This is a genomic window from Sphingobium sp. SA916 (assembly GCF_002894065.1).
GTDB classification, from domain to species: Bacteria; Pseudomonadota; Alphaproteobacteria; order Sphingomonadales; family Sphingomonadaceae; genus Sphingobium; species Sphingobium fuliginis.
The window spans coordinates 1-55,129 of record NZ_LXYF01000029.1 but is presented as its reverse complement, the minus strand read 5'-3'; the positions used below and the strand labels follow the sequence as shown (position 1 = coordinate 55,129).

Annotated in this window: 58 protein-coding genes, 1 other RNA gene and 1 pseudogene (1 of these 60 cut by a window edge); 27 read left to right on the top strand and 33 right to left on the bottom strand. The window is 65.6% G+C overall.

What is annotated here, in order from left to right:
* Nucleotides 1-1,488, bottom strand: partial view of a phosphoenolpyruvate carboxykinase gene (locus A8G00_RS07620; RefSeq protein WP_061938393.1) — the 5' portion only. The gene continues 108 nt to the left of window position 1, outside the view; only the first 1,488 of its 1,596 coding nucleotides appear in the window; it begins with the start codon at nt 1,486-1,488; the stop codon falls past the left edge of the window.
* Nucleotides 1,489-1,777: 289 nt separating this feature from the next.
* Here A8G00_RS07620 and A8G00_RS07615 point away from each other — a divergent pair, with 289 nt between their 5' ends.
* From A8G00_RS07615 to A8G00_RS07575, 9 genes are all read left to right on the top strand, one after another.
* Nucleotides 1,778-2,485 carry a response regulator transcription factor gene (locus tag A8G00_RS07615; RefSeq protein ID WP_044662702.1) on the top strand — a complete coding sequence of 236 codons (708 nt, stop codon included), beginning with the start codon at nt 1,778-1,780 and terminating at the stop codon, nt 2,483-2,485.
* A complete protein-coding gene (locus A8G00_RS07610) occupies nt 2,451-4,046 on the top strand; it encodes a stimulus-sensing domain-containing protein (RefSeq protein ID WP_103000406.1) in 1,596 nt (531 codons plus the stop codon). Before A8G00_RS07615 ends, A8G00_RS07610 begins: the two co-directional genes overlap by 35 nt.
* A 228-nt stretch (nt 4,047-4,274) precedes the next feature.
* On the top strand, nt 4,275-4,724 hold the full coding sequence (locus A8G00_RS07605; protein WP_025547576.1) for an HPr kinase/phosphorylase: 450 nt from the start codon (nt 4,275-4,277) through the stop codon (nt 4,722-4,724).
* Complete coding sequence (rapZ, locus tag A8G00_RS07600; protein ID WP_048576855.1) at nt 4,721-5,653, top strand: RNase adapter RapZ; 933 nt, start codon at nt 4,721-4,723, stop codon at nt 5,651-5,653. The genes A8G00_RS07605 and rapZ overlap by 4 nt, the downstream gene beginning before the upstream one ends.
* A 32-nt stretch (nt 5,654-5,685) precedes the next feature.
* Nucleotides 5,686-6,090, top strand: coding sequence for a PTS sugar transporter subunit IIA (locus A8G00_RS07595; protein WP_025547579.1), 405 nt, complete (start codon nt 5,686-5,688; stop codon nt 6,088-6,090).
* Nucleotides 6,087-6,359 carry an HPr family phosphocarrier protein gene (locus A8G00_RS07590; RefSeq protein ID WP_025547580.1) on the top strand — a complete coding sequence of 91 codons (273 nt, stop codon included), beginning with the start codon at nt 6,087-6,089 and terminating at the stop codon, nt 6,357-6,359. Before A8G00_RS07595 ends, A8G00_RS07590 begins: the two co-directional genes overlap by 4 nt.
* 117 nt (nt 6,360-6,476) lie before the next feature.
* Nucleotides 6,477-7,472 (top strand): sensor domain-containing diguanylate cyclase, encoded by a 996-nt coding sequence (locus A8G00_RS07585; RefSeq protein WP_048576856.1) that lies wholly within the window; start codon nt 6,477-6,479, stop codon nt 7,470-7,472.
* Nucleotides 7,473-7,606: 134 nt separating this feature from the next.
* Complete coding sequence (locus A8G00_RS07580) at nt 7,607-8,407, top strand: RNA methyltransferase (protein ID WP_044662706.1); 801 nt, start codon at nt 7,607-7,609, stop codon at nt 8,405-8,407.
* A 44-nt stretch (nt 8,408-8,451) separates the two neighbouring features.
* Nucleotides 8,452-9,726: an MFS transporter gene (locus tag A8G00_RS07575; RefSeq protein ID WP_103000427.1), complete on the top strand. Its 1,275-nt coding sequence runs from the start codon at nt 8,452-8,454 to the stop codon at nt 9,724-9,726.
* On the opposite strand, the gene A8G00_RS07570 is transcribed toward A8G00_RS07575, so the two are convergent.
* The 9 genes from A8G00_RS07570 to A8G00_RS07530 all read right to left on the bottom strand — a co-directional run bounded on the left by A8G00_RS07570 (nt 9,698) and on the right by A8G00_RS07530 (nt 18,208).
* Nucleotides 9,698-10,234 carry a GNAT family N-acetyltransferase gene (locus A8G00_RS07570; RefSeq protein WP_103000405.1) on the bottom strand — a complete coding sequence of 179 codons (537 nt, stop codon included), beginning with the start codon at nt 10,232-10,234 and terminating at the stop codon, nt 9,698-9,700. The genes A8G00_RS07575 and A8G00_RS07570 overlap by 29 nt on opposite strands.
* A 101-nt stretch (nt 10,235-10,335) precedes the next feature.
* Nucleotides 10,336-12,927, bottom strand: a complete 2,592-nt coding sequence (locus A8G00_RS07565; RefSeq protein ID WP_238320083.1) for a TonB-dependent siderophore receptor — start codon at nt 12,925-12,927, stop codon at nt 10,336-10,338.
* Between the two features lie 376 nt (nt 12,928-13,303).
* Complete coding sequence (gene rplS, locus A8G00_RS07560) at nt 13,304-13,672, bottom strand: 50S ribosomal protein L19 (protein WP_025547586.1); 369 nt, start codon at nt 13,670-13,672, stop codon at nt 13,304-13,306.
* Nucleotides 13,673-13,683: 11 nt separating this feature from the next.
* Nucleotides 13,684-14,415 carry a tRNA (guanosine(37)-N1)-methyltransferase TrmD gene (gene trmD, locus A8G00_RS07555; protein ID WP_103000404.1) on the bottom strand — a complete coding sequence of 244 codons (732 nt, stop codon included), beginning with the start codon at nt 14,413-14,415 and terminating at the stop codon, nt 13,684-13,686.
* A complete protein-coding gene (locus A8G00_RS07550) occupies nt 14,412-14,684 on the bottom strand; it encodes a hypothetical protein (protein ID WP_044662711.1) in 273 nt (90 codons plus the stop codon). Before A8G00_RS07550 ends, trmD begins: the two co-directional genes overlap by 4 nt.
* Before the next feature lie 132 nt (nt 14,685-14,816).
* Nucleotides 14,817-15,296, bottom strand: coding sequence for a ribosome maturation factor RimM (gene rimM, locus A8G00_RS07545; protein WP_025547590.1), 480 nt, complete (start codon nt 15,294-15,296; stop codon nt 14,817-14,819).
* Nucleotides 15,297-15,301: 5 nt separating this feature from the next.
* Nucleotides 15,302-15,754, bottom strand: coding sequence for a 30S ribosomal protein S16 (gene rpsP / locus A8G00_RS07540; protein WP_025547592.1), 453 nt, complete (start codon nt 15,752-15,754; stop codon nt 15,302-15,304).
* A gap of 79 nt (nt 15,755-15,833) precedes the next feature.
* Nucleotides 15,834-17,285 (bottom strand): signal recognition particle protein, encoded by a 1,452-nt coding sequence (ffh, locus tag A8G00_RS07535; protein WP_103000403.1) that lies wholly within the window; start codon nt 17,283-17,285, stop codon nt 15,834-15,836.
* A gap of 203 nt (nt 17,286-17,488) precedes the next feature.
* Nucleotides 17,489-18,208, bottom strand: coding sequence for a hypothetical protein (locus A8G00_RS07530; RefSeq protein WP_103000402.1), 720 nt, complete (start codon nt 18,206-18,208; stop codon nt 17,489-17,491).
* Between the two features lie 177 nt (nt 18,209-18,385).
* Between A8G00_RS07530 and A8G00_RS07525 the strand changes: the two genes are divergently transcribed.
* The 7 genes from A8G00_RS07525 to A8G00_RS07495 all read left to right on the top strand — a co-directional run bounded on the left by A8G00_RS07525 (nt 18,386) and on the right by A8G00_RS07495 (nt 25,057).
* Nucleotides 18,386-19,786, top strand: a complete 1,401-nt coding sequence (locus A8G00_RS07525) for an amino acid permease (protein ID WP_103000401.1) — start codon at nt 18,386-18,388, stop codon at nt 19,784-19,786.
* A gap of 41 nt (nt 19,787-19,827) precedes the next feature.
* Complete coding sequence (dapF, locus tag A8G00_RS07520; RefSeq protein WP_044662715.1) at nt 19,828-20,628, top strand: diaminopimelate epimerase; 801 nt, start codon at nt 19,828-19,830, stop codon at nt 20,626-20,628.
* Between the two features lies 1 nt (nt 20,629).
* Nucleotides 20,630-21,892: a tRNA (N(6)-L-threonylcarbamoyladenosine(37)-C(2))-methylthiotransferase MtaB gene (gene mtaB / locus A8G00_RS07515; protein WP_103000400.1), complete on the top strand. Its 1,263-nt coding sequence runs from the start codon at nt 20,630-20,632 to the stop codon at nt 21,890-21,892.
* A gap of 127 nt (nt 21,893-22,019) precedes the next feature.
* A complete protein-coding gene (ftsY, locus tag A8G00_RS07510) occupies nt 22,020-22,952 on the top strand; it encodes a signal recognition particle-docking protein FtsY (RefSeq protein WP_025547600.1) in 933 nt (310 codons plus the stop codon).
* A 106-nt stretch (nt 22,953-23,058) separates the two neighbouring features.
* Entirely contained in the window at nt 23,059-23,709 is a 651-nt protein-coding gene (ispZ, locus tag A8G00_RS07505) for a septation protein IspZ (RefSeq protein WP_044662717.1), read from the top strand.
* A gap of 172 nt (nt 23,710-23,881) precedes the next feature.
* Nucleotides 23,882-24,496 (top strand): superoxide dismutase, encoded by a 615-nt coding sequence (locus A8G00_RS07500; protein WP_048576040.1) that lies wholly within the window; start codon nt 23,882-23,884, stop codon nt 24,494-24,496.
* Between the two features lie 123 nt (nt 24,497-24,619).
* The gene (locus A8G00_RS07495; RefSeq protein ID WP_048576039.1) at nt 24,620-25,057 is read left to right on the top strand and encodes a hemerythrin domain-containing protein; all 438 of its coding nucleotides are present in this window, start codon (nt 24,620-24,622) and stop codon (nt 25,055-25,057) included.
* Between the two features lie 2 nt (nt 25,058-25,059).
* On the opposite strand, the gene A8G00_RS07490 is transcribed toward A8G00_RS07495, so the two are convergent.
* The 11 genes from A8G00_RS07490 to mscL all read right to left on the bottom strand — a co-directional run bounded on the left by A8G00_RS07490 (nt 25,060) and on the right by mscL (nt 33,606).
* Complete coding sequence (locus tag A8G00_RS07490) at nt 25,060-25,398, bottom strand: hypothetical protein (RefSeq protein ID WP_025547605.1); 339 nt, start codon at nt 25,396-25,398, stop codon at nt 25,060-25,062.
* A complete protein-coding gene (locus A8G00_RS07485) occupies nt 25,371-25,919 on the bottom strand; it encodes a J domain-containing protein (protein ID WP_025547607.1) in 549 nt (182 codons plus the stop codon). Before A8G00_RS07485 ends, A8G00_RS07490 begins: the two co-directional genes overlap by 28 nt.
* Nucleotides 25,920-26,018: 99 nt before the next feature.
* Nucleotides 26,019-26,404: RNase P RNA component class A (gene rnpB, locus A8G00_RS07480), an RNA gene on the bottom strand.
* A 60-nt stretch (nt 26,405-26,464) separates the two neighbouring features.
* On the bottom strand, nt 26,465-27,163 hold the full coding sequence (locus A8G00_RS07475; RefSeq protein ID WP_025547608.1) for an N-acetylmuramoyl-L-alanine amidase: 699 nt from the start codon (nt 27,161-27,163) through the stop codon (nt 26,465-26,467).
* 114 nt (nt 27,164-27,277) lie between these two features.
* Nucleotides 27,278-28,186, bottom strand: coding sequence for a protein-glutamate O-methyltransferase CheR (locus A8G00_RS07470; RefSeq protein ID WP_229742409.1), 909 nt, complete (start codon nt 28,184-28,186; stop codon nt 27,278-27,280).
* Complete coding sequence (locus tag A8G00_RS07465) at nt 28,186-29,265, bottom strand: chemotaxis protein CheB (protein ID WP_103000399.1); 1,080 nt, start codon at nt 29,263-29,265, stop codon at nt 28,186-28,188. Before A8G00_RS07465 ends, A8G00_RS07470 begins: the two co-directional genes overlap by 1 nt.
* A 67-nt stretch (nt 29,266-29,332) precedes the next feature.
* Nucleotides 29,333-29,698 carry a response regulator gene (locus tag A8G00_RS07460; RefSeq protein ID WP_025547613.1) on the bottom strand — a complete coding sequence of 122 codons (366 nt, stop codon included), beginning with the start codon at nt 29,696-29,698 and terminating at the stop codon, nt 29,333-29,335.
* Nucleotides 29,699-29,792: 94 nt separating this feature from the next.
* On the bottom strand, nt 29,793-30,230 hold the full coding sequence (locus A8G00_RS07455) for a chemotaxis protein CheW (protein ID WP_044662721.1): 438 nt from the start codon (nt 30,228-30,230) through the stop codon (nt 29,793-29,795).
* Between the two features lie 18 nt (nt 30,231-30,248).
* Nucleotides 30,249-32,618 (bottom strand): chemotaxis protein CheA, encoded by a 2,370-nt coding sequence (locus tag A8G00_RS07450; RefSeq protein ID WP_103000398.1) that lies wholly within the window; start codon nt 32,616-32,618, stop codon nt 30,249-30,251.
* 148 nt (nt 32,619-32,766) lie between these two features.
* Nucleotides 32,767-33,042, bottom strand: a complete 276-nt coding sequence (locus tag A8G00_RS07445; RefSeq protein ID WP_025547617.1) for a hypothetical protein — start codon at nt 33,040-33,042, stop codon at nt 32,767-32,769.
* A 135-nt stretch (nt 33,043-33,177) separates the two neighbouring features.
* Complete coding sequence (mscL, locus tag A8G00_RS07440) at nt 33,178-33,606, bottom strand: large conductance mechanosensitive channel protein MscL (protein WP_025547619.1); 429 nt, start codon at nt 33,604-33,606, stop codon at nt 33,178-33,180.
* A gap of 101 nt (nt 33,607-33,707) precedes the next feature.
* On the opposite strand from mscL, the gene A8G00_RS07435 reads away from it, so the two are divergent.
* Genes A8G00_RS07435 through A8G00_RS07420 form a run of 4 tightly spaced genes read left to right on the top strand, consistent with a single transcriptional unit; the run spans nt 33,708 to nt 36,346 of the window.
* Nucleotides 33,708-34,310 carry a LemA family protein gene (locus A8G00_RS07435; protein ID WP_025547620.1) on the top strand — a complete coding sequence of 201 codons (603 nt, stop codon included), beginning with the start codon at nt 33,708-33,710 and terminating at the stop codon, nt 34,308-34,310.
* 7 nt (nt 34,311-34,317) lie between these two features.
* On the top strand, nt 34,318-35,130 hold the full coding sequence (locus A8G00_RS07430) for a YgcG family protein (protein ID WP_103000397.1): 813 nt from the start codon (nt 34,318-34,320) through the stop codon (nt 35,128-35,130).
* Complete coding sequence (locus A8G00_RS07425) at nt 35,130-35,807, top strand: TPM domain-containing protein (protein WP_103000396.1); 678 nt, start codon at nt 35,130-35,132, stop codon at nt 35,805-35,807. The genes A8G00_RS07430 and A8G00_RS07425 overlap by 1 nt, the downstream gene beginning before the upstream one ends.
* Entirely contained in the window at nt 35,804-36,346 is a 543-nt protein-coding gene (locus tag A8G00_RS07420; protein WP_103000395.1) for an NUDIX hydrolase, read from the top strand. Before A8G00_RS07425 ends, A8G00_RS07420 begins: the two co-directional genes overlap by 4 nt.
* A 138-nt stretch (nt 36,347-36,484) precedes the next feature.
* Here A8G00_RS07420 and A8G00_RS07415 read toward each other — a convergent pair whose 3' ends face one another.
* The 4 genes from A8G00_RS07415 to sdhC all read right to left on the bottom strand — a co-directional run bounded on the left by A8G00_RS07415 (nt 36,485) and on the right by sdhC (nt 40,304).
* Nucleotides 36,485-37,501, bottom strand: a complete 1,017-nt coding sequence (locus A8G00_RS07415; protein ID WP_103000394.1) for a 50S ribosomal protein L11 methyltransferase — start codon at nt 37,499-37,501, stop codon at nt 36,485-36,487.
* Between the two features lie 204 nt (nt 37,502-37,705).
* Nucleotides 37,706-39,520 carry a succinate dehydrogenase flavoprotein subunit gene (gene sdhA / locus A8G00_RS07410; protein ID WP_025547629.1) on the bottom strand — a complete coding sequence of 605 codons (1,815 nt, stop codon included), beginning with the start codon at nt 39,518-39,520 and terminating at the stop codon, nt 37,706-37,708.
* On the bottom strand, nt 39,520-39,909 hold the full coding sequence (gene sdhD, locus A8G00_RS07405; RefSeq protein WP_044662728.1) for a succinate dehydrogenase, hydrophobic membrane anchor protein: 390 nt from the start codon (nt 39,907-39,909) through the stop codon (nt 39,520-39,522). The genes sdhA and sdhD overlap by 1 nt, the downstream gene beginning before the upstream one ends.
* A complete protein-coding gene (gene sdhC, locus A8G00_RS07400; protein ID WP_025547633.1) occupies nt 39,909-40,304 on the bottom strand; it encodes a succinate dehydrogenase, cytochrome b556 subunit in 396 nt (131 codons plus the stop codon). Before sdhC ends, sdhD begins: the two co-directional genes overlap by 1 nt.
* Nucleotides 40,305-40,587: 283 nt before the next feature.
* On the opposite strand from sdhC, the gene A8G00_RS07395 reads away from it, so the two are divergent.
* Nucleotides 40,588-41,919, top strand: a complete 1,332-nt coding sequence (locus tag A8G00_RS07395) for a methyl-accepting chemotaxis protein (protein ID WP_172451806.1) — start codon at nt 40,588-40,590, stop codon at nt 41,917-41,919.
* Between the two features lie 45 nt (nt 41,920-41,964).
* Here the strand turns inward: A8G00_RS07395 and A8G00_RS07390 are convergent, their stop codons facing one another.
* From A8G00_RS07390 to A8G00_RS07370, 5 genes are all read right to left on the bottom strand, one after another.
* On the bottom strand, nt 41,965-42,243 hold the full coding sequence (locus tag A8G00_RS07390) for a DUF2218 domain-containing protein (protein ID WP_025547636.1): 279 nt from the start codon (nt 42,241-42,243) through the stop codon (nt 41,965-41,967).
* A gap of 2 nt (nt 42,244-42,245) precedes the next feature.
* On the bottom strand, nt 42,246-42,866 hold the full coding sequence (locus tag A8G00_RS07385; protein ID WP_025547637.1) for a PadR family transcriptional regulator: 621 nt from the start codon (nt 42,864-42,866) through the stop codon (nt 42,246-42,248).
* Nucleotides 42,867-43,142: 276 nt separating this feature from the next.
* On the bottom strand, nt 43,143-43,697 hold the full coding sequence (grpE, locus tag A8G00_RS07380) for a nucleotide exchange factor GrpE (protein WP_025547639.1): 555 nt from the start codon (nt 43,695-43,697) through the stop codon (nt 43,143-43,145).
* Nucleotides 43,694-44,737, bottom strand: a complete 1,044-nt coding sequence (gene hrcA, locus A8G00_RS07375; RefSeq protein WP_103000393.1) for a heat-inducible transcriptional repressor HrcA — start codon at nt 44,735-44,737, stop codon at nt 43,694-43,696. The genes grpE and hrcA overlap by 4 nt, the downstream gene beginning before the upstream one ends.
* A 43-nt stretch (nt 44,738-44,780) precedes the next feature.
* Entirely contained in the window at nt 44,781-45,296 is a 516-nt protein-coding gene (locus A8G00_RS07370; protein ID WP_044662732.1) for a DUF6438 domain-containing protein, read from the bottom strand.
* Between the two features lie 97 nt (nt 45,297-45,393).
* Here A8G00_RS07370 and rph point away from each other — a divergent pair, with 97 nt between their 5' ends.
* Together rph and rdgB are read left to right on the top strand one after the other, a co-directional pair.
* Nucleotides 45,394-46,110 carry a ribonuclease PH gene (gene rph / locus A8G00_RS07365; protein ID WP_103000392.1) on the top strand — a complete coding sequence of 239 codons (717 nt, stop codon included), beginning with the start codon at nt 45,394-45,396 and terminating at the stop codon, nt 46,108-46,110.
* A 48-nt stretch (nt 46,111-46,158) separates the two neighbouring features.
* Nucleotides 46,159-46,788: an RdgB/HAM1 family non-canonical purine NTP pyrophosphatase gene (gene rdgB / locus A8G00_RS07360; protein WP_103000391.1), complete on the top strand. Its 630-nt coding sequence runs from the start codon at nt 46,159-46,161 to the stop codon at nt 46,786-46,788.
* A gap of 189 nt (nt 46,789-46,977) precedes the next feature.
* On the opposite strand, the pseudogene A8G00_RS07355 reads toward rdgB, so the two are convergent.
* A pseudogene (locus A8G00_RS07355) lies at nt 46,978-47,831 on the bottom strand (SMP-30/gluconolactonase/LRE family protein).
* A 13-nt stretch (nt 47,832-47,844) separates the two neighbouring features.
* The gene (locus tag A8G00_RS07350) at nt 47,845-48,942 is read right to left on the bottom strand and encodes an aldose epimerase family protein (RefSeq protein ID WP_103000390.1); all 1,098 of its coding nucleotides are present in this window, start codon (nt 48,940-48,942) and stop codon (nt 47,845-47,847) included.
* A gap of 175 nt (nt 48,943-49,117) precedes the next feature.
* Between A8G00_RS07350 and A8G00_RS07345 the strand changes: the two genes are divergently transcribed.
* Nucleotides 49,118-50,422: a sugar MFS transporter gene (locus tag A8G00_RS07345; RefSeq protein ID WP_103000389.1), complete on the top strand. Its 1,305-nt coding sequence runs from the start codon at nt 49,118-49,120 to the stop codon at nt 50,420-50,422.
* Nucleotides 50,423-50,605: 183 nt separating this feature from the next.
* On the opposite strand, the gene A8G00_RS07340 is transcribed toward A8G00_RS07345, so the two are convergent.
* Nucleotides 50,606-51,370, bottom strand: coding sequence for a FadR/GntR family transcriptional regulator (locus tag A8G00_RS07340; RefSeq protein ID WP_025550030.1), 765 nt, complete (start codon nt 51,368-51,370; stop codon nt 50,606-50,608).
* A gap of 246 nt (nt 51,371-51,616) precedes the next feature.
* On the opposite strand from A8G00_RS07340, the gene araD1 reads away from it, so the two are divergent.
* The 3 genes from araD1 to A8G00_RS07325 form a co-directional block, all read left to right on the top strand.
* The gene (gene araD1, locus A8G00_RS07335; RefSeq protein ID WP_103000388.1) at nt 51,617-52,609 is read left to right on the top strand and encodes an AraD1 family protein; all 993 of its coding nucleotides are present in this window, start codon (nt 51,617-51,619) and stop codon (nt 52,607-52,609) included.
* Nucleotides 52,610-52,613: 4 nt separating this feature from the next.
* On the top strand, nt 52,614-53,540 hold the full coding sequence (locus A8G00_RS07330) for a Gfo/Idh/MocA family protein (RefSeq protein WP_103000387.1): 927 nt from the start codon (nt 52,614-52,616) through the stop codon (nt 53,538-53,540).
* A gap of 28 nt (nt 53,541-53,568) precedes the next feature.
* Nucleotides 53,569-55,129 (top strand): alpha-N-arabinofuranosidase (locus A8G00_RS07325; protein ID WP_103000386.1); only part of this gene is annotated, 1,561 nt, incomplete at its 3' end.

Sequence of the window (55,129 nt, the reverse complement as noted above, 5' to 3'; positions counted from 1 at the left end):
GGCCGCCTTGTCGGGCCAGGTCGCGCGCGGATCGAGTATGGTCGAATCCACGCCCGGAACCGCAACCGGCACCTGGAAGCCGAAATTGGGATCGGTGCGGAATTCGGCGTTGTTGAGGCTGCCGTCGAGCGCCGCGTTCAGCAGGGCCCGCGTCACCTTGATCGGCATGCGCTTGCCGACGCCATATTTGCCCCCGGTCCAGCCGGTGTTGACCAGCCAACAGGTCACGCCGCCCTTGTTGATCCGTTCCTTCAGCAGGTTGCCGTAAACGGAAGGGTGACGCGGCATGAACGGCGCGCCGAAGCAGGTGGAGAAGGTCGCGGACGGCTCCGTCACGCCGATCTCTGTCCCGGCGACGCGCGCGGTATAGCCCGAAAGGAAATGATACATGGCCTGGTCCGGCGTCAGCCGCGCGATCGGCGGCAAAACCCCGTAAGCATCGGCGGTCAGGAAGATGATGTTCTTCGGCACCGGCCCCAGATTCTTCTCCGACGCATTCGGGATGAAGTCGATCGGGTAGGAACCCCGGCTATTCTCGGCCAGGCTGTTGTCGTCCAGGTCGATCTCGCGGGTTTCCTCGTCGATCACGACATTTTCCAGCACCGTGCCGAACCGCTTGGTGGTGGCGAAGATCTCCGGCTCGGCCTCGGCCGACAGGTTGATCATCTTGGCGTAGCAGCCGCCCTCGAAATTGAAGACGGCGGTGTCCGACCAGCCATGCTCGTCATCCCCGATCAGCGTGCGGCTGGCATCGGCCGACAGGGTGGTCTTGCCCGTGCCCGACAGGCCGAAGAAGACCGCCGTGTCGCCGTTCGGACCGATATTGGCCGAACAGTGCATCGGCATCACGCCCCGCGTCGGCAGCAGATAGTTGAGGATGCCGAAGACCGACTTCTTCATCTCTCCGGCATAGCGGGTGCCGCCGATCAGGATCAGCTTCTCGGTGAAGTTGACCGCGATCACCGTCTCGCTGCGGGTGCCGTGACGGGCCGGGTCGGCCTGGAAGGTGGGCAGGTCGATGATCGTATATTCAGGCGCGAAATCCGCCAGCTCCTCCGCGCCCGGACGGACCAGCAGCGTGCGGATGAAGAGGTTATGCCAGGCGAATTCGTTGATGATCCGCACGTTGACGCGATGCTCAGGCTGCGATCCGCCGAACAGATCGGCAATGTACAGCTTGTCCTTCTGCCCCAGGGCGGCGAAGAAATCGGCCTTCAGCGCGGCGAAATGGTCCGGCGTCATGGGCACGTTGGTCTTGCCCCACCAGACGGTGGATTCGGTTTCCGCGTCCCTGACGATGAACTTGTCGCTTGCCGACCGCCCGGTATGCTTGCCGGTCTTGACCACCAGCGGGCCGTCCTTGGCCAATATGCCCTCGCCATTGGCAAGCGCGGCTTCGACCAGCGGCGCGGTGCCCAGATTCCAATATTGATCGGCGCTGGTGGAAATGCCCTGCCGATCGAGGGTGAAAGAGGATTTGGCCTGCACGCCTTTACTCCTGAATATCATTATGTCCGGCCGCCATCTTATCATGTTCACGGCCGGTCCGCCTCTCGACGCCGCGATCTTCGCCGCTTGGCGCCATCTGCTGCAGACCTAGCGGGCATAAGCCTTTGCAGAAGATGCGTCAAACCCCGGGAAACCCCGCATCCCCGGCATTTATCCCGAATTCCCATGGCTACACCGCATAACCCGCCCGCCCGGCCTTCCTTGCAGGGGAAGCCGCCTTCGTCTAACGCAGGGGCATTCCCATTGCCGACGATTTTCGGGGCGCAGCATGACCGCAACCATCGCTCTGGTGGACGATGACAAGAATATCCTGACCTCCGTCTCCATCGCGTTGCAGACGGAAGGGTTCCTGACGCGCCTCTATTCGGACCCGGAGGCGGCGCTGAAGGCGCTGATAGAAAATCCCGCCGACCTGGCCGTGTTCGACATCAAGATGCCGCGCATGGACGGGTTGGAACTGCTGCGGCGGCTGCGGGAAAAGAGCCATATGCCGGTCATCTTCCTGACGTCCAAGGCCGACGAACTGGACGAGGCGCTGGGCCTCGCCATGGGCGCGGACGATTATATCAGCAAGCCTTTCTCCCAGCGGCTGCTGATCGCGCGCATCCGCGCGATCCTGCGCCGGGCGGAGGCGAGCAAGGTGGATGCCGCGCCCGACGAGCCGGTGGCCGAACCGATCGTGCGCGGCCGGCTGGAAATGGACCCTGCCCGCCACCGGGTCAAATGGATGGGCCGGGACGTGACGCTGACCGTGACCGAATTCCTGATCCTGGAAACGCTCGCCGCGCGCCCCGGCGTGGTCAAGAACCGCAACCAGCTGATGGATGCCGCCTATCAGGACGACGTCTATGTCGACGACCGCACCATCGACAGCCACATCAAGCGCCTTCGCCGCAAGTTCCGCGAAGTCGACCCCGAATTCAACGCAATCGACACCCTCTATGGCGCCGGCTATCGTTTCTCCGAAGAAGCATGACGCGGGCGCAAGGTGGAGCTGGTCCGGCCGGATCAGCCTGACCCCGCGCATCCTGGCGGTCAATGTGTTCGCGCTGGCGCTGCTGGCGGGCGGCTTCTTCTATCTGGACAGCTACCGCACGCGCATCGTCGACGACCGGCTGGAGCAGTCGGCGCGCGAATTGAAGCTGCTGGCCATTGGCCTTGAAAATGCGCCGGCGGACCGGCAGGACGCGCTGATCGCCGCCTATGCGCGGCAGACCGGCGACCGCGTGCGCCGCTATGACGCGGAGGGACGGCTGATCGCCGACAGCTTCGCCATGAACGCGCCGCGCTATCGCCTGCGCCTGCCCGCCGAGGAGGAATGGCAGCGCCATGTCGCCCGCTTCCTCGACAAGGTGATAGACCGCATCGTGTCCGCCGACCGCCCACCCAATTTCGAGGAGCCGGCGGTCGACCGGGCACAGGCATGGCCCGAAATGGTGGTGGCGCGCAAAAGCGGCCGCACCCAGGCGGTGAACCGCTATGCCCCCGACCGCACCTTCATGATCTCCGCGGCGGTCAATGTGAAGGACGGCACCGGCCTGCTGGCGACGGAAAATGCCCGCGACATCACGCGCACCGTCCGCGCGGAGCGTTTCCGCCTGGGCATGGTGCTGGCGGCGGCGGTGCTGGCTTCCGTCCTGCTCTCCCTGTTCCTGGCCCGGACCATCGTGCAGCCGCTGCAACGCCTCGCCCGCGCGGCGGTGCGCGTGCGGCTGGGGCGGGCGCGCGAAGTCACCGTGCCGCGCCTGCCCGACCGGCGGGACGAGATCGGCATGCTGGCCCGCGCCCTGTCCGACATGAGCCATGCGCTGCGCCAGCGGATCGACGCGACCGACGCCTTCGCCGCCGATGTCAGCCATGAGCTGAAGAACCCCATCGCCTCCCTGCGCTCCGCCCTCGACGCGCTGGACCGGGTGGACAAGCCGGAACTGCGCGCCCAGCTGATGGCGATCGCGCAGGACGATGTGCGCCGGCTCGACCGGCTGGTGACGGACATTGCCGAAGCTTCGCGCATCGACGCGCAGCTTTCCCGCACCCGGTTCGAGCCGATCGACCTCGGCCTGTTGATCGAGAAGATGGTGGTCGCCCGCGAAGCCCGCGGCGTGCCCCGCGGCGTGCGCCTCGCCTTCGCCCGGCCACGCAGGAATGTCGCGGTTGCGCTGGGAGAGGAGCAGCGGATCATCCGCGTGCTCGACAACCTCATCGACAATGCGATCTCCTTCTCCCCCGATGACGGGCTGGTCCAGATCGTCGCGACCGTGGCGGACAATGAAGTGCTGGTCAGCGTGGAGGATGAGGGTCCGGGCGTCCCGCAATCGGAACGCGAGCATGTCTTCCGCCGGTTCCACAGCGTCCGCCCGGAAAATGAGGCGTTCGGCAAGCATTCGGGCCTTGGCCTCGCCATCGCCCGCTCCATCGTGGAGGGGCATCAGGGCAAGATCAGCATCGCGGACCGCCAGGACGCGCAAAGCGGCGCCTGCTTCATCGTGCGCCTGCCCATGGCGGTCGAACGCGATCCGGGCATCGTTTCGGAATAAGCCGGAACGGGGGAGGCGCAGATACTCTCCCTCCCATGGGCGGGAGGAGGCCGGGATTTTCGACTGCCGCCCTCCAGGCCCGCTGCGCCGCGCCGACCGTCTGCGGGGAATGGCCTGAATTTGCCCCTCCCCCACACCCCCACTGCACCATAATGAGAAACGCCCCGGTTAATTCGATTTCCACCAGCGCCAACAGGAGCTAATATGACGTCAAAGCGATAAGGCGATATGGCGTCGACACATTCTTCCGAAACCCTGCATGCGACCAGCGTGGCGATCGACGGCCGGGCCGTGCTGCTCTGCGGCCCCAGCGGCATGGGCAAGTCCGACCTGGCGCTGCGCCTGATCGATCGCGGCGCCGTGCTGGTGAGCGACGACTATACCCGCCTGCTGGAGATCGAAGGGCGCCTGTTCGCCCGCGCGCCCGACCGGATCGTCGGCATGATGGAGGTGCGCGGCCTGGGGCTGGTCGACATGCCCCATGCGGACAACGCTCCGGTCGCGCTGGCCGTCGACCTCAGCGACGATGTGGAGCGCATGCCGCCGGAAACCGCGCAACGGTCCATCGCCGGGGTCGCAATCCCCGTGGTCCGGCTCGCCCCGTTCGAAGCATCCGCCCCGATCAAGGTGGAACTCGCCGTCCGGACCCTGGGCCTCGGGAGCATGGACCCGTTGTGAGCCTGGAAACGCCGAAGACCATCCTGCTCGTGTCCGGCCTGTCAGGCGCGGGCAAGACGACCGCGCTCAAGACGCTGGAGGATATGGGCTGGGAAGTGGTCGACAACCTGCCGCTGGTGCTGCTCGACCGCCTGCTCGACACCCCCCTGCCGGAGGGGCATGAGGAAGGGACGGACCGTCCTCTGGCGCTGGGCATCGACGCGCGCACCCGCGGCTTCGACGCCGCCGCCATCGTCCAGCGGATCAAGGCCCTGCGCGCTCGCCACGGCCATGATGTGGAAACGCTGTTCCTCGACTGCTCCGGCGAGGAGCTGGAGCGTCGTTTCGCGGAAACCCGCCGCCGCCATCCGCTGGCCACCGACCGCCCGGCCCGCCATGGCATCGCCCGCGAGCGGGAACTGACCGAACCGCTGCGCCGCTGGGCCAATCAGGTGATCGACACCAGCAGCCTCACCAGCAACGGCCTGCAACAGGAAATCCGCAACCGCTTCTCGCGCGAGGGGCTGTCGGACCCGGTGCTGACCATCATGTCCTTCGGCTATTCGCGCGGCGTGCCGCTCAACGCCGATCTGGTGTTCGACATGCGCTTCCTGCGCAATCCCCATTGGGAGGAGGCGCTGCGGCCGAAGACGGGGCTCGACCCCGCTGTCGCCGCCTATATCATGGAAGATCCCGCCTATGAGGAGGCGGTCGGGCGCATCGAACACTTGCTGGCCCTGCTGCTGCCCCGCTATGCGGAGGGCGGAAAAAGCTACATTACCGTGGCCTTTGGCTGTACGGGCGGCCGCCATCGGTCGGTCCATGTGGCCGAGCGCGTCGCCAGATACTTGCAAGATGCGGGCTTTTCGCCCACGGTCTCGCACCGCAATATGGAATCAGCGCCCCAGGACGCCCTGGAGAAGCGCAGACCGGGAGGCCCGAAAGCGTAATCCATGAAGAACAGGTGGGCCACGTAAGCAAGATGATTGGACTGGTACTCGTCACCCATGGGGCGCTGGCGACGGAATTCGTCGTCGCGATGGAGCATGTGGTCGGTCCGCAGCAGCAGATCGAGACCATCTGCATCGGGCCTGAGGACGATATGGAGATGCGCCGCGCCGACATCGCCAATGCGGTGGCGCGCGTCAACGACGGGTCGGGGGTGATCCTGCTGACCGACCTGTTCGGCGGCACCCCCTCCAACCTCGCCATCTCCCTGCTGAAGGCGGGCGAGATAGAGGTGATCGCGGGCATCAACCTGCCCATGCTGATCCGCCTGGAAAGCGCGCGCAAGGTCATGGACGTGCGCCAGGCCGTCGCCGCCGCGCGGGAAGCGGGTCAGAAATATATCAGCGTTGCATCGGAACTGTTGGGCAGCACCACATGAGCGAAATCAGCCAGGAAGTCAGGATCAGCAACCGCCGGGGCCTCCACGCCCGCGCCAGCGCGAAATTCGTGACCCTGGCCAGCGGCCTTCCCGCGCAGATCACCGTGCGCAAGGACGGCAGCGAAGTCACCGGAACCTCCATCATGGGCCTGATGATGCTGGGCGCGGCGATGGGGGACAGCATCGTCATCAGCGCCACCGGTCCCGAGGCAGCCGATTCGCTGGGCAAGCTGGTGACGCTGGTCGAGGATAAATTTGGCGAGGAATAAGGCCGGTCGAGCCTGCTAAGCCTTTGTCAAACATCGGCAAGCGACTATCACAGGATAATATCGAACGGGAATCGCGGGGCGCGGGAAGGGCGCGCCGCCGGTTGAGGATAGTTGGCAATGCTCGATCCAAAGCTGATGGACGAACCGGCGCGTCTCGCCGCGCTGAACCGGTACGAAGTTCTGGATACGCCAAGGGAATCCTCCTTCGACCGCATCACCGATCTGGTCCGCAGCATCCTGGGCGTGCCGATTTCGGCCGTCTCGCTGGTCGATACCGATCGGCAGTGGTTCAAGTCGCTGGCCGGCCTCGACGAAAGCGAAACTGCCCGCGACATCGCCTTTTGCGACCACACCATCCGCCAGCGGGCGCCGATGGTCATCACCGACGCCAAGGAGGATGCCCGCTTCCGCGACAATCCGCTGGTGACGGGCGATCCCAACATCCGCAGCTATGCCGGCATCCCGCTGGAAACGCCGGACGGCTATAATATCGGTTCGCTCTGCGCGATCGACACCGTGCCGCGCGAATTCGACCCGGCGCAGATCGCCATCCTCAAGAATCTCGCCGCGCTGGTGGTCGAGCAGCTCGAACTGCGCCGCATCGCGGAGCGCGATCATCTGACCGGCGCGCTCAGCCGCCGGGCCTTTCTCACCGAAATGAACCGCGCCATCGCCCTGTTCGAACGGCATGAGCGGCCCGCCAGCCTGCTGCTGTTCGACATCGACCATTTCAAGCATATCAACGACACCTACGGCCATCCCGCTGGCGACCAGGTGATCCGCGGCATCGCCCGGCTCTGCGCCGGCCTGCAACGCCCCAGCGATTCGCTCGGGCGGCTGGGCGGCGAGGAATTCGGCATATTGCTGCCCGAAACGGCGGAGGACGATGCCGCAAGGGCGGCGCAGCGCTTCTGCGACGCGATCGCCGCTGCGGAAATGCCCGGCACGCCGCCGCTGCGCGCCACCGTCAGCTTCGGCGTGGCGGAACTGCGCGGCGACTGGCCGACAGGCGAAAGCTGGCTGGCGGTCGCGGACATGGCACTTTATGAAGCCAAGCGCTCCGGCCGCAACCGCGTCGCCGTCGCCCGGCACGGCGCCTCCCAGGCGACCTGAGATAGGGGATCCGGTTTAAAGCCCGCTGGCAGCAAAGCCAAACCCCCACCCTGCCAAGCCCCCTACCCTTTTCCCCTCTCCCCCTATAGAGAGGCCGTTTCGGCGGACCTGCAAAAAGGGCAAGAGACAGCATCGTGGCGCGAGAAATCACCGGATTTTCCAACCCGCTGGTGAAGCGCGTCCGTTCCCTGCGGGAGAAGAAGTTCCGCAAGGCGGAGGGCCTCTTCCTGGCCGAAGGGCTGCGCATCCTGACCGAAGCGCGCGAGGAAGGCGTGCTGCCCGAAATGCTGTTCCACGCCGGTTCCACCCACCCCCTCGCCGCCGACCTGATCGCGGCGATGGAGGCGGCGGGCGGCGACGTGATAGAGACGACGCCCGACATCCTCTCCAAGATCAGCGGCAAGGATAATCCGCAGGCGGTGGTCGGCGTCTATCGCGACCGCTTGACCCCGCTGGCGAAGCTCGACCGGAGCAGGGCCGACATCTGGATCGTCGCCCAGTCGCTGCGCGATCCCGGCAATCTGGGCACGATCCTGCGCACCGGCGATGCGGTCGGCGCGGGCGGTCTGATCCTGATCGACGATTGCGTCGACCCCTTCTCCGTCGAATCCGTGCGGGCCAGCATGGGCGCCCTCTTCACCCAGAGCATCACGCAGGCGCGTTGGGGCGAGTTCATGCACTGGCTGCGCCAGGGGCCGGGCGAGCTGATCGGCACCAGCCTGAAGGCCACGCACGACTATCAGGAACCGCGCTACCAGAGCCCCAGCTTCCTGCTGGTCGGCAATGAGGCGCAGGGCCTGCCCGAAAGCTATGAAGCCGAATGCGACCTGCTGGTGAAGATGCCGATGCTGGGCAAGGCCGACAGCCTGAACGCGGCGGTCGCCTGCGCGGTGATGGCCTATGAATTGCTGAACCAGAAGCGGGCGGGGAAATGACGACGATGGGGGGCGTGCAAGCGGTGGAAGCAGGGGCCAGGGAAATGGGCGGCATGGGCGCGATGCTGCGCCACAAGCGGGTGCTGGCGGCCAGCCTGATCGGCACGGCCGTCGAATTCTACGACTTCTATATCTATGCGACCGCCGCCAGCCTGGTCTTCGGGCCGCTCTTCTTCCCCGCCTCCTCCCCCTCGGCACAATTGCTCGCCGCCTATGGCAGCCTCGCCCTCGCCTTCTTCGCCCGGCCCCTGGGCGCGGCGGTGTTCGGCCATTATGGCGACCGCATCGGGCGGAAGGCGACGCTGGTGACGTCGCTGATGCTGATGGGCGGATCGACGCTGGCGATCGGATTCCTGCCGACCTATCAGAGCATCGGCTGGTGGGCGCCGCTGATCCTGTGCCTCCTGCGCTTCGGACAGGGTTTCGGCCTTGGCGGCGAATGGGGCGGCGCGGCCTTGCTGGCGGTGGAGAATGCGCCTCCGGACTGGCGGGCGCGCTTCGGCATGTTCCCGCAATTGGGCGCGCCGGTGGGCTTCCTCGCCGCCAACGGGCTGTTCCTGTTGCTCGGCATGTTCCTCACTGACAAGGATTTCTTCGCCTGGGGCTGGCGCCTGCCCTTCCTGGGCAGCGCGGTGCTGGTGATCCTGGGCCTGTGGATTCGTCTGAAGCTCACCGAAACGCCGGAATTCGCGGCGGCCAAGGCAGAGGCTCCTCCGCCCGCCGTGCCGCTCGCCACCCTGTTCAAGAGCCATTTGGGCGCGGCCATCGCGGGCACCTTCGCCTGCGCCGCCTGTTTCGCCGTCTATTATATCGCGACCGCCTTCGCCCTCGGCTATGGCACCACCACGCTCAGGATCGACCGCGAAACCTTCCTCGCCATCCAATTGGGCGCGATCCTGTTCATGGCGTTCAGCATCATCGTCGCCGGCTGGTGGTCGGACAGGAGCAGCCCGACCCGCGTGCTGGTCGCGGGCTGCATCGGCACGGTGGCGATGGGCGTGATCTTCGGTCCCGCCATGGGCACCGGGCAATTGCTGCCGATCTTCCTGATCCTCAGCCTCGCCCTGTTCCTGATGGGCTTCGTCTATGGGCCGCTCGGCGCCTATCTGCCGCATCTCTTCCCGGTGCAGCTTCGCTATACCGGCGCGTCCTTCGCCTTCAACCTGGGCGGGATCATCGGCGGCGCGCTGGCGCCCATCGTCGCGACCTGGCTGATCCAGGTCCAGGGCGTCGAGCTGGTCGGCCTCTATATGTCGGCGGCGGCGGCGCTCAGCCTGATCGGCCTCTGGTTCACGAGCCGGGACTCTGGCCGGCAATAGGCTTGCGCATCAGGATCAGCGGCACGCCGCTATCCTCGAACGCCCGCACGTCGGCGAAACCGAAGCTGCGGTAAAGCGGCACGCCCGCCATGGTGGCGGACAGCTCCAGCGCCGCGAAGCCCTCGGCCCGCGCCGCCGCCTCGCAGAGGGAGAGGATCAGCGTGCCCACGCCCTTCCGCACATGATCGGGATGGGTGTACATGGCCCGCACCCTGGCGGCCTCCGCCGCCGGATCGAGCAGCCGGTCGTCCCGCCCCGCGCTATGGTCGCCGCCATAGGCCGTGGCGCGCCGGCTCCAGCCGCCGCAACCGGCAATCTCCCCCCGATCCTCGATCACGAAATAGGTGCCGTCGCTGATCAACCGGCTGTCCAGCCCCATGAAGCCATGGCTGGCCTTCACCTGTTCGGGTGTCAGGAAACCGGATTGCAGGCGGTCGATGGCCAGGGTCATCAGTTCCAGCAGCGCCGGTTCGTCGGCCGGGGTGGCGATACGGTGGAAAAGCGGCATGGACTGGCACCGATAAAAGGCAGAAGGGCGGCGACGGCCCGTGCCGTTCGCCGCCCTTCCGGTTGCAAGACAGGCAGGCCGGATGGCCTGTCCGCCTGTTTTCAGAAGGTGACGTTCACCCGCGCATAATAATAGCCGCCATTGATGCCGAAGGGCGAGATGGTCGGATATTTGCTGGTCGAATAGCCGCGTTCGCCATTGGCGAGTTCCGCGTTGCGGATGAACTCCTTGGACCGCTGGGTCGGATATTTGTTGAACAGATTGTTCGCACCGATGGAAAGCTTGATCGGCTTGGCGATCTGGTAGCCAAGTTCGAGGTCGGTGATGAACGCCTCCTTGACCGGCACCTTGATGAGGTCGCCGGCATCCGGGCCGCTGCGCGCGGTTTCCAGCGTATAAACCTGCGAATAATAGCTTTCGCGCAGGTTGGCGGAGAATTTGCCCCAGGTCCAGAAGGCGTTGAACGTGCCCCGGAAGCGCGGCGTGCTGTGCTCCAGCTCCACTTCGCTCGACGCGTCGATAAGGCGCGTCAGCTCGGGATTGACGGTGCTGGAATAGAGCGCGGAAGGAAGCGGATTGATGCCCAGGACCTTGTTGGCGTTGTAATTGCCGGTGAAGGTCAGGTCGAGCTTGCCCATTTCGCCAAGGTCGGTGACATAGCTCGCCACCAGGTCGACACCCCGGGTCCGCATCTTCACGCCGTTGACGAAGCTTTGCACCGACACTCCGCCCTCGGTGTTGCGGTCGACGCCATTGTCCGCGAACAGCACATAGGCCGGGATCGCGTCCGCCGTCCTCCAGTCCGTCACCGTGCTGCTGCCGCCCAGCGCCGCGTTCACCGCGCTCAGCACCGCCAACTGGTTGTAGATGGCATATTGGTCCGCATCGAAGGGCAGGCAGGCCGCCGCATTGCCGCCCGCATAACCCGCCGGGCAGCGATTGCCGGTAAAGCCGGAGAAGGCCGTGGAGGTCATGATGCGGTTGCGGATCGTGATCTGATAGGCGTCCAGCGTGATGGTGAAGTTGCGCGCCGGGTTGATGACGGTACCCAGGCTGAAGTTGGTCGACTTTTCAGGCTTGAGGCCGCCAAAGCCCAGCGACGCCGCGGCGGACGATGCGGGTGGAAGCACGCCGCCGATGAAGCCCGGTCCGACGTTCAGGCCGGAATAGCCTCCTTCGGCCAGGGTCGGCGCGCGGAAACCGGTGCTGACCGTGCCGCGCAACGCAAAGGCGTCGGAGAAGTCATAGCGGCTGGTCAGCTTGAAGACGGTCGTGTCACCGAAATCGCTATAATGTTCGTGGCGGACCGCGCCGTCCACCAGCCAGTTTTCCAGCGGCTTGAGGCTGATGTCCAGATATTGCGAGAAATTGTCCCGCTTGTACTTGCCCGCGTCATTGGGGCTGTAGCCGAAGAAGGACTGCGCACCGCCGCCATAATAGGAGGCCGGATCGCCGGCCCGGATGCCGTAGGTCTCATGCCGGAATTCCAGGCCCGCCGCGATGTTGACCGGTTCCGAAAGCCCAATGTCCACGGCATGCGTCAGGTCGAGCGTGTTGCTCCACTGGGTGTTGAAGAAGTCGCCATTGTGGAAGGTTTCGGGCGTGAAGCCGGTATCGGCGTAGAGCTGGGCATTGGCCGAATGATAGACATAGACCTTGACCAGATCCTTGCCATAGGTGGACGCCAGGTCGAACGTCGTGTCCCCCAATGTGCCGCGGAAACCGCCGGTCACCGAATAATCGGTCTCGTCGATGCGCTCCTGCGGCTGGAAGCCCCCGGCATAATAGGGCACGCCGCCGGCGCTGACGACGGTCGTCGGCGGGCGCGTATTCTCATAGGCGGCGGCCTTCTTGTGGCCATAGCTGCCGAAGCTGTAGATTTCATAGTCGCCGAATTCATAGCCGGCATTGTAGTTCACGACCGTCTGGTCGATGTGCGGGTCGCCTATGATCCGGTTGGTATAGGGATAGCCGGGCAGGTTCCTGATTTCGGGATAGGTGTTGGACAGGTTGATCGATTGCGGGTTGATGTCGCCCCGGAAGCTGAAGCCCTTGTGCTTCTTCTGCGCCGATATGTTCAGATAGGCGCCGTCGAAGGGCGCCAGGCCGATATTGCCGCCGATCGCATAGGTCTTGCCGCCCTGGTCGTAATATTCGCCGCCGGTCGCATTGATGGAGCCGCCATGGTCGGCCTTCTTCTGGAGGAAGTTGATGACGCCCGCGATCGCGTCCGTGCCATATTGCGCCGCCGCGCCGTCCTGCAGCACTTCCACGCGCTCGATCGATTCGGGCAGGATGAAGCTGACGTCCGGAGCGGCGCTGCCGCCATAGGGTCCACCGGCGACCGAGACGTTGGCGGTGCCGTGACGCCGCTTGCCGTTGACCAGGACCAGCGTGTGGTTGGGGCTGAGGCCGCGCAGCTTCATCTGCAGGTTATGCGCCTGAAGGTCGCTGCCGAAGGATTGCGCCTGGACGGAGGGAAGCTGCTGCGCCAGGCTTTGCATCAGGTCCGGGGAGCCCGTGCGCTGCAACGTGTCCGCGCCCAGGAGCTGGATCGGCGCCGGGCTGTCGGCCACCTTCATCCCGGTCAGGCGGGTGCCGGTGACGATGATCGCCGCGCCATCCGTGGCGGAGGCCGCTTGCGGATCGGTCTGCGCGTAAACTGTTGCTGAAGAAGACAGCGCAATAATCATGGCTGCGCGAGAAACGAAACTCTTTTGGTTCATGAACCAGCCCCCTTGCTTCGTTATGAAGAGAGCCTCTCCCGACAGATATTTTCTTGTTCTTACCTGAACAGTTCGTTCAAATCCTTTGAGCTACGATGATCCTGCTCCAGAGCCGCAGGCTTGGATCTTCGAAATATTGAGCAATCTCTGGAAACGGAACGCTGACACAAAACCGCCATCAAAGAAAAACGAATTTCTGCTGCGGCGCAAAATCATGGCTGACGGGGAAAGGGAAAATCCCCGCAATTCCGGATCAAATCATTGATGCATAAAGAAAAAGGCGGCACCCGCATGGGATGCCGCCTGTCTCTTTTTTACAACTGTCAAGACAGTATGAAAGCGATCAATCCTCGCTGCGCACTTCACGGCGCTCGGCAATGCGAGCGCGCTTGCCGGTGCGGCCGCGCAGATAATAGAGCTTCGCGCGACGCACCACGCCCTTGCGGACGACAGTGATCGAATCGATGTTCGGCGAATAGAGCGGGAAGACGCGCTCCACGCCCTCACCGAAGCTGATCTTGCGCACGGTGAAGTTGCTGCCCATGCCCTTGTTCGAGCGGGCGATGCAGACGCCTTCGTAATTCTGGACGCGGCTGCGGTCGCCTTCGACGACCTTCACGCCGACGCGCAGCGTGTCGCCGGGGCGGAATTCCGGAATATCCTTGGCGAGGGCCGCGATGTTCTCGGCCTCGATCTGCTGGATCAGGTTCATGACTTCAAGTCCTACTTTTTGCGTTGCGCACCAGAGGGCGACCGGTCCCGAACGCCGATATGGCGTTCCCAAAGGTCCGGCCGCCTTAGCCGTGTGTCCTCTTCCGCCCTTTGTTTCCGCCAGGCGGCGATCTTCGCATGATCCCCCGATCGCAACACTTCGGGGATCATACGCCCTTCCCATATAACGGGCCGGGTATAGTGCGGATATTCGAGAAGGCCGCTTTCGAAGCTCTCTTCATCCCCACTGGAAGCGGCGCCCATTACCCCAGGAAGCAGGCGGATGCAAGCATCCAGCAGCATCAGGGCGCCCATTTCTCCGCCGGAAAGGATGATGTCGCCCATGCTGATCTGCTCGACGGGCCGGGCGTCGAAAATCCGCTCGTCAAAGCCCTCGAACCGGCCGCAGAGGATGGTGGCTCCGGGACCGGCGGCAAGCTGGCGGATGCGCCCCTGGGTGATCGGCGCGCCGCGCGGCGTCATGGCGATGACGGGCAGGTCCGGGCGCTTTTCCAGCGCATGATCGATGGCAAGGCCCAGGATGTCGGCCCGCAACACCATGCCCGCCCCGCCGCCCGCGGGCGTATCGTCCACGGTGCGATGCCTGTCGGTGGCAAAGTCGCGAATGTGGATGGGATCGCAGCCCCATTTCCCCTCCGCCAGCGCCCGCCCGGCCAGCGACACGCCCAGCGGCCCAGGAAACATCTCCGGGTAGAGCGTCAATATCTGCGCCTGAAAGCTCATGCCTTGCGCGCCTTGAACCAGGCGCCCGTCATGCCGCCCAGCAGCGACACCCCGCCGCCGAGCATCAGCGCAATGCCGATGGCGCACAGCAGGTCCGCGAAGGGCCGGTCCGGCTGCACCAGCGCGGGCAGCAGGAACAGCATCGGAATGGGAACGACCATCGCCACGCCCGCGGCGATCTTGAGCGCCCGCGACCAGGACATGGTGAAGAGACGCCAGCCAGCGGCGACCATCAGGAGCAGATAGAGAGCGGCAAGGATTTTCGGCATGGTTCGCGCCCTCTAATGCCTCCGATTGATCTACAAGCTGCTCCTGCGAAGGCGGGAGCCTGGTTCCACCGTCCGATCTGGGCTCCTGTCTTCGCGGGAGCACGGCGGTTCAATTGCCCTGGCGAACGAAGCTCAAGCCGCAAACGCGGCCTCTATGACCGCCCGCTCATCCGCAATGGTCACCGCATGCATCGGCGCCATGAAACGCTTGCCGTTGGGCCGCTCCACCTCGATGATGTCGCCGGCGCCGAAATTCTCGACCGCCACGACATGGCCCAGCCCTTCGCCATCGCTGGAGAAGCAGGGCAGGTCGATCAGGTCGGCATGATAATATTCGCCCTCCCCCAAGGGGGGCAAAGCCGAACGGGGAACGGTCAGTTCCGTGCCGCGCAGCGCCTCCGCCGCGGAGCGATCGCCGACTTCGGCAAAGCGGGCGACCGCGCCGTTCGGGCCGGGGCGCACCGACTTCAACGTCAGCCTGCGCCCCGCCGCATCGAAGCCGTCATAGGATTTCAGGGCCTCAGCCCCCTCCCCGAACAGCTTCAGACGGACCTCGCCCGTCACTCCATGCGCGCCGATGATGACGGCAAGCGTGACGGGCTTGTCGGTCAAAGGGCTCAGCCTTCAGCCGATTCTTCGGCCGGAGCGGCTTCTTCCGCCGGTGCTTCGGCGGCCGGAGCGGCAGCGGCCTCGGCGGCGGCCGCCTTGGCGGCTTCGGCAGCTTCAGCGGCTTCCGCAGCCTTGGCGGCGCGGTCTTCGGCGCGATCCTTGGCCTTCTGACCCGGCTCGGCCTTCTTCGGGTTGTTGCGGGCGGCGCGTTCCTTCACGCCGGCAGCATCCAGGAAGCGGGCCACGCGGTCGGTCGGCTGCGCGCCGGCGGCAACCCAGTGCTTCGCGCGCTCGACGTTCAGAACGACGCGCTTCTCGTCGCCCTTGGGCAGGACGGGGTTGTAGCTGCCGATGCGCTCGATGAACTTGCCGTCACGCGGGGCGCGGCTGTCCGCCACGACGATGCGGTAATAGGGACGCTTCTTCGAACCGCCGCGCGAAAGACGAATGGACGTTGCCATGAAACCTGACCTTACCTTTCTGTACCAAATTACGTGTTTTTCAATTCGTCATCCCAGCTTGCGCCAATGACGAGCAGCTTCACTTCTTCATAAAATTCTGAAAGCCGGGTGGCAGGTTCGGCATATTGCCCCCCAGTCCCGGCAAACCCTGCGGAGGCGCGCCGCCACCGCCCAGCATCCCATCCAGCCCACCACCGGTGAACATCTTGGCCAGCCCTTTCAGGCCGCCCATCTTGCGGATCTTCTTCATCGCCGTTTCCATCTCCTGATGCATTTTCAGGAGCCTGTTGACTTCCTGCACGGTCGTGCCGGAACCCTTGGCGATACGGATCTTGCGCTTGGCGTTGATCAGGGCGGGCTTCTCCCGCTCCTTGGGGGTCATCGACCCGATCATCGCATCGAGATGGATCAGCGTCTTGTCGTTGGCGCCGCTCTGCGCCATCGCCGCCTGCGCCTTCTTGAGGCCCGGCAGCATGCCCGCCAGCGCGCCAAGACCGCCCATGCGGCGCATCTGGTTGAGCTGGGCGCGCAGGTCGTTCATGTCGAACTGACCCTTGGCCATCTTCTTGGCAAGCTTGTCGGCTTCCTCGGCGTCGATGGTCTCGGCGGCCTTTTCGACCAGCGAAACGACGTCGCCCATGCCCAATATGCGCTGCGCCACGCGGGCAGGATGAAACAGCTCGATGGCGTCCAGCTTTTCGCCGGTACCCGCGAACTTGATCGGACGGCCGGTAACGGCGCGCATCGACAGCGCCGCGCCGCCGCGCGCATCGCCGTCCATGCGCGTCAGCACCACGCCGGTCAGCGGCACCTGCGCGGTGAAGCTGGTCGCGACATTCACCGCGTCCTGACCGGTCAACGAGTCGACCACCAGCAGGATTTCCGCCGGGCTGGAGACTTCGGCCACCGCCTTCATCTCGTCCATCAGCGCCTGGTCGACATGCAGCCGGCCGGCGGTGTCGAGCATCACCACGTCGAAACCCTGCAGCTTCGCCGCCTGCAACGCCCGCCTGGCGATATCGACCGGCTGCTGCCCCGGCACGATGGGCAGGGTCGCCACGTCGGTCTGCGTGCCCAGCACCGCCAACTGCTCCTGCGCGGCGGGTCGCTGGACGTCGAGCGACGCCATCAGCACCTTCTTGCGCTCTTTTTCCTTCAGGCGCTTGGCGATCTTCGCGGTGGAGGTGGTCTTGCCCGAACCCTGCAGGCCGACCATCATGATGACGGCGGGCGGGGTCACGTCGATCAGCAGGTCGGAGGATTCCGAACCCAGCGTCTCGGTCAGCGTGTCCGAGACGATCTTGACGACCATCTGCCCCGGCGTGACCGATCGCAGCACATCGTTGCCGACCGCCCGCTCGGTCGCCTGATCGACGAACTGGCGCACCACCGGAAGCGCGACGTCGGCCTCCAGCAGCGCGATTCGCACCTCGCGCATCGCGGCGCGGACATCGTCCTCCGTCAGCGCACCGCGCCCACGCAGCTTGTCGAATACCCCACCCAGACGATCGCTTAGCGAATCGAACATCATCACCTCAATTTGGGCCGAAAGGCCCGGAAAACCTCGCTTACCCCGTCAAACGACAAAATCGCCGGCGGGCGAAACCTCGCCGGCCAGCGTCCATCCGGTACTCCTCTTGAGTGCCATGGATCTGTCAGGGTATCGGACGGCAAACCATCCGACTGCTGGCGCGCCCTTAGCGCAAGGGCACGCCCGACGCAACCGAAAGCGGCTCAGCCGGCCAGGGCGGAAGCCAGCCAGAGGACAGGCCGCGTCGCCGCCAGGACCGGCACGGCCAGCCCCTCCGCCAGAATCGCCGCAGCGCCCACGGCATAGGCGGGATGCACCCGGCCCTGCGTGGCGAGGTCATGGACCATGCCGGCCGCGACGAACAGCATCTGCCCGCTCATCACCGCCAGCCCGCCCCAGGGGCCAAGCAGCGGCATCGGCAGGATGCGTCCGAAGGCAGGCCCGATGATCGCCACCATGGCGCACAGCATCAGCCGCCGATGCCATTCGGTCCGTCGGCGCATCCGGATGGCGCCCGTCAGCAGGGCGGCGAAGGTCAGCAGTTCCAGCAGGCTCAGCGCCAGGAAGATCGGCGGCGTGAAGAAGGGCGGCACCCGGTCCAGCACGACCGCCATGCTCATGGTCAGGATGCCCAGCGGCACCATCGCCGTGGCCAGGCCCACGGCCACCCATCCCATGCGCCGATGCAGCGCCATCGACCCGCGATGGGCAAAGGCGTTCTGCATGACGAACAGCAATGTCCAGCCGACGAACACCGCGCCGTGGACATGCACCCAATAGGGCACGCGCGGCACATCCACCATTCCGCGCAGCGCGTAGGAGCCGAAGCCCCCGATCACCGTCGCCGCGATGGCGACCGACATTCCCAGGTAAAAGCCATTTTCCCGCACGGACGCAGGAACGGTCGACGCAGCAGCATCCATGGGACGCCTTCCCCCTTTTCAAGAAGATTTAAGCCGTCGCGACCTTTGTTTGCGTCCCTGTAACAGAATATCAGGGGAGTCGCGAGAGGCGGCCCGGCGCTGCCTTACATTTGTAAAACCCCTTGCCAGCAGCTTCGGCAGCGGCAAGGTGCGCCGTGCAGAGAGGGGAATCAGGACATGGGTTGGACGCGCCGCAAGCCGATGGAGGCGATGATGCCCTCGCATGAGGGGCAAAGGCTGGCGCGCACCTTGTCCTGGCCGCATCTGCTGGCGCTGGGCGTGGGGGCCATCGTCGGCACCGGCATATTGACGCTGATCGGCGTCGGCGCGGACCGGGCGGGGCCAGCCGTGCTGCTGTCCTTCGCCATTGCCGGCGCGATCTGCGCCTGCGCGGCGCTGGCCTATGCCGAACTCTCCACCATGATGCCGGCCGCCGGCAGCGCGTACAGCTACAGCTATGTCGTGCTGGGCGAAGGCATTGCGTGGATCGTCGGATGGAGCCTGATCCTCGAATATTCGCTGGTCGTGTCGACCGTGGCGGTGGGCTGGTCCGGCTATGCCGCACCCCTGCTGACATCGGCGGGCTTCCCGGACCTGTTGACCAGGGGGCCGGAACTGGGCGGCCTGGTCAATGCGCCCGCCATCTTCATCATCGCCGTGGTCGCCGGCCTGTTGATGCTCGGCACGCATGAAAGCGCGCGGCTGAACTCGTTGCTGGTGGTGATCAAGATCGCGACGCTCAGCCTGTTCGTCGCCATCGCCCTGCCCGCCTTCGACGCCCAGAACCTTCAGCCTTTCATGCCCTTCGGCTTCGCCAAGTCGATGGCGCCGGACGGCGTCGAGCGCGGCGTGATGGCCGCGGCGGCGATCATCTTCTTCGCCTTCTACGGCTTCGACGCCATCTCCACCGCGGCGGAGGAGGCGAAGAACCCGGATCGCGACCTTGCCATCGGCATCGTCGGATCGCCGGTCGCCTGCACGCTGATCTATGTGCTCGTGGCGGCGGCGGCGGTCGGGGCGATGCCCTTCACCCGCTTTGCCGGCAGTCCCGAACCGCTGGCGCTGATCCTGCGTGAAATGGGCCAGGGACAGGTGGCGCGAATCGTCGCCATCGCGGCGGTCATCGCCCTTCCCACGGTGCTGCTGGGCTTCCTCTACGGCCAGAGCCGCATCTTCCTCGTCATGGCCCGCGACGGCTTCCTGCCGCAAAGGCTGGCGCTGATCTCCCGGCGCGGGACGCCCGCCCGGATCACCGCCGTCACCGCCCTGCTGGTCGCGATCATCGCCGGCCTGCTGCCCATTGACGAGATCGCGGCGCTGGCCAATGCGGGAACGCTGATCGCCTTCACCGCCGTGGGCGCATGCCTGCTGATCCTGCGCCGGCGCATGCCCGACATGAGGCGCCCCTTCCGCACCCCGGCCGGATGGCTGGTCGGGCTCGGCGCCATCGGCGGCTGCGCCTATCTGTTCATCAGCCTGCCGGCGAAGACCATCCTCGCCTGCCTCCTCTGGAACGCCATCGGTCTGGCCGTCTATTTCCTCTATGGCCGCAGGCGCGCCGCACTGAACGCGGGATAGGCTGGTCTTTTGCCGGCACAGGCCTTACATGCGCGCCCATCATGGGCCGTTTTTCGAAGATGCATGGACTGGGCAACGACTTTGTCGTGATCGACGCGCGGGAAACCGCGCTCGACATGACGGAGGCGCGTGCGCAGGCCATTGCCGACCGTCACGCCGGCATCGGCTGCGACCAGTTGATCCTGATCGGCAATAGCGACCGCGCCGACGTGTCGATGCGCATCTTCAACAGCGACGGCAGCGAGGTGGAGGCCTGCGGCAACGCCACCCGCTGCGTCCCCCTGTTCGTCGGCCGGGACGTGCTGATCGAGACGAAGGCCGGCCTGCTGGATGCAAGGGCCGTCGATGGCGGCGCGAGCGTCGACATGGGCGAACCGCGCCTCGAATGGGACGCGATCCCCCTCGCCTACGCCATGGACACGCTGGCCATGCCGGTAAGCTGGGAGGATCTGCCTGCCCCGGTCGCGGTCAATGTCGGCAATCCGCACGTGATCTTCTTCATGGACCGTCTGGACGGTGTGAACTTCGACCGTCTTGGGCCGCTGATCGAGCATGATCCGCTCTTCCCCGCCCGCGTGAATGTGAATTTCGCGCAGATGGTGGGCGACAATCATATCCGCCTGGTCGTCTGGGAACGGGGCGCCGGCCTGACCCGCGCCTGCGGAACCGGCGCCTGCGCGACGGCGGTGGCGGCGGTGCGGCGCAAGCTGGCGAGCGGACCGACCACCGTGAGCCTGCCGGGGGGCGACCTTGTGATCGACTGGGCGCCGGGCGGGCATATATTGATGACCGGCCCTGCCACCCATGTCTTCGACGGCGAGGCTGACTGGGCGCGATTCTGACATGGGCGGGCCGCAGATCATCACGCTTGGCTGCCGCCTCAACATCGCGGAGAGCGAGGCGATTCGAGAGATTATCGGCCGCGAGATGCCGAACGCGCAGGATGATCTGGTCGTCGTCAACAGCTGCGCCGTGACGGCAGAGGCCGTGCGCCAGAGCCGGCAGGCCATCCGCCGCGCCCGCCGCGACCGCCCCGGTGCGCGGATCATGGTGACGGGCTGCGCCGCACAGACGGAGCCGGAAACCTTCGCCGCCATGGCCGAAGTCGACGCGGTGATCGGCAATCGGGAAAAGATGCACCGGACATCCTATCTCCCGAACGGAGGAAGTGACCCGGTCAGGGTCTCCGACATCATGTCGGTCCGCGACACCGCTCCCCATATGGCCAGCGCCTTTGCAGAACATGCCCGCGCCTTCCTGGAGGTGCAGAATGGCTGCGACCATCGCTGCACCTTCTGCATCATCCCCTATGGCCGGGGCAACAGCCGCTCCGTCCCGGCCGGCGCCGTCATCGACAAGGCCAGGGAACTGGTCGGTGCGGGTTACAGGGAAATCGTCCTCACCGGCGTGGACGTCACCAGCTACGGCCCGGACCTGCCGGGCGCGCCCTCGCTCGGCCTGCTGATCGAGCGCATGCTGAAGGGGGTGCCCGACCTCCCCCGCCTGCGCCTTTCCTCTCTCGACAGCGTGGAGATCGACGAGCGGCTGTTCGACATCCTCGCCCATGAGCCGCGCATGATGCCGCATCTGCACCTGTCGCTCCAGGCGGGCGACGACATGATCCTGAAGCGCATGAAGCGCCGCCACAGCCGCACGGACGCCGTGCGCATCGTGGAACGCCTCAGGGCCGCCCGTCCGGAGATCAGCATCGGCGCCGACATCATCGCCGGCTTTCCGACCGAGGACGACGCCATGTTCGAAAACAGCCTCAGGCTGGTCGAGCAATGCGCCATCGTCCATGGCCATGTCTTCCCCTATTCACCGCGCGCAAATACCCCGGCCGCCCGCATGCCGCAGGTGGAGCGGGCCACCATCAAGGCGCGCGCCGCCCGGCTGCGCGCCGCCTGCGGGGCGCAACGGGAACGCTGGCTCCAGAGCCTCATCGGTTCCACCCAATCCGTGCTGGTCGAACGCAACGGGCTTTCCGGACATGCCGAAAATTTCGCCCCGGTGCGTTTCGCGACCCCGCAATCGCCCTCCTCCATCGTCCATGCGACCATCACGGCCCTTGAGAATGGCGCGCTGATCGCGCAAGAGGCAGCGTGAGAGACAATCATTTTTCCGTCATTCCCGCGCAGGCGGGAATCCATCTCCGGGCTCCGGGCCGTTCCGCCTGGTGCACCCCATGGGAGATGGATCCCCGCCCGCGCGGGGATGATGCTGGTGGATAGACATGGCTGAAACATCCTGGCGCGATCGCCTCTTCGGCGGCCTCAAGCGCACTTCCGACAAGCTGGGCGAGAATCTCACCGGCCTCTTCTCCAAGGCCGCGCTCGACGAGCAGACACTGGACGAGATCGAGGAAGCGCTGATTGTCAGCGACCTGGGCCCCGCCATGGCCGCCCGCGTGCGCGACCGCCTGTCCGAAGGCCGCTACAACCGCGAACTGACCGAGGATTATCTGCGGGAGATCATCGCGGAGGAGATCGAGAAGGTTCTCGCCCCGGTCGCGCGCCCGCTGGAGATCGAGGCTTTTCCGCGCCCTCAGGTAATCCTGGTCATCGGCGTCAACGGTTCCGGCAAGACCACCACCATCGCCAAGCTCGCCAACCTCTTCCTCGAACAGGATTATGGCGTGATGCTGGCGGCGGGCGACACCTTCCGCGCTGCCGCCATCGGCCAGCTCAAGGTCTGGGCGGAACGGCTCGGCATCCCCATCGTCGCGGGCAAGGAGGGCGGCGACGCGGCGGGCATCGTCTTCGACGCGGTGAAGCAGGCGACCGCCACCGGCATCGACGTGCTGATCGTGGACACGGCCGGGCGCCTGCAGAACAAGACCGAACTGATGGACGAGTTGGCCAAGATCCGCCGCGTGCTCGGCCGGTTGAACCCGGCGGCGCCGCATGACGTTGTGCTGGTGCTGGATGCCACCACGGGACAGAATGCGTTGAGCCAGATCGAGGTCTTCAAGGAATTCGCGCAGGTGACGGGCCTCGTCATGACCAAGCTGGACGGCACGGCGCGCGGCGGCGTGCTGGTCGCCGCGGCGGAGAAATATCGCCTGCCGATCCATGCCATCGGCGTGGGCGAGAAGATCGAGGATTTGCGGCCGTTCGACCCGGGCGACATGGCGCGGGCGATCGCGGGAACCGCCTATGCGCGGTGATCGCTCCCCCTTCGTCATGCCGGCGCAGGCCGGCATCTCTGGCCTCCACGGCACGACCCGGCCGCACGAGATCCCGGCCCGCGCCGGGACGACGGAGTGAACATATATGGCTGATCCGAAAAAACCGACCCATGGCGGCAATCTCAGCCTCGCGCTGGACTTCGGCCCTCTTCTCGTCTTCTTCCTGACCTACAAGGGCGCGGGCTGGCTCTGGGGGCCGGGCAACCCCATCACCGCGATGATGTTCGGCACCGCCGCCTTCATGGCCGCCATCGTCGTCGCCGTAATCGTCTCGAAGGTGAAGCTCGGCCGCGTGTCGCCCATGCTCTGGCTATCGGCGCTGCTGATCCTCTTCTTCGGCGGCCTCACCATCTATTTCCGCGACCAGAGCTTCATCCAGATCAAGCCGACCATCATCTACGCCTTCTTCGCGCTGATGCTGTTCGCGGGGCTGATGCGGGGCAAGGCGTTGCTCAAATATCTCCTCCAGGCGGCCTATGACGGCCTGACCGAGACCGGCTGGCGCAAGCTGTCGCGCAACTGGGCCCTTTTCTTCGTCGCCATGGCGCTCGCCAACGAAGTCATGCGACGGACCATGAGCTTCGATAGCTGGCTGGCCGTCAAGGTGTGGGGCGTGACCATCGTGTCGGTCGTCTTCGCTGCCGCCAACATCCCCATGCTGATGCGCCACGGCCTGGACCTGGGCGAAAAGCTGGACAGTGACGAGATCGGTGAAACCACCCCGCCCCAGGGTTGAATCGGCCGCCTAATTAAGATCGTTTCGCAATAGGCATATATCTGTTTTCATGGCCGCCGGGGGCGCATATGGGAGGGGCGCGGAGGCGTCCACGCCCCGACAGGACCATTGAACCAATCGACCGCACCATCCGTTCTGCGGCCGACCCATAACGAACCCGAGGAGTTCCGCCATGGCCTTTGTTCTTCCCCCCCTGCCCTATGCCAAGGATGCCTTTGGCGACATTCTGACCGCCGAAACCTTCGACTTCCACCATGGCAAGCACCACAATGCCTATGTCGTGAAGGCCAATGAACTGGTCGCCGCCGACGCCTCGCTCCAGGGCAAGTCGCTGGTCGAGCTGATCAAGTCGTCCAAGGGCGGCCTGTTCAACCAGGTCGGCCAGATCTGGAATCACACTTTTTACTGGCAGTCGCTGTCGCCGACCAAGACCGCGCCGTCCGGCCAGTTGCTCGACCTCATCAACGAGGGTTTCGGCTCGGTCGACGCGCTGATCGAAAAGCTGAAGGCCGAAGCCGTCGGCCATTTCGCCAGCGGCTGGGCCGCGCTGATCCTGAAGGACGGGAAGCTGGAAGTCACCAGCTACCATGACGCGGACACGCCCGTCGCGCATGAGGGCCATCAGCCGCTGCTGATCCTCGATGTGTGGGAACATGCCTATTATATCGACTATCGCAACGCGCGCCCCAACTATGCCGACCGCGTCCTCAAGGAAGCGATCAACTGGGACTTCGCCGCGCAGAATCTGGACGGCCAGGGTGTCAGCCGCGCCGACCAGCCGGCCTGAATGGAGGGCGCCCGCCGCGCGGAATGCGCGGCGGGCGGACCGCCCAAGCCTTTGTGAAGTCCGCACAACCGTTTCTTAACCCCGCAAGCGGAATATGCCGGGCGGGGACGAGGAAAGCGGTGCATGGACCTCGACGAATTGCAGAAGCAGCATGATGAGATAGAGGCGATGGCCGCCCGCTTTCATCAGGCGATAGCGGACGAAAGCGTTCCGCAAAGGCTGGGCCCGCTGCGGTGGCAGTTCGCCCGCCTGCTGATGGCGCATCTGGCGCTGGAAGACCGGATTTTCTACCCCAATATGCAACGGCAGCCGCACGAAAAGCTGCGCGGCACCGCGGCGCGACTCGAAAGTGAAATGGCGCCCATCGCCAGCGACTTCGCCGCCTATATGGCGCGTTGGAGCGATGATCGGATCGAACGCGAATGGGCGGATTTCTGCCGTGAAACCCGTGCCATCCTGGCCAGCATCCTGAACCGGCTGCACAAGGAAGAAGGGCTGCTGATGCCCTTGCTGTCCGACGCCGGGCTGATCGATTCGGCCCGGATCAGGCGCGCAGGCTGAATTCAGCCTTCCTTTGCCGGAACCAGGCCCAACGCCTGGGCCAGTTCATCCAGATCGGCGCCCGGCCGCACCAGCAACCAGTCGCGCGATTTTGCGCCGTCGACGACTGTCACCGCACCCTTGGGACAAATGCCGAGGCAATTGACCTCGACGATCCCAGCCGCCGCCTTGCGCCCCTTTTTCAGAGAAAGATGCCGGCGCAGCGCCCTGGCAAGCCGCTCGTCCCCGTCCCGGCCGAAACCGCCGTCCAGCTTTTTCGAACATTTGCGGCAGACCAGCACCGCATGATCCCAGTTCGACCGGACGCGATCCTTCAATCCGCCCGCTCCCGCGGTTTCCACGTCCGCCGCTCCTCCGCCGCCCGCAGCACTTCATAGGCAGCCTGGATCGTCTGGAAACGCACAGCCGCCTGCGCGTCGCCGGGCTTCACATCGGGATGATATTCCTTGGCAAGGCGGCGCCAGCTCTTCTTCACGGCCTCGAAATCGGCGTCGTCCTCCAGCTCCAGCGCCTGCAGCGCATGCAACTCGTCGCGCGAGCGGCTGCCGTCACCCGGCCCGCCCCAACCATGATAGGCGCTGTTCTGATAACCGCCCGCGTCACGCCGCTCGGCACGTTCGCGCTGCTCCCGCTCTTCCTGGTCCAGGCCCTGAAAATAGTCCCAGTTGCGGTTATATTCCGCTGCATGGTCGGTGCAGAAATACCAGCGTTCGCGGCTGTTGGGCGATTTGGGCGCGGGGCAGTCGCCCGGCCGGTCGCAGCCATGCCGGTCGCACAGGCGCACCTGCTGCGCCTCACGCGATGCGCCGTAGCTGCGCCAGCGGGGAAAGCCCCAGTCATTGGATCGGCTGCTTCTTGCCATGGTTCCAAATTAGGCAGGCCGCAGGCGGAACACCACCCCGGCAGCCGATGAAATTGCCGTTATTTTAAATCCTCCCCATCGGCAGATGGGGAGGATTTAAATGCCAGAGGGCCTGTAAGCCGGGTTCTGTCCCCCTCTTGCGAAGGGTGGCGACCATTCCTCTAGGGGACGGATCGCTCCGTCCCTCCAGCAACCAACCCGGGCGGTCTCAGCCGAAACTGGCCTAGCAGCCGAAACTGCGCGCCGCCCCTATTCGGTCTTGCTCCCGGTGGGGTTTACCGTGCCGCCTTGCGTTGCCGCAGGCGCGGTGCGCTCTTACCGCACCCTTTCAATTTCGCTGAGCCGAAGCTGTAGCGACCTGCTTTCTGTTGCACTGTCCCTTGGATCACTCCAGCCGGCCGTTAGCCGGCACCGTCATTTCGTGGAGCCCGGACTTTCCTCGCCGTGGAAGTTACCCGCCACGCCGCGGCCGCCCGGCCCTCTGGCAGAGGGGCCTATACACAAGTCCGGCCCCCCCGTCATCCCCGTTTGGGCGTCGTCCCCGTTCAGTCGTCGCCCATCGGCTTGGGCAGCAGCAACGCCAGCAGGATCGCCCGGCACTCGCCATCGATGATTCCATCGATCAGTTCGGGCCGGAAGCGGCGCTGGAACGCGACCACCGCCGCCTGCGGCTCCGCAATGTCGTATCCGAAGCGCTCCAGCGCCAACATGAAGCCGCCGTCGCTCCAATGCGGGTCCATCAGATTCTTGGTCGGGCGCGGCAGGGCCAGCCGCAGACGCGCCAACTGGCCCCAGGGGAACAGTTCGCCGGGGTCCTGCTTGCGGGCCGGGGCGACGTCGCTATGCCCGACGATGTTGCCGCGGGTGATCCTGTGCCGCTGCACGATCTGGTGGATCAGCGGGATCAGCGATCCCATCTGCGCGTCCGGAAAGGGCCGATAGCCCCATTCATGCCCCGGATTGACGATCTCGATACCGATGCTGGCCGAATTGATGTCGTCGATGCCGCGCCAATGGGCGCGGCCGGCATGCCAGGCGCGCTTTTCCTCATCCACCATGCGGATGACCTGCCCATCCTCCGTCACGACATAATGAGCGGATACCTTGGATTCCGGGCTGGCGAGCCAGTTGATCGCGGTCGCGGCATCGGCCATCCCGGTATAGTGCAGCACCAGCATGGAAATCGGCAGGCTGCGCTCGTCAAAATTGGGCGACGGCGTGTCGATCATCGGGAAGTCGTTCATCGCCAAGGGCCAGTCACTCGCATTCGTCCGTCAGCGCCTTCGGGCGCGCGGACAGACCATGGCCGACAGCGGCAGACCAATCAAGCAGGGCGCGGTATTTTCCCGCCGGGACGATCAGACCGCCCGGCGCATCGCTCCGCCCGATTGCGCCGCGGCGTCGGCGCGGCGTCCATAGCCGCCGCGGAATTCGGCATGGGGGACGAAATCCTCGCTATGGCCGATCACCGTCTCGCCCGCCCCCAAAAGCAGGACAGAGCCCGCATGGCTGTGCCGGGCGAGAAGACGCAGCACGCTCTGGCGGCGTTCGGGCGTGAAGTAGAGAAGCACGTTGCGGCAGAGCAAAAGGTCATATTCGCCCTGGGGGGCGTGCGCGTCGAACAGATTGTCCGTGCGAAAATCGATCATCTGGCGCAGGGCCGAATTGGCGCGCCAATCGTCGCCCGAAGGGTCGAACCATTTGAGCAGGTCCCCCACCGGCAGGCCCCGCTGCACATCCATCTGCGTGAAGATGCCCGTCTTCGCCTGCGCTATGGCGGCGGTGGAAATATCGGTCGCCAATATCTCGATCCGCCAGCCGCGCCAGCGCGCCATGTCGTTGCAAAGCTGGATCGCCAGCGAATAGACCTCCTGCCCAGTCGAACAGCCCGCGCTCCAGATGCGCAGCGTCCGGTCCGATCGCTGCGCATGGATGCGCGGCAGGATATGGCGGTGGATCATGTCGAATATCTGGAGATCGCGGAAGAAGCTGCTCTCATTGTTGAGCAGCGCGTTGACCACGTCATTTTCCAGCATCGCATCCTTGTGCCCCATCAGCCGGGACGCAAGCGCATCCATGTCGCTCAGCCCATGGGCCCGCAGCACAGGCTTCAGCGCCGTCTCCATCCGCCAGGCCCGGCTTTCGGACAGGATCTGACCGGTGCGCGCTTCCAGCAGGCCGGAAAAGATGCGCGCCGCCCCGCGCATGGGATCGGCGGAGGAAACGGAGCCGGACAGGAGGGGGTCGGCCGAAGGGGGCAATGCCATCAGTTTCTGTTCTTTCCTCTTCGCGCCACGAAATCCATGATCGCATGGGGTTCCAGCAGGGCGCAGTTCAATCCTTCTCCGGCGACCGATCCGGGCATGCCCCAGACCACGCTGCTCGCTTCGTCCTGCGCCACGATCCATCCGCCGGCCGCCACTATGTCCCGCGCACCGGCGGTACCGTCCCGCCCCATGCCCGTCAGCACCACGCCGGCCGCGCCAGCGCCATAGGCCTGGGCCATGCTGGCGAACATCGGGTCGACGCCGGGCAGATTGCCGGTCGGCGTGCGCTGCGGATTGAGCACGACGGACACCCGAGCATAAAGCCCCCGCCGAAGCTGGAGATTGGCGTCGCCCGGCGCGACATAGACGATGTCCGGGGCCAGCAACTCGCCCTGCTCCGCCACCTTGACGCGCAGGGGTGTCATCCGCCCCAGTTGCTGGACGAAATAATGGGTGAAGCTGGCGGGCAGATGCTGGGTCAGCAGGATCGGCACGCCCAGCGGCGCGGCCAGACCCGCGAAAAGCTGTCCCAGGGCATGGATGCCGCCGGTCGATGCGCCGATGCCCAGGCAGGCGAGCGGCTGGGCCGCCTGCTCCGGATCGGCCCGCAGCGGCGGCCGGACCGCCACAGGCATGGCTTCGCCGCTGAACAGGCGCGACAGGCGGTCGATCAGGGCCTGGGGGAAGTGCTCACCGAAGCTGCCGCTTCCCGGCTTCGCCAATATGTCGCTCGCGCCCAGCGCCAGCGCTTCGACCGCCGCGGCGCTCCCCTCCTCGCAATTGCCCGACAGGATCACGACCTTGGCGCGCGGATTGGTCCGCAGGATCGCGGGCAGCGCCGTAAGGCCGCTCTGTCCCGGCAATTCTATGTCAAGCAGGATCAGGTCGACCTCATGGTCCCGCAAATAGCCCAGCGCATGTTCGGCGCTGTTGGTCTTGTGCGTGACGGAAAACCGCCGGTCGGCGTTCAATATCCGTTCGATGACCGTCCTGACCACGACCGAATCGTCGACGATCAGGGTACGCAGCGCCCTGTCCTCGTCGCGGCTGCTGGCCATGATCGGCACGTGAACGGTCATCGAGGGAAATCTTTCTGAACAAAATCGGGGAGGTCGGTCGAAGAGCGCTCGATCCGAAGCGCTACGCCTAGATGACGCCGACGATCGTCAGCTTGCTTTCCAGCGTTTCGCGGTCGAACGGCTTCATCACATATTCGTCCGCGCCGGCTTCGACGGCGGCCTTGATATGGCTGATGCCGTTTTCCGTGGTGCAGAAGATGATCTTGGGCCGCGCGGACAGATTGGCGTCCGGCAACGCCTGGAGGAATTCCATGCCGCTCATCACCGGCATGTTCCAGTCCAGCAGGACCACGTCCGGCACGGACGTTTCGCATTGCGTAAGGGCGTCACGCCCGTCGACCGCCTCGCTCACCGAAAGATCGAGCGATTCCAATATATGGCGGGCAACTTTGCGGATGACCTTCGAATCATCCACGACCAGGCAGTTTTTCATAGAGCGTCCCTTGTTTTGCGTCCCATCGTCACAAGCCTTAACCGGCAAAGGCGAGGATTTGGTAAACGCCGGTACGAGATCGTGCGATCTGGCGTCATGCCGCCTGGGCGACGGTGCCGGCCTCGATGAAGCCGCTCAACGACACCAGCAGATAGGGCTGGCCCTCATGCTCCACCAGACCGCGGGCATAGGGCGCCCAGGCGGCATCGAGCTGGCCCCGCAGCGGCAGCTCGCCCTCCGGCACCTGGCAGATGTCGTGCACGGCATCGACCATCAGCCCATAGCTGTGGCCGCTGATGTCCGCGATGATCGCGAAGACCCGCCGCTCCATGGGCGTCGGCCGCCCCCGGACCAGCGCGGCGACGTCGATGACGGTCAGCACCCGGCTGCGCAGCGCGGACAGCCCGGCGACATGCGCGCCCATGCCCGGCACCGGCGAGATGTCGGTCAGCTTGACCACCGCCTCCACCTCCCGGGTTTCGACGGCGATCCTCGTGCCCGCGAGCGTGGCGAAGAGGTAAAGCTGGTTCATGCGGCTATTTCTCCGTTCCTATCGCCGCGATCCGGCGAGCGCGGCCATCAGCGCGTCCTGATCATAGCGATAGATGCTGCTGTCCTGGGGTCCGGCGGGTCGCGGCGTGGCGCGCAGATGGACGATGCGGCAGCCCAGCAGTTCGCTCGCCTGGGAGGCGTCCGATCCGGTGAACAGCACCACATCCTGCGGGTCGACCGCTTCGTCGGCGGGCAGGCCCATCACCACATCATGCCCGGCCTGGCGGAGCAGCGGCGCCAATATCTCGCGCGTCCAGCCATCCTCGCTGTCGGCCAGCAGGCAGCGACCGCCGCTCCGTTCCGCGACCGGCTCCTCCGGCAGGGCGGCGAACAGGGCGAAGGGGTTGATCACCTCCAGATGCTCGCCATCGATCACGGCAACCCCGCTCAACAGCCCATGCATCGCGATCATGTCCGGCACGGCGGGCATTTCCACGATGTCGAGCACCGCGGCAACCGGATAGCAGGCCTCCCTCGCGCCGTCGCGCAGGCGGAGCGCGGCGACCTTCTCCTCGGAAAAGGCATGATGGCCGTTGGCGACCGGCACCAGCCGCCCGTCCAGACGCACGAAGCCGCGCCCGCCCGACCGACCGAACAGCCGGGCGTCGATGTCCTCGACCCTCTCGATCAGCGACAGCTTCAGCAAGCGCCGCTCGCCCGAATATTCCTCGAACCGCAAGGCGGGCACCATCTCGACACCGCCCTGCGCCTCCTCATCCTCCCCGGCCCGGCGGGCCGCATGATCGTCGATGATGTTGGGCAGGCGCGCCGCATTGGCGAGGCCCGCCGCGTCCAGCAGCAGCATCGGCTTGCCATTGTCGGGCAGGGTCATGCCGGCATAGACGCCCGACGCCATCACCAGCGGCGATGCGGGACGGATCACCAGTTCCTCATGATTCTCCACCGCCGACACGCCCATGGCGAAGGGCACGCCGGTCGCGGAACGCACGACCATCACGGCACGCGGCCCGGACTGCGCGACCCGCTCCATGCCCAGCACGTCTTCCAGATCGATCATCGAATGGCGGATGGAGCGGATCGTCGCGATCTTGGCCCCGCCGACCTGCGCGATGTTCAGCGTCTCATTGTTGTCATGCAGGATTTCCACGACCGCAGCGCGGGGAATCGCGAAATGCAGGTCGCCGGCCCGCACGATCAATCCCGGAATGATGGTCAGCGTCAGCGGCACCCGCAAGGTGATGGTCAATCCGCAGCCCGGCCGGTTGTCGAGCGCGATGACGCCGCCGATCCGCTCCACATTGGCGCGGACCACATCCATGCCGACGCCGCGCCCGGAAATGGCCGTGACCTGACTGGCGGTCGAAAGGCCAGGATGGAAGATCAGGTCGAGCTTCTCCGCCTCGCTCATCCGCGCGGCTGCTTCCGGCGTCAGGCGGCCCGCGGCCATCGCCTTGTCGACCAGCCGGCCGGTATCGATGCCCTGCCCGTCGTCGGAAATCTCGATGACGATCTGGTTGCCCGACTGGCGCGCCTCCAGCTTCAGCCGCCCCGCTTCGGGCTTGCCCAGCGCCCGGCGCCTTTCCGGCGTTTCTATGCCATGGTCGATGCTGTTGCGGACGATATGGGTGAGCGGGTCGACCACCATCTCCACCATTTCGCGGTCCATTTCGACATCGCCCCCCTCAAGGCTGAGGTCGATGCGCTTGCCCAGGTCCCGGCCGAGATCGCGCACCATGCGCGGGATGGCCGTGAACAGGCGGTCGACGCGCTGCATCCTGGTCTTGGAAATGGCGTCGCGCATGTCCGCGACGCAGGTCGACAGTCTTTCGAAGGCGCTTTCCAGTTCCGGATCGCCCGACCGCTCGCGCAGCTTGCGCGACAGCTCGTTGCGGGCCAGCACCATGTCGGACACGCCGTTCATCAACTGGTCGATCAGCGACAGGGGCAAGCGGATCGTGCGCGGCGCCGATTGCCCGCCGGAAGCGCGCGCGACGGCGACGGACGCCGCCGGCGCCTCGCCCTCATCCGGCGCGGACGCTTCCTTCTCCGTCAGGGCGGCGATCAGATAATCGTCATTCTCCTGCGGCAGCGCAGCGCCGATGGCGACCGCCTCGGCCAGTTCCGCGATCCGGTCCATAATGCCCAGAACGGCGCTGACGGTGGACGGATCGGCAAGGCGCTTGTCCGCCCGGATTTCCGACAACACGTCCTCAGCCGCATGGCTCAGCCGTTCGAACCGCGGCAGGTTGAGGAAGCCGCAGCTCCCCTTCACCGTATGGAAAAAGCGGAAAATGGCGTCCAGCCGGTCGCGGTCCGTGGGGTCGGCTTCCCAGGCGACGACCTCCCCCGCCAGCGCCTCCAGCGTTTCCTGCGTTTCCGATATGAATTCCTGGAGTAGCTCGTCCATTCCACCGCCTCATGGGATAGGCGGCGGACCATGGCGCGGCTGTGGTTAAATCCCCGTTAAAGAGGGGTGGCGCGGCAACCATGAAAGGAAAAGGGGCGCCGCGACCGGCAGTCGCGGCGCCCCTTTCGGCTCGGTAACAGCCTTGAACTTAATGCGCCTCGGTCTTCTCGACCGAGTCAGCCGCCTTCTCCCCGGCTTCGCGGGTGGCGTCCGCCTTGTTCTCCAGCGCGTCCGCGGCGTTTTCAGCGGCGCTTTCGGCATTGCCGCTCAGATTATCGGCCATCGCTTCCATATTGTCGGCCTGGTTGTCGATGGCGTCCGCCTGATTCTCATACGCGTTCTCGACCTTGTTCTCCTGCTTGGAATCGCATGCAGCAAGCGCGATCAGGCTGGCAAGGCCAAGGACTGATACGAAGGTTTTCACGGCGTTTTCTCCTGTTGCGCCCCCATGGGCTGACGTCATTCGGCAAGGGGACCGGATGCCCGGAACCCTGACGCCCATCAACTGGTCGCGCGAAGGATGGTTCCCGCCGCACACTCCTTTCGTCGCGGAAACGACTTATTTTTTCAGGGAATCGCGAATTTCGCGCAGCAGCAGCACGTCCTCCGGCGTCGCGGCCGGCGCGTCCTCGGGCTTGGGCATCAGCTTGTTCACCGCCTTCACCAGCAGGAAGATGATGAAGGCCAGGATCAGGAAATTGACGAACACGGTCAGGAATTCGCCCCAGCCGAACATGGCGACATTGGCCGCCTTCAGGTCGGCATAGCTGTCCGGGTTCCCCTTGAACCCGGCGGGAATCTCGCCCAGCCGGATGAAATAGCCGGAAAAGTCGGCCCCGCCGAAGATATAGCCGACGACCGGCATGATCAGGTCGTCCGTCAACGACTTGGTGATGGTGGCGAAAGCCCCGCCGATGATCACGCCGACGGCCAGGTCCATGACATTGCCGCGATTGATGAACGTCTTGAATTCGGAAATCAGCCCCATGGCGAACCCCTTGTCCCGATTGCGATATTGACAGCATGAGCCGTTGCGAAGGCTTCGACAACCGCCTATTTCCTCACACGAAACAAGCCTGAGGATGTTCCATGACGATCCTGCGCCAGTTCCGCCTGTTCCTTCTGCCGCTGCTGGGCGCCTTTGCGCTCAGCGCCTGCGGCATCAACAGCGTCCCCGCCGCCGAGGAGGTCGCAAAGGCCAAATGGGCCGATGTGCAGGCGCAATATCAGCGCCGCGCGAACCTTGTCGGCAATCTCGTGGCCACGGTGAAAGCCGCCGGCAAGCAGGAGCAGGACACGCTGGTCAAGGTGACGGAGGCCCGCGCCAGGGCCACCTCCGTCCAGGTCAATGCCGAGGATCTGTCCGATCCCGCCAAGGTGCAGCAGTTCCAGCAGGCGCAGGCGCAACTGAGCCAGGGCCTTGGCCGCCTTCTCGCCTCGGTAGAGGCTTATCCGGAGCTCAAGACCAACCAGAATTTCCTCGACCTGCAATCGCAGCTCGAGGGTACGGAGAACCGCATCGCCGTCGCTATCCGCGACTATAACGAAGCGGTGCGCGCCTATAACACCCGCATCCGCACCTTCCCCGACGCGATCGGCGCCAAGATCATCCATGGCGCCAAGCCCATGACTCCGTTCCAGGCCACCACGCCCGGCGCGGAAGAAGCGCCGAAGGTCGATTTCGGCAACTGAGCCGGTGATGCTCCGCCGCCTGCTCCTGATCTTCGCGCTGCTGGTTTTCATGCCCGTGGCGGGAGGGACGGGAATCGCGCCTTCCGCTCAGGCCCAGACCTTCCCCAAGCTGACCGGCCGGGTGGTGGATGACGCCGCCCTGCTCTCCCCTCAGCAGAAGCAGGCGTTGACCGACAAGCTGGCGGCGCTGGAGCAGCAGAGCGGGCGGCGACTGGTGGTGGCGACCCTGCCCGACCTCCAGGGATATGACATATCCGATTATGGCTATCGGCTGGGCCGCGCCTGGGGAATCGGGTCCAAGGACAAGAATGACGGCGCGCTGCTGATCATCGCCCCCAATGAGCGCAAGGTGCGGATCGAGGTCGGCTACGGCCTGGAAGGCATCATGACCGATGCGCTGTCGTCCCAGATCATCCGCAACGCCATCACGCCCCGGTTCAAGGCCGGGGACATGCCCGGCGGGATCGATGCGGGCGTGGACGCCATCGGCAAGCTGCTGACCCTGCCCCCCGAAGAAGCCAAGGCGCTGGCGGCGCAGGCCGAAGCCAGGGCGCGCGACGCAGCGGACGATGGCGGGGCATTCATGGCGATATTCTGGCTCGTGGTCGTCGCGATCATCGTGATCGCCATGCTTTCCGGGCGGGGCAAGGGACGGCGCTATCGGGGCGGATCGGGACCGATCATCCTGTGGGGGCCGGGCGATTCCGGATGGGGCGGCGGCGGTGGATCAGGCTGGGGCGGTGGCGGCTGGGGCAGCGGCGGCGGCTTTTCGGGCGGCGGCGGCAGCTTCGGCGGCGGCGGCGCGTCGGGGGACTGGTGATGCGCCTGATCATGAACGAAGCCGATCACGACCACGTGACCGCTGCGGTGGCCGAAGCGGAGAAGGCGACGGATGGCGAGATCGTCACCATCGTCGCCCGCCGGTCGGACGCCTATCATGATGCAGGGCTGCACTGGGCCATCGGCGCGGTGTTCCTGGCCCTGTCGGCGGCGGCGGCCTTTCCCCTGCATTTCCGGCGCTTATGCTCCTGGCTGCTGCAAAGCTGGGAGCATGAGGTGGAGGACTGGAAGCTTTTGACGGTCCTGCTCAGCCTGCTCATCCTCAAATTCCTGATCGTCCGCTATGCGCTCGCCTGGATGCCGCTGCGCATGGCGTTGACGCCCAAGGCCACCAAGGCCCGCCGCGTGCGCCGCCGTGCCATCACCCTGTTTCGCGCGGTAGCCCAGGGGCGCACGCGCGGACGGACCGGCGTGCTCATCTACCTCTCGCTGGATGAGCATCGGGCGGAACTCGTCGCGGATGCGGCGATCAACGAAAAGGTCGCTCCGGAAATCTGGGGCGAGGCCATGGCCGCGCTGATCGACGGCGTGCGCGCAGGCCGCGCCGCCGAAGGCATGGCGGAAGCGGTGCGGCAGGTCGGCAGCGTACTGGCCGAATATTTTCCGGCGACCGGCGACAATCCCAATGAATTGCCCGACAGGTTGATCGAATTATGAGCGAACAGGACGGGGCTTCCCCCGAAGAGATCATGTGGGAAGGCCGCTTCATCACCGCCAAGCGCCGGGGCAGGTGGGAATATGTCGGCCGGGCGCGGGGCATCCATGCCGCCGTGATTCTGGCCGTGGACGAGGCGGCGGACGGGCGGCATGTGTTGCTGGTCGATCAATATCGCGTGCCGCTGGGCCGCCGGTGCATCGAATTGCCCGCCGGCCTTGTGGGCGACCATGACGAGGGCGAGGAAGCCGTGCTGGCCGCCACTCGCGAACTGGAGGAGGAAACCGGCTACCTGTCCGGCCGGATGGAGCCTTTGGGTGATTTCTACAGTTCGCCCGGCATGGTGTCGGAGAGCTTCACGCTGTTCCGTGCGCATGACCTCATGAAAACCGGCGATGGCGGCGGCGTGGAGGGCGAGGATATCCGCGTGCACCGCGTGCCGCTCGACAGGATTCAAGACCGGATCGCGGCATGGCGGACGGAAGGCTTCGCAATCGACGTGAAGCTGCTGTTGCTGCTGGGTGCGGGCATCGTGGGTTGAGGCCTTTTGCAGGGCGAGGCGCTCCAGGCCGTCCCGCCCTGTAAATGCATCACCTCCGCCAACGTGCGGTCACCTCAACCGTCCGCTGTCGAAATGGTCCCCAAGTCGATCCGGGCTATGATCACGCTCAGCAAAAGGTCACAGACTGCCGAAACCAGGGGCTTCGCCACGGGCATTGCCGTCGATGCGGGTCGGCCGTCTCCAGCCGATCCGCGGGCGCTTGCGCAGACGGAGGGTCGGCCAGTCGCCGCGGACCGTCCGTTCCGCCAGGCGCATTCCCTGGGCGCGATAGGCAGCCAGCACCGCACCGGCCTGTTCATTGAGCAGCCCCGCAAGGACGATGGTGCCGCCTTCCTCCACCAGCGCGCAGAGCGAGGGAGCAAGTTCGATCAGCGGACCGGCCAGGATATTGGCGATCAGCAGGTCATAGGGGGCGCGCGTCGCAATAGCCGGGTGATCCACGCCGGCAGCCGTGTAGAGCGCGAGCTGCCCCTGTCCCTTGCCCGTCGCAATCCCGTTGGCCGCCGCGTTGGCCGCGCTGATCTCCACCGCGACGGGATCGATGTCGGACGCCGTCGCATAAGCACGCGGCCAAAGGTGGAGCGCCGCGAAGGCAAGCAGGCCTGTGCCCGTTCCGATGTCCGCGACATTGCCGAAGCGCATGCCGACCCGCCGCATGCGGTCGAGCATGATCAGGCAGCCCGCCGTGGTTTCATGCTGGCCAGTGCCGAAGGCGCGGCTCGCCTCGATCAGGAAATTGACGTGGCCGGGCGCCGCCGGGTCGCTGGCGAGATTGCGGACGTGGAAACGCCCCGCAGTGACGGGTTCCAGCCCCTGCTGGCTCAACGTCACCCAATCCTCGTCGGGCAGTTGCTCGACCAGCGGCTTGACGCCGGCGGCGCTGGGGACGAGCGAACGGAGCAGCCGGATCGCGGCGGGGCTCGGCTGGCCTTCGAAATAGGCGTCGAGCCGCCAGCTTTGTTCATTATCGGGCTCCGCCTCGCTGGTCATCAGCACGGGCGGACGATCCATCAGCGCGAAGGCGGCAATGTCGCCATCCAGCGCTTCGGCCTCCGCACGGGTGCATGGGAAGGTGACTTTCCAGCTTTGCGCCTTCTCTTCGGCCAGCGCGGATGGGGTGGCAAGGTCGTTCATGTCGCGGCCTTTAGACCTTTGGCGGATGGAGGGGAAGCAGGCACATCTGCCGGGGATGCAAGCCTTGGGCGATCGAGGACATCAAGCCCCGCCCCTGAAGCAGGGGGGAAGCGCTGGTGTCCGCAATTTCCCAGAACGAAGCATATATAAGAAAAGGGCGAGCTTCGCAGCCCGCCCTTCCCTGTTTCCCGCCGTTCGCGCGGCTTAGTACACGCGCGCCTTGGGCTTGATATATTCCGCCTCGTCCGTGAGCGTGTAATCGTGCACCGGACGGTAGTCGAGCGTCACCTTGCCGCCCTTGCCGCCCCAGCCCTCGAACCAGCTTACGGTGTGCTTCATCCATTCGGCGTCGTCGCGGTTCGGGAAGTCCTCATGCGCATGGGCGCCGCGGCTTTCCTTGCGGTTTTCCGCGCTGACCATGGTGCAGACCGCCTGGGACATCAGATTGTCCAGTTCCAGCGTCTCGATCAGGTCGGTGTTCCAGATCAGCGAGCGGTCCGAAACCGCGACGTCCTGCAAGCGGCCATTGACCTCTGCCATCTTCGCGACGCCCTCCGCCAGCAGCGCGCTGTCGCGGAACACGGCGGCGTGCTTCTGCATGGTGTGCTGCATTTCCAGGCGGATCTTCGCCGTGGGGGAACCGCCCTTTGCATTGCGATAGTGATCGAGGCGGCCCAGCGCCAGGTCGGCCGCGTCCTTGGGCAGCGGACGATGCGAGCCGTTGGGCTTGATCGTTTCCTTGAGGTGCAAGCCGGTCGCGCGGCCGAAGACGACGAGATCGATCAACGAGTTGGAACCCAGCCGGTTCGCGCCATGGACCGAAACGCAGGCCGCTTCACCCACGGCATAGAGGCCCGGCACCACGACTTCCGGATCGTCACCGACCTTCGTCACCACCTGCCCATGATAATTGCACGGAATGCCGCCCATATTATAGTGGACGGTCGGCGTCACCGGCAGCGGCTGGCGGGTCAGGTCGACACCGGCGAAGATCTTGCCGCTTTCGGTGATGCCCGGCAAGCGTTCCGCCAGCACCTTGGGATCGATATGATCGAGGTGCAGGTAGATATGGTCCTTGTTAGGACCCACGCCGCGCCCTTCGCGCATTTCCATGGCCATGGAGCGCGACACGACGTCGCGCGAGGCCAGATCCTTCGCGGAAGGCGCATAGCGCTCCATGAAGCGCTCGCCCTCGGAATTGGTGAGGTAACCGCCCTCGCCCCGCGCGCCTTCCGTGATGAGCACGCCCGCGCCGTAGATGCCGGTCGGGTGGAACTGCACGAATTCCAGATCCTGCAAAGGCAGGCCCGCGCGCAGCACCATGCCGCCGCCGTCGCCGGTGCAGCTATGCGCCGAAGTGGCGGAGAAGTAAGCGCGGCCGTAACCGCCCGTCGCCAGCACGACCGCCTTGCTACGGAAGCGATGGATCGAACCGTCTTCCATGCAGATGGCGATGACGCCCCGGCATTCCTTGCCGTTCGGGCCGTCTTCCATGATCAGGTCGATGGCGAAATATTCGATGTAGAAGTCCGCGTCATACTTCAGGCTCTGCTGATAGAGCGCGTGCAGCATGGCGTGGCCGGTACGGTCGGCGGCGGCGCAGGTGCGCTGCACCGGCGGGCCGGCGCCCATATTCTGCATGTGGCCGCCGAACGGACGCTGGTAGATGGTGCCGTTGTCGTTACGGCTGAACGGAACGCCCGCATGCTCCAGCTCGATCACGGCGGCCGGCGCCTCGCGCACCATATATTCGATGGCGTCCTGGTCGCCCAGCCAGTCCGACCCCTTGACGGTGTCGTACATGTGCCAGGTCCAGTGGTCGGGCGAGTTGTTGCCAAGGCTCGCCGCGATGCCGCCCTGCGCCGCCACCGTATGGCTGCGGGTCGGGAACAGCTTGGTGATGCAGGCGGTCTTCAGGCCCGCTTCCGCGCTGCCCATGGTGGCGCGCAGGCCGGAGCCGCCGGCACCCACGACGACCGTGTCATAGGTGTGGTCGATGATCTTGTAGGCTTCGCTCATTATTTGACGATCCCCGTGAAGGCGATCTTGGCGATCGCGAAGATGCCCGCGGCCGCGCCGCCAATGGCATAGAAGTTCAGCAGCAGGATGCAGAAGAAGTTGAGGCCCTTGTCGTGGACATAGTCCTCCAGCATGATCTGCATGCCCAGGCGCAGGTGATAGAAGATGCTGACCAGCATCAGCATCAGCGGCACCGCCACCAGGGGCTGCGCGATCCAGTTATGGACGCTCTGATAGTCGAGGCCGGGCAGGGCGATCAGGCTGAACAGCAGCCACAGGACCAGCAACAGGTTGCCGACGGCGGTATAGCGCTGCGCCAGCCAGTGATGCGCGCCATGCCTGGCCGATCCAAGACCGCGGACGCGGCCGATTCCGGTTCCGGTTCCCATCAGAATTTCCCCGTGCAGATGGCGGCCCAGAAGGCGATGGTGAGGAGCGTCGAGAAGACGAAGGTCAGCAGCGACCAGATCTTGTTGTTCTTGAGCTCATAGCCCGCGCCTAGATCGAGCACGAAGTGGCGAAGACCGGAGCAGAGATGCTGGAAGAAGAACCAGCTAAGGCCGGCCATCACCAGATAGCCGATGGGCGAAGTCGCGCATTTGACGAAGGTTGCATAGGCATCCGGCCCCATGGCGGCGGCCATCAGCCACCAGACCAGTCCCATCGCGCCGACCGTCGCAAGACCGTTGCCGGTCACGCGGTGCATGATGGAGACGGCCATGGCTGGCCCCCATTTCCAGATCGTCAAATGCGGCGAGAGCGGCCGGCTCGTGGTTCGCGCCATATCTTCCCTACGTCCCTGATGTTTGTCCCTCGAGTCCCGTCCCCTTAGGAGCGATACGCCAAGAGGGCAAGCCGCCCTGACCACGCGACGGGGCGATCCCCGCCAGGCCGGCGGAACATTTCCGGGATGAGGAACCATTCAGGCCGGTTTTCGGCGGCCGATGACGGGTAAAGCGCCAAAGGATCGGGATCGGGGCCGAATGTCCGCCGATCCTAAGAAGTGATTAACCAAATGGCGCTATCACCCGACGGGACAATGAGACCAATCTGGGGTTTTGCCGCACATGAATTCCGCCGCCACGCCCAAAAGCACCGTCCTTGCGATGATGAGGGAGGTCGACCCGCATGGCGAGCTGGCGCAGGTGTTGCGCCAGATTCGCGACCTGCTGGGCGAACAGGTGACCCTGGCGGCGCGCACTTTCTACGATGCCTATGTCGAGCAGACGGGGCTGCGGTCGAAGCTCAACCCCTCCACGCTCGCCAAGATCGAAACGGAAGCGCATGAATATGTGCGCCAGAAACTGGGCTATTACGATGCGGGCGAATGGGCGATTTCCTCCATCGCCTGCGTACGCCACGCCCGCAAGCACGGCTCCCCGCTGCGTGCCGTGCTGATGCCGGTGGCCGCGGCCAACGAGAAGCTGATCGATCTTATCTGGCATCGGATGGAGGATGAAACGGGGCGCCGCCGTCTGGTGCATGTCATGATGCAGGTCGGCATGGTCGACGCCGGGCTGATGGCGAACGTCATCGCAGGCGACGAGGCGGAGGCGCAGCGCAACGAGCGCCAACGCTTCGGCACGATGTTCGAACAGCGGATCATGGGAGAGATCGACGGCGCGTCGCAATTGGGCGAATCGCTGCGCGAACAGGCGAAGGACGCATCGGCCGCGACACGCGGCATGCTGGGCAAGGCGTCGGAAGTCGCCGCCGCCGCCGAACAGTCCGCCCTTGCGATGCGCGAAGCCGCCCGCACCTCCGCCGGCCTCATTCGCGCTATCGAGGATGCGCGGACGGAGGTGGAAAGCGCGGCCGACGTCGCCCAGCGGGCGGCCCGCCAGTCGGGCGACGCGGTGGCCATGTCGACCACCCTGTCCGACCATGCGAAATCCATCGAATCGATCCTGGGCCTGATCCGCGACATTGCCGGCCAGACCAACCTGCTCGCGCTCAACGCCACGATCGAGGCGGCCCGCGCGGGCGATGCCGGCCGCGGCTTCGCGGTGGTCGCGCAGGAGGTGAAGAGCCTCGCCAACCAGACCGCCCGCGCCACCGATGAGATCGCGGGCAAGATCGCGGACATCCAGGCATCCACCCGCCAGTCGGTGGAGACCAACGAGCGCATTCGCGACACGGTGGGCGAGGTCCAGGCCAGCGCCGAACGCATCCGCCACGCCATGGATGCCCAGGCGCAGACGGTGACGATGATCACCGCCGCTGTCGACGAAACCGCGCTGGCCGCCGACTCCATGTCGTCGACCATCAGCGCCATCCGCCAGGATACCGAGGTGGTCGCATCCGAAATCGACCAGCTCGAACGCGGCTTCATGAGCGTGGAAGGCAAGCTTTCCAGCCTGCGCGCGGCGTCATCGGACTTCGGACGCCAGGTGGCCTGAGGAAGAGCGGCGGCCGGCGGGGCGGAACTGCCCGCCCCGCCCCCCTTACCGCCAGTCGAAGGTCAGCGGCGCTTCCCTGAAGGCGAAGCGGTCGAGATGGTCCGCCACCACCTGCTTGAAGCGTTCGACATCGGTCCCCTCCCCCGGTTCGATCGTGACGGTCAGGGCGTCAGCCCCGGCCGCCATGCGGATCGGCCCCATGGGAAAGGCGATGCTTCCCTGCCGCGCGTCGAAATCGGTTTCGAACTTGTGCCCCCAATGCTTGCACAGCTGCTGGAGATAGCGGCTGGCGTTGGCGGTCGGCACATGCGCCGTCAAAGCCATGGTCAAAGCCTTTCGATCCTGCTGGCCGCCTCGTCGATCAGCGCGGCGACGTCGAACATGGTCTGCGCATCCGCCCCCTCCTTTTCAAGCCGCGCCCGGACCGCCATGCCCAGATTGTGCATGGCCCGCCGGATCGGCGCGCCGTCGGTGCGCTCCGCCTTGCGCGCCAGCGAGCCCAGCCGGTCCATGACCAGCGCCACGCCTTGTTCATGGTCGGCCAGATAGGCCGTGCCCGCCTCCGTGATCGCGAACAGCTTGCGGCTGCTTTCGCCCGGCTGCTCCGCGATCAGATCCATGTCCGCAAGCAAGGTCAGCGTCGGATAGACGACGCCCGGACTTGGCACATAAACCTCGCCCGACAGGGTTTCGATCTCGCGGATCAGATCATAGCCATGGCGGGGCGCGTCGGAGATGAGCTTGAGCAGGATGAGCCTGAGCGCGTCATTGCCGAACAGGCGGCGACGGCCGCCGCCCCGCCCACCGCCAAAATGCCCGCCCCGGCCGCCGCCGAACGGACCATCCCCGAAGCGACCGCCAAAGCCGCCGGGTTCGCGGCCGTCCGGTCCGAACATGCGGTCATGGCCAAAACCGTGGTGCCCGCGAGCGCGATGATGAAAATGCATGGATGATTCTCTCAACTGTTTCTTGATAGTTTGAGATATATCTTAAAAAGGCCGAACGTCAAGAGTTGCGATATATCTTTATCGCGGATCAGGGCTATGGCGGGAACTCCCCCAAAAATCAGGGCCGGCCTCCCGTCCCACCAGTGCCTGAATCCGGCGCAAGCATGACCCGGCCATCCCGGCGCGGTTCCGCCGGCGGACCGCGCGGGCCCGTGAACGAAAAAGGCCCGCCGGACGGTGGTCCAGCGAGCCCTTGCATGCTTCAGGTGCAACCGATCAGTCCGGTTTCTTCGCCACGCTGACCAGCGCCGGGCGCAGCAACCGGTCCTTGATCGTATAGCCTGCCTGCATCTCCACCAGCACCGTACCCGGCTCGGCATCGGCGGAGGGTACTTCCATCATCGCCTGATGCTTGTTGGGGTCCAGCGGCTGGCCGACCGACACCAGCTTCTCAATGCCGTTGCGGCCGAACACCGCCTCCAGTTCCCGCCCGGTGGCTTCAAGCCCGGCGACCAGGCCCTTGAACTTCTCATCCTCGCGCAGGTCGGCGGGGATCGCCTGAAGCGCGCGGCCCAGATTGTCCGCCACCGACAGCATGTCGCGGGCAAAGGCCGTCGCGGCATAGGCGCGTGCGTCGGCCAGTTCCTTTTCCAGCCGCCGCCGCACATTCTGCGCTTCGGCATGGGCGTAGAGCACCTCCTGCTTCGCGGTCGCCAGCTCGTTTTCAAGGCTCGCGATCCGTTCCGCCGCCGCGTCGCCGGCGGGCGACGCATCCTCGGGCAGTTCGTCCACGACTTCGGTATTTTCGATATTCTGCTTGTCTTCGCTCATCTCATCAATCTCGACAGCGTCTGTGCGGTGAAGTCCACCATGGGGATCACCCGCGCATAGTTCAAGCGCGTGGGGCCGATTACCCCGACCACGCCCACCACCCGGCCGTCACCGCTGCGGTAAGGCGCGGCTATGACCGAAGAACCCGACAGGGAAAAGAGCTTGTTTTCCGAACCGATGAAGATTTTGGTCGCGCTGCCCGCCAGCGCACTTTCCAGCAGCCGGGAAATCTCCTGCTTGCCTTCAAGCTGTTCCAGCAATTGCCTCACCCGCTCCAGATCGGCGGCGGTGCCGTCATCCAGCAGATGCGCCTGACCGCGCACGATCAGCACCGGGCGGTCGTCGGCATCCTGCGACCACAGGGCGATGCCCCTCGCCACCAGTTCCCCCGCCGCGCCCTGAAGCGCGTTCCGGTCCCCCTCTACCTCGCGCCGGAGGGCCTCGCGCGCCTGCGCCAGCGTCATGCCGCCGAAGCGCGCCGACATGAAGTTGGCAGCCTCGTTCAGCATCATCGGCGTCACGCCCACCGGAAGGTCCACGACGCGATTCTCGATGGAACCGTCCTGCCCCACCAGCACAGCCAGCGCCTGCCGTTCATTCAGGGGCACGAAGCCGAACTGCCGCAGCACCGGCTCCCGCTTGGGCACCATCACGATGCCGGCGCAGGCCGAGAGGCCGGACAGCGCAGCGGTCGCGGCCGACAGCGCCTCCTCTATCGGGCCGCCTTCGCTGATCCCGACCTCGATCGCGCGCCGTTCCTCGACCGAAGGCTCCGCGGCCTGCATCATGCCGTCGACGAACAGCCTGAGGCCGGTTTCCGTCGGCATCCGTCCGGCGGAAGTGTGCGGCGCGGCAAGCAGGCCCAGTTCCTCCAGATCCTGCATCACATTGCGGATGGAGGCGGGCGACAGGCTGAGCGACGCCATCTTGCTGATCGTGCGCGAGCCAACGGGCAGCCCGGTGCCGAGATAGCTCTCGACCACCAGACGGAAAACGTCACGCGCACGCTCGTTAAGTTCGGTGATCGGGGTGACCGCCATGGCCTTTATCTAGGCAAGCATCGGTCCCGGCTCAAGCCCGTCGTCACCGGCCCTTCGCCGTCGTCGGCTTCACCATGGCGGCGACGTCGAGCATGCTGGGGATCGACGCGATGGTGGCGCGCAGCTTGCCATAGCCCGCATCCATGCAGCCCGACTGGAACTCCAGCCGGGTGGGCGGCGCTTCGCCCCGGGTCCATTCTATCACATAGCCGGGCATGTCCGTGGCGAAGCGGACGCAATTTTCCCCCTGACCGATTCGCCTGACCGTGCCCTGCGCGGGCCGAAACTGCGCCAGCGCGGCGCGGAAGCGGCGATATTGCGCCGGCGTCACCGTGAAACGGGTCGGGCCGGGAATGGCGGTGAAACGCTGCGGCTCGATCAGCCCGGACCCGTCCGGCGTCACGCGCAGGCTGTAGCTGGGGCAGGCGCCGAAACAGGGACCGGCGGAAAATCTGATGGTATCGCCGGCCAGGGTCGGCTTTTCCAGCTCCGCCTGTTCCATGGCACAGCCGCCCAGCAGGACAGTGGCCGCCAAAATCGATAGTGCTTTCGTCACCATAGGCCGCTCTCTAGCATCTTTCGGGTTCATCGCCACTGGCATGATGGGCCGCCCGACGCTAAGCCCGCTCGACACAACGCTTCGGAGTAGAATATTTATGCGTCCTTCCGGCCGTGCGCCCGACCAGATGCGCGACATCACCATGGAACCCGGCTTCACCATCCATGCCGAGGGGAGCTGCCTGGTCAGCTTCGGTGACACGCGGGTCCTCTGCACCGCCTCGATCGAGGAGAAGGTGCCCCCCTTCCTGCGCGGCAAGGGGTCGGGCTGGGTCACGGCGGAATATGGCATGCTGCCCCGCGCCACCCACACCCGCGGCAGCCGCGAGGCCGCCAAGGGCAAGCAGTCGGGCCGCACCCAGGAAATCCAGCGCCTCATCGGCCGGTCGCTGCGCGCCGTGGTCGACCTCCAGAAGCTGGGCGAGCGGCAGATCGTCGTCGACTGCGACGTGATCCAGGCCGATGGCGGCACCCGCACCGCCGCCATTTCGGGAAGCTGGGTGGCGCTGCGCATCGCCATCGACAAGCTGCTGGCATCGGGCGCCCTCACCGAAGACCCCATCGTGCAGAAGGTCGCCGCGATAAGCTGCGGTATCTATAACGGCACCCCGGTGCTGGATCTGGACTATGCCGAGGACAGCAATGCGGAGGCGGACGCCAACCTGATCCTGACGGGCGACGGCAAGTTCGCGGAGGTGCAGGCGACCGCCGAGGGCGCGACCTATGACGAGGAGGAACTGCTGCGCCTGCTGCGCCTTGCCCGCGTAGGCTGCGCGCGGATTTTCGCGGCACAGGACAAGGCGACCGGGAGATAATTCTTCCTTCCGTTCGTTTTCGGGGCGCGTGGGATATGGGATGACGGAATGAGCGATGAATTCGGGCAGGAACAGGCGATCCGCAAGCTGGGTCCGGGACGACTGGTGATCGCCAGCCATAATCCCGGCAAAGTGCGGGAAATCGGCGAATTGCTGGCGCCCTATGGCATAGAGACGGTGTCCGCAGCGGCGCTGGACCTGCCCGAGCCGGAGGAGACCGGCACGACCTTCATCGCCAATGCGGAACTGAAGGCGATGCAGGCGGCGGATCTTTCCGGCCTGCCCGCGCTGGCCGACGACAGCGGCCTGTGCGTGGAGGCGCTGAACGGCGATCCGGGCATCTTCTCCGCCCGCTGGGCCGGCCAGACCAAGGATTTCGGCCTCGCCATGCAGCTCGTCTGGGACAATATCCAGGCGAAGGGGCCGGAAGCGGGTCATGACGCCCATTTCGTCTGCGCCCTGGCGCTGGCCTGGCCCGACGGCCATGTGGAGGCGTTCGAAGGCCGCGTCGACGGCACGATCACCTGGCCGCCCCGTGGCGACAGGGGCTTCGGCTATGATCCGATCTTCCAGCCGCATGGTCATGGCATCAGCTTCGGCGAGATGGACCCGGAGAAGAAGCATGGCATGAGCCACCGCGCCGATGCGTTCGCGCAATTGGTGGCGGCGGTTTTTTAAGGAGCGCCTTCCGCCCGATTCGGCCGCCATGCTGCCGCGAAGGCCGCTGGACGAGACGGGCGGCTGTTGGAAGCCCGGGGCCGGGCCCTGTGGATGATCTCATCGCCTTGACCGTGCTCCCGCCATCGCAGGAGCACGGCGGGCATGATGCCGGCGATCGGCCAGTAGCGGCCGATCCCGGCTTGTCCCTCATCCCGCATAGAGGTTCGTCGGCAACCCCCGGACGCCGGGAAAGACTTCGAAAAACGCACCGTCATAGTCGCTTTCCGGCAGACCGGTCGCCGCCGAACTGACGAACATCCGGTCCAGCTTGTCCCCAGCGAAGCAGATGTTCGTCACCTGCCTGGCGGGCAGCGCGATCGAGCGGTCGAGCTTGCCCCCGGGCGTGAAGCGGCTGATCCGCCCGCCGCCCCAATGGGCTACCCACAGATGCCCATCCGCATCGACGGTCATGCCGTCGGGATAGCCATCCTCCTCGGCAAGGCGGATGAAGGGCCGGCGATCCGCCAGGCCGCCTTCGGCCGTGCGGGCGAAGCGATATATCTGCCGCTTGGCCGTATCGCTGTGATAAAGCCAGTGCCCGCAGGCGGAAAAGGCCGGGCCGTTGGGCACGCGATAGCCCCCGTCCATCACCGCCCAGCGTCCATCGGGATCGAGCCGGTAGAGCGCGCCCACGTCCTGCTCCTCCGCCATGTCCATCGTGCCGCACCAGATGGCGCCGCTCGCATCGGCCTTGCCATCGTTCATGCGGCTGCCGGGCAGATGCGGTTCGGGATCGCCCATCGGCTCGATGACCAGCGGATCGAGCGAGATCCGGGCGAAGCCGCTCTGGAAGCCGCCGATGAAGTCCCCGCCCGCTCGGCCACCCAGCCGATCGGTTCGGGCATGGCCCAGCGCTGGATGGCGCCGTCGTCCAGCGACAGGCGGTTGAGCGCGGGCGCGAGTATGTCGGTCCAATAGACCGCATTCTCACGGGCGGACCATAGCGTCCCCTCCCCCAGCGCATCGCTGATGTCGCGGTCGACCTTGCGCCATTCACCCATGCCGGATGTTCCTTCAGCGCTTGACGGACAGGCGGTAGATCATCTGGTGATGATAGGGCTTGCCGGGGTCCACCCGTGCCGACAGGAATTTCGGCTGGTTGGGCGAATCGGGGAATTTCTGCGGCTCCAGCGCGATGCCGTCGCCCATGCGGTAGAGATGCCCCTGCTTGCCGATCAGCGTCCCGTCCAGGAAATTGCCGGTGTAGAATTGCACGCCGGGCTCCGTCGTCAGCACGTCGAGCACGCGGCCCGACGCCAGGTCTTCCAGGCGCGCGGCCAGTTCGGGGGCCTTGGTCGCGCCCTTGTCCAGCGCGAAATTATGGTCGTAGCCGCGCCCGGCGACGATCTGCGCGTCGCGGCCGTCGCGAATGCCATCCGCCACGCGGCGCGGCATGCGGAAATCGAACACCGTGCCTTCCACCGGCTTGAGTTCGCCGGTCGGGATCAGATTGGCGTCCACGGGCGTGAAGGCCCTGGCCGGAATGGTCAGCAGATGCCCCAGTGCGCTGTCGGCCGCTCCCTCGCCCGCCAGGTTGAAGATCGCATGGTTGGTCATGTTGACGATGGTCGGCCTGCTGGTCTTCGCGTCGAAGGCAATGCCCAGATTGCCCGCCTCGTCCAGCGTATAGGTGACGGTGGTGTCGAGCTTGCCGGGATAACCGGCGTCGCCGTCCGGGCTGGTGAGGGACAGGACCAGCGTGGCGGTCGGCCCGCTCTTCAGCGAAACGACGTTCCACGCCTGCTTGTCGAAGCCCTTGCCCCCGCCATGCAGCGAATTGACCTTGTCATTGAGCGGCAATTGATAGCTCTTGCCGTCCAGCGTGAATTTGCCGCCCGCGATCCTGTTGGCGTAGCGGCCCACGGTCACGCCGAAATAATTGGGACGGTCGACATAGCCGGCAAGATCGTCATAGCCGAGCAGCACGTCCGCGATCTTGCCGTTGCGGTCCGGCCCCTCCAGCTTCTGCAAGGTCGCGCCATAGGTCAGGATGGTAGCCGACACGCCCTGTGCGTTCTTCAGCGTGATCGCCTCGATCGCCGTGCCGTCGGCCAGCGTGCCGGCGGGGGCGCGACTGGCCTCCGCCGCCAGTGCCGCCGTGCTTGTCATCATCAGGACGGCACCGTATGACAACGTTGCCAAAACCGTTCTGTTCATAAAGGCCTTTCGCATGCAGTTCCTCCCGGACGCCATTGACGCGTCGTTGGAGGGGATATACTCCTACAAAATAATCGGGCGCAACCCTGTTCCGGCGGCGCTCCTTTTCGACTCTTCCGGAGAAGGATGAATGGCAGGACCCATTTCCTCAACCGCGGCGCCCGCCGCGCCCCATAATTCGGGCACGCGCTACGGCCCTGCCCTGACGTTGCTGGCCAGCCTCTTTTTCATGTGGGGCTTCATCACCGTCATCAACAATACGCTGCTGCCGCATCTGCGCAGCGTGTTCGAGCTGAGCTACACCCAGACGACGCTGATCGAATCGGTGTGGTTCATCGCCTATTTCGTCGCTTCCATCCCCTCGGCCAAGCTGATCGAACGCATCGGCTACCAGAAGTCGCTGGTGACGGGGCTGCTGATCATGGCGGCGGGCGCGCTGGGCATGATGCTGGCTGCGTCCATCCCCTCCTATGGCGTGACGCTGCTCATGCTGTTCGTGATCGCCAGCGGCATCACCCTGCTCCAGGTCGCGGCCAATCCCTATGTCGCGGTGGTCGGCAAGCCGGAAACCGCCTCCTCGCGCCTGAACCTGGTGCAGGCGATGAACTCGGCGGGCACGATGCTGGCGCCGATGTTCGGGGCCTATCTGATCCTCGGCCGGTCGAAGGGCGGCACCGCCCAGGGCGATGTCGTGCTGACGCAGGCGGAACGGCTGGCCGATGCCCAGTCGGTGATCCTGCCCTACGGCCTGGTGGCCGTGGTGCTGGTGGTGCTGGCCGTCGTGATCGCGCGCTTCCCGCTGCCCGCCATGGGCGCGTCGGCCACCCGCCTCGCCAAGGAGGAGCGGAAGAAGCATTCGCTGTGGGCACATCGCAACCTGGTGTTGGGCGTTCCGGCGATCTTCATCTACCTGATCGCGGAAATCGGCGTCGCCAACCTGTTCGTGAACTTCGTCAGCCAGCCCCACATCGCCAACCTCACCCATGAACAGGCGGGCCGTTACCTGACCTTCCTCTGGGGCGGCATGATGGTCGGCCGGTTCGCGGGCTCCGCGATCATGCAGCGGTTCGACGCGGGCAAGGTGCTGGCCGCCTTCTCCATCGGCGCCTTCATCGTGATGATGGTCACCGTCTTCGCCCATGGGGAGGTGGCGATGTGGTCGCTGATCCTGGTGGGCCTGTTCCACTCGATCATGTTCCCGACCATCTTCACCCTCGGCATCAAGGGGCTGGGGCCGCTGACCGAAGAAGGATCGGGCCTGCTGATCATGGCGATCGCGGGTGGCGCGCTGGTGGTGGTGCAGGGCTATCTGGCTGACCGTTTCGGTTTGCAGACCAGCTTCCTGCTGACCGCGGTCTGCGAACTTTACATCCTGTTCTATGCGCTATGGGGATCAAAGCCGACCCATGCGCTGCCCGATCAGCAGATCGGGTGACGGAGCCGAGGGTCGCAAGCCTCGAAACCGGAAAAGGCCGGAGCGGGACGTCCCGTTCTGGCCTTTTTTTCATCCTCGCCATCGGGATTGGAAGGGAAGCCGGCCAAAGGCTAGTGGAGCGGAAAATGGCACGACCTGCGCGTGCTTCCCGCCCACCGCGCTTCGCGCAGGTGAGGATGCGAATCACCGCGTCATCGCGCTCGCCGTATCCTCCAGCGCCAGATCGACAAGCACGCCCATCGCCTCCGCCGCCGCCGCCGCATCGCCTGCCGCAATGGCGTCGAACACCCGCACATGGTCCGGAATCGGGTTGCGCGGCAAGGCCCGCGCCCGCTGCTTGAACTGGGTGGTCCAGTTGACCGCCGCGCCGATGCTGGCAGACAGCGTCTGCAGCGCATCGTTGCGCGTCGAATTCAGGATCGCATTATGGAAATCGCGATCCGCCGCGCGTCCGGCCTCTGTCGCCAGCGTGTGGCGGCGCATCGCGGCCAGCGCGTCCTTCATCAGCTTGATGTCCTCCCTGGTCCGCCGCTGCGCCGCCAGCCGCGCCGCCGCGGGCTCGACGATGGCGCGCAGTTCGAACAGGTCGCGCACGAACTGAACGTCGGGCTCCCCGGCGAAGGCCCAGGCCAGCACCTCGGGATCGAGCAGGTTCCATCGGTTGCGCGGCAGCACGCGCGTTCCCGCCTTGGGCCGGCTTTCCACCAGCCCCTTGGCGGTCAGCACCTGTATCGCCTCGCGATAGGCGCTGCGCGACACTTCCAGTTCCTCGGCAAAGGCGACTTCGCCAGACAGGACGTCGCCCGGCGCATATTGGCCGGACAAGATCGCCGTTCCCAGCTTGTGCGCGATGGCGCCATGCAGACGCCTTCCGGGACCCCGCGCCTCTTTCGATGCGCCCCCTTCGCCCTCTTCAGCCCCCTTCAAGAGCCGCTTTTCTTCAGCCATTCATGCTCCTCCGGCTCCTTCCTTAGCAGTCGATCAGCCAAGGCGAAACACAATCATTGCCTTCTACGACTAGCTGTAATATGTCGGAGTAATAAGGAGATTCACATGGCGGATAAAGCCCCGACTTTCGAACTTCAGGGCAGCTAGGCCGCCACGCGCCAGTCTCGCGCCGATGAAATGACTGACAATTCGACCTTTAGATGACGTTTGCGAGCGCCGGGAAAGGCGCGCGGGAGGAGATCGTTCATGAATTTGCGCCTGTTGCAACGCCGTTCGGGCAATGGGGGGCGTTCGGTTATCGCCGCGCAGGACAGCGAGGCGCATTTCCTCCTCGGGGTGGAAAGCATCCGTGCGCTGGCGCTGGACGCCATCGCCAAGGGTCTTTCGCTGGCGCAGATCGTCGCCGCGGCGCCGAAGGGCGATGCCGTCGACATCGCCGCCGAGTTCGAGGCCGGCCGCCTGATCGCGCCGATCGACCATGAGGACGCGGCCCATGTGCAACTGACCGGCACGGGCCTCACCCATCTCGGTTCCGCCGAAGGCCGCGACAAGATGCACCGCGAAGCCGCCGCCGCCGAAAAGCAGACGGACAGCATGCGCATGTTCCTGGAAGGGCTGGAAGGCGGCAAGCCCGCCCCCGGCGCGGTCGGGCAGCAGCCTGAATGGTTCTACAAGGGCGACGGGTCCCAACTGGTGGGGCCGACCGATCCGCTGACCATGCCCGCCTTCGCACGGGATGGCGGAGAGGAGCCGGAGATCGCCGGCATCTACATCATCGGCCCCGACGGCCGGCCCTATCGCCTCGGCCTCGCGCTCGCCAACGAGTTCAGCGACCATGTGACCGAGCGGCACAATTATCTCTGGCTCGCCCATAGCAAGCTGCGCCAGGCGTCGCTTGGCCCGGAACTGCTGGTCGGCCCCGCGCCGGAACATATCGAAGGCAGCAGCCGCATCCTGCGGAACGGCGAGGTGCTGTGGGAAAAGCCCTTCCTCTCGGGCGAAGGCAATATGTCGCACAGTCTGACCAATCTCGAACATCATCATTTCAAATATGACCTGTTTCGTCGCCCCGGCGACGTGCATGTCCACTTTTTCGGCACGGCCACGCTTTCCTTCGCCGACGGCGTGCAGACGCAGGAAGGCGACGTGTTCGAGATCATCGCCGCGCCCTTCACCCTGCCCGTGCGCAACCCGCTGAAGCGCGCGGCGCCGGTCGAGGTGACGGTGAAGGTCCTCTAGGCCCATGGACCCCATCCGCATCGCCATCGTCGGCATCGGCAAGATCGCGCGGGACCAGCATGTCCCCGCGATCCGGGGCAATGGCGCCTTCAGCCTGGCCGCGACGGTCAGCCCGCAGGATGCGGGACTTGAGGGCGTGCCGCATCATGCCAGCCTCGACGCCCTGCTGGCGGAGGGGCCGGCGGTCGATGCGATCGCCCTCTGCACCCCGCCGCAGGTCCGCCATGCGCTGGCGTCGCAGGCGATCGGCAGGGGCATCCATCTGTTCCTTGAGAAGCCGCCCGGCGCGACATTGGCCGAAGTCGCCGCGCTCGAAGCGGAGGCGGGCAAGGCCGGCGTCAGCCTGTTCGCGGCCTGGCATTCGCGCTTTGCCGCCGGGGTCGCTCCGGCGCGGGCATGGCTGGCCGAGCGGCGGATCGACAAGGTGTCCATCGTCTGGCGCGAAGATGTGCGCGTCTGGCATCCGGGTCAGGCGTGGATCTGGGAACCGGGCGGGCTTGGCGTGTTCGATCCGGGGATCAACGCGCTCTCCATCGTCACCCATATCCTGCCGCGCCCCTTCTTCCTGAAGGACGCCACACTGGTGCTGCCGGAAAACCGCGCCGCGCCGATTGCCGCCGACATCGCCTTTCGGGACACCGGCGGCGCGGCGATCCACATGGACCTCGACTGGCGCCAGACCGGCCCGCAAAGCTGGGACATCATGGTCGAAACCGACGCGGGCATGCTGAAGCTCAGCCAGGGCGGCGCCGTGCTGCACCTGCCCGGCGGTACGGAGCATGGCGAGGACATCGAATATGCGGGCCTCTACAGCCGCTTCGCCGCGCTGATCCGGGGCGGACGCAGCGATGTGGACACCGCGCCCTTGCGGCTGGTTGCCGACGCCTTCCTGCGCGGCAAGCGTCAGACCACCGCAGCATTTCACGACTGAACACATGCCTGGACATAGGGAGAGAGGAATGATCAAGGCCCTGCGCCGCACCACTGCCGCGCTTCTGCTCTGCGCCACAACGCTCACCGGCGCGCATGCGCAGACCGGCGGCAGGCCGACCATGGCGACCATCCATGCCGACAAGCCCGGCGCGACCTATGACAAGGCGATCTTCACCCAGTTCGCGGAGCATCTGGGCAATGGCATCTATGGCGGCCTGTGGGTCGGCAACGACAGGTCCATCCCCAACACCAACGGCTTCCGCAACGATGTGGTGGCCGCGCTGCGCAACCTGTCGGTGCCGATCATTCGCTGGCCCGGCGGCTGCTTTGCGGACGAATATCATTGGCGTGAGGGTATCGGGCCGAAGAAGGGCCGCCCGGTCAAGGTCAATACCCATTGGGGCGGCGTGACCGAGCCCAATTCGGTCGGCACGCATGAATTTTTCGAACTGCTGCGGCAGGTCGGCGCACAGGCCTATATCGCCGGCAATGTCGGCAATGGCAGCCCGCAGGAAATGGCCGAGTGGGTGGAATATATGACCGCACCCGCCGGCAGCCTGGCCGATCTGCGCGCGAAGAACGGGCATAAGGAGCCATGGTCGGTCCCCTATTTCGGCGTGGGCAACGAACTGTGGGGCTGCGGCGGCAATATGCGGCCGGAATTCGCGGCGGACGAGACGCGCCGCTACGCCACCTTCATCAAGGCGCCGGCGGGCACCCGGATCCTGAAGGTCGCGGCCGGGGCCAATGTCGACGATTACAACTGGACCGAGACGATGATGCGGGTGGCGGCCGATCGTCTGGACGGCCTTTCGCTGCATTATTATGTCCACCCGGCGGGCGGCTGGCCGCCCCGCGCTCCCGCCGTCGACTTCGACGAGACCGGCTGGGCCGACGCGCTGGCCGGCGCGATGCGCATGGACGAGCTGATCACGAAGCACAGCGCGATCATGGACAAATATGATCCGCAGAAGCGGATATTCCTGGCGGTAGACGAATGGGGCGCCTGGTACGCGCAGGACCCCGGCACGCATCCCGGTTTCCTGCGGCAACAGAATACGCTGCGCGATGCGCTGATCGCGTCGATCCATCTCGACATCTTCGCCAAACATGCCGACCGGGTGCGCATGAGCGCCATCGCGCAGATGGTGAATGTGTTGCAGGCGATGATCCTGACTGAAGGCAGGAAGATGGTGCTCACCCCCACCTATCATGTCTTCGAAATGTACAAGCCCTGGCAGGATGCGACGGTGCTGCCGATCGACATCGACACGCCCTGGTACAACAAGGACAGGTTCGTCATGCCGGCGGTCAGCGGATCGGCGGTGCGGGCCAGGGACGGCAAGGTCCATGTCGGGCTGTCGAACCTCGATCCCAACCAGACCAATGTGGTGACGGTGAAGCTGGACGGGCTGAACGCCGCCAATGTGTCGGGCCGCATCCTGACTGCTCCCGCGATCAATTCGCACAACAGCTTCGACGCGCCGGAGGTGGTGAAGCCCGCCGCCTTCACCGGCGCGCAGGTGAGCGGCGGCACGCTGACGGTGGCGCTGCCGCCCCGGTCCGTGGTCGTGCTCGACCTGCAAT

Coding starts and splice junctions, on each gene's coding strand:
- A8G00_RS07470 (WP_229742409.1), bottom strand. CDS start 28,186: ATGGCATTGCCCCCTTCGGCCGACCCCCTCCTGTCCGGCTCCGTTTCC.
- araD1 (WP_103000388.1), top strand. CDS start 51,617: ATGAATTTGCGCCTGTTGCAACGCCGTTCGGGCAATGGGGGGCGTTCG.
- A8G00_RS07395 (WP_172451806.1), top strand. CDS start 40,588: ATGAATTCCGCCGCCACGCCCAAAAGCACCGTCCTTGCGATGATGAGG.
- A8G00_RS07420 (WP_103000395.1), top strand. CDS start 35,804: ATGAGCGAACAGGACGGGGCTTCCCCCGAAGAGATCATGTGGGAAGGC.
- A8G00_RS07575 (WP_103000427.1), top strand. CDS start 8,452: ATGGGCGGCATGGGCGCGATGCTGCGCCACAAGCGGGTGCTGGCGGCC.
- A8G00_RS07565 (WP_238320083.1), bottom strand. CDS start 12,927: ATGATTATTGCGCTGTCTTCTTCAGCAACAGTTTACGCGCAGACCGAT.
- A8G00_RS07615 (WP_044662702.1), top strand. CDS start 1,778: ATGACCGCAACCATCGCTCTGGTGGACGATGACAAGAATATCCTGACC.
- A8G00_RS07495 (WP_048576039.1), top strand. CDS start 24,620: ATGGACCTCGACGAATTGCAGAAGCAGCATGATGAGATAGAGGCGATG.
- rdgB (WP_103000391.1), top strand. CDS start 46,159: ATGAGCGATGAATTCGGGCAGGAACAGGCGATCCGCAAGCTGGGTCCG.
- A8G00_RS07455 (WP_044662721.1), bottom strand. CDS start 30,230: ATGAACCAGCTTTACCTCTTCGCCACGCTCGCGGGCACGAGGATCGCC.
- ftsY (WP_025547600.1), top strand. CDS start 22,020: ATGGCTGAAACATCCTGGCGCGATCGCCTCTTCGGCGGCCTCAAGCGC.
- A8G00_RS07460 (WP_025547613.1), bottom strand. CDS start 29,698: ATGAAAAACTGCCTGGTCGTGGATGATTCGAAGGTCATCCGCAAAGTT.
- dapF (WP_044662715.1), top strand. CDS start 19,828: ATGGGCCGTTTTTCGAAGATGCATGGACTGGGCAACGACTTTGTCGTG.
- A8G00_RS07425 (WP_103000396.1), top strand. CDS start 35,130: ATGCGCCTGATCATGAACGAAGCCGATCACGACCACGTGACCGCTGCG.
- A8G00_RS07390 (WP_025547636.1), bottom strand. CDS start 42,243: ATGGCTTTGACGGCGCATGTGCCGACCGCCAACGCCAGCCGCTATCTC.
- sdhD (WP_044662728.1), bottom strand. CDS start 39,909: ATGGGAACCGGAACCGGAATCGGCCGCGTCCGCGGTCTTGGATCGGCC.
- A8G00_RS07385 (WP_025547637.1), bottom strand. CDS start 42,866: ATGCATTTTCATCATCGCGCTCGCGGGCACCACGGTTTTGGCCATGAC.
- A8G00_RS07570 (WP_103000405.1), bottom strand. CDS start 10,234: ATGCCGCTTTTCCACCGTATCGCCACCCCGGCCGACGAACCGGCGCTG.
- A8G00_RS07340 (WP_025550030.1), bottom strand. CDS start 51,370: ATGGCTGAAGAAAAGCGGCTCTTGAAGGGGGCTGAAGAGGGCGAAGGG.
- A8G00_RS07345 (WP_103000389.1), top strand. CDS start 49,118: ATGGCAGGACCCATTTCCTCAACCGCGGCGCCCGCCGCGCCCCATAAT.
- grpE (WP_025547639.1), bottom strand. CDS start 43,697: ATGAGCGAAGACAAGCAGAATATCGAAAATACCGAAGTCGTGGACGAA.
- rpsP (WP_025547592.1), bottom strand. CDS start 15,754: ATGGCAACGTCCATTCGTCTTTCGCGCGGCGGTTCGAAGAAGCGTCCC.
- sdhA (WP_025547629.1), bottom strand. CDS start 39,520: ATGAGCGAAGCCTACAAGATCATCGACCACACCTATGACACGGTCGTC.
- A8G00_RS07590 (WP_025547580.1), top strand. CDS start 6,087: ATGAGCGAAATCAGCCAGGAAGTCAGGATCAGCAACCGCCGGGGCCTC.
- A8G00_RS07430 (WP_103000397.1), top strand. CDS start 34,318: ATGCTCCGCCGCCTGCTCCTGATCTTCGCGCTGCTGGTTTTCATGCCC.
- A8G00_RS07500 (WP_048576040.1), top strand. CDS start 23,882: ATGGCCTTTGTTCTTCCCCCCCTGCCCTATGCCAAGGATGCCTTTGGC.
- A8G00_RS07610 (WP_103000406.1), top strand. CDS start 2,451: ATGGCGCCGGCTATCGTTTCTCCGAAGAAGCATGACGCGGGCGCAAGG.
- A8G00_RS07550 (WP_044662711.1), bottom strand. CDS start 14,684: ATGCCGAAAATCCTTGCCGCTCTCTATCTGCTCCTGATGGTCGCCGCT.
- A8G00_RS07530 (WP_103000402.1), bottom strand. CDS start 18,208: ATGGATGCTGCTGCGTCGACCGTTCCTGCGTCCGTGCGGGAAAATGGC.
- A8G00_RS07475 (WP_025547608.1), bottom strand. CDS start 27,163: ATGAACGACTTCCCGATGATCGACACGCCGTCGCCCAATTTTGACGAG.
- A8G00_RS07350 (WP_103000390.1), bottom strand. CDS start 48,942: ATGATGACAAGCACGGCGGCACTGGCGGCGGAGGCCAGTCGCGCCCCC.
- trmD (WP_103000404.1), bottom strand. CDS start 14,415: ATGAGCTTTCAGGCGCAGATATTGACGCTCTACCCGGAGATGTTTCCT.
- A8G00_RS07330 (WP_103000387.1), top strand. CDS start 52,614: ATGGACCCCATCCGCATCGCCATCGTCGGCATCGGCAAGATCGCGCGG.
- A8G00_RS07605 (WP_025547576.1), top strand. CDS start 4,275: ATGGCGTCGACACATTCTTCCGAAACCCTGCATGCGACCAGCGTGGCG.
- rplS (WP_025547586.1), bottom strand. CDS start 13,672: ATGAACCTGATCCAGCAGATCGAGGCCGAGAACATCGCGGCCCTCGCC.
- A8G00_RS07370 (WP_044662732.1), bottom strand. CDS start 45,296: ATGGTGACGAAAGCACTATCGATTTTGGCGGCCACTGTCCTGCTGGGC.
- A8G00_RS07595 (WP_025547579.1), top strand. CDS start 5,686: ATGATTGGACTGGTACTCGTCACCCATGGGGCGCTGGCGACGGAATTC.
- ispZ (WP_044662717.1), top strand. CDS start 23,059: ATGGCTGATCCGAAAAAACCGACCCATGGCGGCAATCTCAGCCTCGCG.
- hrcA (WP_103000393.1), bottom strand. CDS start 44,737: ATGGCGGTCACCCCGATCACCGAACTTAACGAGCGTGCGCGTGACGTT.
- A8G00_RS07435 (WP_025547620.1), top strand. CDS start 33,708: ATGACGATCCTGCGCCAGTTCCGCCTGTTCCTTCTGCCGCTGCTGGGC.
- sdhC (WP_025547633.1), bottom strand. CDS start 40,304: ATGGCGCGAACCACGAGCCGGCCGCTCTCGCCGCATTTGACGATCTGG.
- mtaB (WP_103000400.1), top strand. CDS start 20,630: ATGGGCGGGCCGCAGATCATCACGCTTGGCTGCCGCCTCAACATCGCG.
- mscL (WP_025547619.1), bottom strand. CDS start 33,606: ATGGGGCTGATTTCCGAATTCAAGACGTTCATCAATCGCGGCAATGTC.
- rph (WP_103000392.1), top strand. CDS start 45,394: ATGCGTCCTTCCGGCCGTGCGCCCGACCAGATGCGCGACATCACCATG.
- A8G00_RS07450 (WP_103000398.1), bottom strand. CDS start 32,618: ATGGACGAGCTACTCCAGGAATTCATATCGGAAACGCAGGAAACGCTG.
- A8G00_RS07465 (WP_103000399.1), bottom strand. CDS start 29,265: ATGACCGTTCACGTGCCGATCATGGCCAGCAGCCGCGACGAGGACAGG.
- A8G00_RS07485 (WP_025547607.1), bottom strand. CDS start 25,919: ATGGCAAGAAGCAGCCGATCCAATGACTGGGGCTTTCCCCGCTGGCGC.
- A8G00_RS07525 (WP_103000401.1), top strand. CDS start 18,386: ATGGGTTGGACGCGCCGCAAGCCGATGGAGGCGATGATGCCCTCGCAT.
- A8G00_RS07585 (WP_048576856.1), top strand. CDS start 6,477: ATGCTCGATCCAAAGCTGATGGACGAACCGGCGCGTCTCGCCGCGCTG.
- A8G00_RS07415 (WP_103000394.1), bottom strand. CDS start 37,501: ATGAACGACCTTGCCACCCCATCCGCGCTGGCCGAAGAGAAGGCGCAA.
- ffh (WP_103000403.1), bottom strand. CDS start 17,285: ATGATGTTCGATTCGCTAAGCGATCGTCTGGGTGGGGTATTCGACAAG.